Raw genomic sequence first — 54,618 nt, forward strand, 5'->3', positions numbered from 1 at the left:
GACTGGATGCCGTTCACCGAGGCCGAGCTGCGGTGGGACCAGTCGTGCGGACCCGACCGGAGCGGGCGGTGGCACTGCTGGATCACCGTGGCCGTGGACGCGGCGGCGCTGCGGCGGCTGGGGCTGCACCCCGGCGGGACCGGCTTCGCGGACGGCTGCTCGTCACCACCGGCCTGGTGGCACGCGGCCGGCGAGCGGTACGCGGTGGAACGCGGCCGGCCGGTTCAGGACCCTCCGCCGCCGGAAGCGGTCCTCCGGAAGACTGCTCAGAAGCCCCCGCCGAAGTCCCCTCCGCCGAAACCGCCACCGCCGCCGAAGTCGCCTCCGCCGAAACCGCCGCCGAAGTCACCGGCGTCGAAGTCGGCGCCGGAGACGTCGCCGCCGCCGTAGCCGCCGAAGTCTCCGTAACCGGCGCCGTAGTCGGCCGCGTAGCCGGGACCGGCCATCATGCCGCCGAGCATCGTGCCGACGAGCAGGCCGGGCAGGAGACCGCCGCCGAAGTAGCCGCCGGCCCAGGGGCCGTAGGCGGGACCGGCCTCCCAGTACGGCCGGCGTCCGTACTCGGTGTCGACCTCGCGCACGGCCGGGTCGGCACCGTCGGCCAGGCGGGCCCGGTCGGCCGCGCACACCGGGACCTCGCGCGCGGCGCCGCCCTGGGGCGTCCAGGTGGCGTCGGCGACCGAGGGGCCGTGCCGCGGGTCGAAGAAGCAGGGCGGGCGGCGCTCCGGCAGCGGCCGTCCCTCGCGGCGGGCGTCGAGCCGGGCGAGGGAGAAGCGGCCGTCCTCCACCGCCTGGGTGACGGCCCGCACGTCCTCCGGCCTCCGGGCGGCGGCCATGTACGACTTGGACTGCTCGTAGGCGTCCAGCGCGTGCTCGTAGTCCGCACGCATCGCGTCGTCGGCGCCGGGTTCGCCCGGGTGGAAGTCCAGGCGGTCCAGTTCCTCGCCGAACGCGGTGATGTCCTCGTCGACCACCACCCGCAGCTTCTCCAGCGCGGCCCGCTGCTCGTCCTCGTGGCGGCGGCGGTTGCGGCGGGAGACGGCGTACATGCCCGCACCGCCGGCCGCGACCAGCGCACCGATGGTGATCAGCCCGCCGACGGGAACCTCGGCCGACCCGTCGTTCCAGGAGCTCGGGGCGCCGCCGCCGGTGTTGCGCAGCGCGTTGTCGACGAAGTCGTTCAGCTGCGCCTTGGCGTCGCCGGCGCCCTGCACGGACGCGACCAGGTTCCGCACGCCCTGCCCGCTCAGTACGCTGCTGTCGGCCCGGGCGTCGAACTCGTCGCCGAGCCGGATGCCGTACAGACCGGTGACGCCGGTCTCGGTGCGCAGGTTCCGGAAGAGGTCCTGCGTCGGATAGTCACCGGGGAGGACGGCGACGAAGATCGGTTTGTCCGCGTCCTCGATCTTGTCGGCGAGCGCCTCGGCATCGGACGGGGCGAGGATGTCCTCGGCCTCGGGATCGACGTAGACGGGGCTCTCGCGGAGCTTCTCGGCGACGACCGAGAGATCCGTGGCCGCCTGAGCCCCCGGCGCACCGGCCAACAGGACCGCCAGAGCGGCGGCCACCGGCAGGATCAGCAGGCGTACGAAAGTACGCGTCCACGCGACCTTCATATATACGAAGCTACCCGAACGAGGGCGAAAAAGGACATCGGGGCCGGCAGAGGTTTTCGGCGGCACCTCTGCCGGGGCCCTGACGAGCGGTTCCTAGGCCGCCGGCTCCACGCCGGCCCGCAGCAGCCCGTACGCGTAGGCGTCCTCCAGCGCCTGCCAGGACGCGGCGATGACGTTCTCCGCGACGCCCACCGTCGACCACTCCCCCGCTCCGTCGGACGTGGAGATCAGTACCCGCGTCGTCGACTGCGTGCCGTGCTTGCCCTCCAGGATGCGGACCTTGTAGTCGACCAGCTCGAGCTTGGCCAGCTGGGGGTAGATCTTCTCCAGGGCGACCCGCAGGGCGCGGTCCAGGGCGTTGACCGGGCCGTTGCCCTCCGCGGTGGCGACGATGCGCTCGCTCTTGGCCCACAGCTTCACGGTGGCCTCGTTGGCGTGGCTGCCGTCGGGGCGGTCCTCGACGATCGCGCGCCAGGACTCGACCTCGAAGTAGGTCAGCGGCCTGCCTTCGGCCTCCGCGCGGAGCAGCAGCTCGAAGGAGGCGTCGGCGGCCTCGTAGGTGTAGCCCTTGAGCTCGCGCTCCTTGACCCGCTCCACGACCCGGCCGACCAGTTCCCGGTCGCCCCCGAGGTCGATGCCGAGTTCCTTGCCCTTGAGCTCGATGGAGGCGCGGCCGGCCATGTCGGAGACCAGCATCCGCATGGTGTTGCCGACCTGCTCGGGGTCGATGTGCTGGTAGAGGTCCGGGTCGACCTTGATGGCGGAGGCGTGCAGGCCGGCCTTGTGGGCGAAGGCGGAGACCCCGACGTAGGGCTGGTGCGTGGACGGGGTGAGGTTGACGACCTCGGCGATGGCGTGCGAGATACGGGTCATCTCGCGCAGCCGGCCCTCCGGGAGGACCTGCTTGCCGTACTTCAGCTCCAGGGCCGCCACGACCGGGAACAGGTTGGCGTTGCCGACCCGCTCGCCGTAGCCGTTGGCGGTGCACTGCACGTGGGTGGCGCCCGCGTCGACGGCCGCGAGGGTGTTGGCGACCGCGCAGCCGGTGTCGTCCTGGGCGTGGATGCCGAGCCGGGCGCCGGTGTCGGCGAGGACGGTGGAGACCACGGCCTGGATCTGCGCCGGGAGCATGCCGCCGTTGGTGTCGCACAGGACGACGACGTCGGCGCCCGCCTCGGAGGCGGTGCGCACGACGGCCTTCGCGTACTCGGGGTTGGCGCGGTAACCGTCGAAGAAGTGCTCGCAGTCGACGAACACGCGGCGGCCCTGTCCCTTGAGGTAGGACACCGTGTCACGGACCATCGCCAGGTTCTCGTCGAGGGTGGTGCGCAGGGCGAGTTCCACATGGCGGTCGTGGGACTTGGCGACCAGCGTGATCACCTGTGCGCCGGAGTCGAGCAGGGCCCTGACCTGGGGGTCCTGCTCGGCGGTGGTACCGGCGCGGCGGGTGGCACCGAAGGCGACCAGCGCCGCGTGCCGGAACTCGATCTCCTGCCGGGCGCGGGCGAAGAACTCGGTGTCCCGGGGGTTCGCGCCGGGCCAGCCGCCCTCGATGAAGCCCACACCGAACTCGTCCAGATGCCGTGCGATGGCCAGCTTGTCGGCGACGGTGAGGTTGATGCCCTCCCGCTGGGCGCCGTCGCGCAGGGTGGTGTCGAAGACGTGGAACGAGTCGTCGGGCTCGCTGGTTGCGGTCATGGTCTGAAGGCTCCTGAGTTGATCTCGGTCTACCGGAATGACCGGTTCCACCGTTCCCCCATGGTCCCGCACGCCCGCCCCCCGGCTGCGGTTGGGCCAGGAAACAGAAAAACCTCTCGCGGGTGCGAGAGGTCTGCGCGCGGGTCGAGGACGACGGTGTCCGCCCGTACGGTGTGGTACGTGCGGTCACTGCGGACCGGCGCGCCTGCTGCCAATAATCGTGGCGAACGAGAGCACGGGGGAAGTTTGGCACACGTCACCCCCGTGCTCACGATCCGTCTCAGGATGCGGGCGGTGGGTGTTCAGCGCAGACGGCGGACGAAGCTGTCGTACTGCCCGTTGGTGTCGTCCGGGACGAGCTGTGCGGACTCGCTGCCGAGGCCGATCGTGCGGGCGCCCGCACCGAGCCAGGAGACCGTGGTCGGGATGCGCAGGGTCCGGGCATCTCCCCCGCGCGCTACTCCTCCCGGCGGGTGCCGCACGCGACCTGGCTCGGGCTGATGCTGGGCCTGCTGGTGCCCCAGCTGTTCGGCACCTTCACGGCGTACGCCGCGCACACCGCGCTGGACTACGCCGGTCCGCTGGCCGGCGCCGCCCCCGGCTGGTACCTGGTGCCGCTGCTGCCGGCGGCGTCCGCGGGCACGGTCGGCAACGCGGGACTGATGCTGTACTCGATGGGCCTCGACCTGGACGCCATCCTGCCGCGCGCCTCCCGCGCGACGGCCACGTACGTGGTGGGCGTGATCGCCACGGTCTGCGTGTCCACCGGGCACTACCTGGCGACGGCCCAGGACGCGATGACGTCGTTCGTGCTGCTGCTCACCGCGATCGGCACGCCGTGGGCCGTGACCACTCTCATCGGCTTCGCCCGCTGCCGAGGGGTATACGACGCCGACGCGCTCCAGGTCTTCAACCGCCGTGCCCGGGGCGGGATCCAACTGGTACACCGCCGGCTGGAACATCCCGGCGACGATGTCCTGGGCGCTCGGCGCGCTCGTCGGCGTACGGGCGGTGTCCCTGCCGTCGTACGAGGGCCCCCTGGCCACGCTCACGGACGGGGTGGACGCGAGCTTCCTGCTGTCGGGGCTGGTGGGAGGCGCGGCGTACGTGCTGTCGACTCCGGGCGCCGTCGGGAGGAGCCCGGGCACGGCAACTCCCGTGGCCCGTCCGGCGCCGGCGGACGAGACCGTCCAGGCCGAGAGGGGATCCGGGTCACCGGGGGCGGGAACCCTCGGTGACCCGTCGGCGCCCTACGCCAGCCGGTGCATCCAGCCGTGCCGGTCCTCGGCCGTGCCCCGCTGGATGTCGAGCAGCGCCTGGCGCAGCCGGAGCGTGACCTCACCCGGCTCGCCCCCGCTCTGCTGCCACTGGGCACCCTCCCGCTTCACGGTGCCGACCGGGGTGATCACGGCCGCCGTACCGCAGGCGAAGACCTCGGTGAGACTGCCGTTCTCCGAGTCGCGCTGCCACTGCTCCGCGGAGACCCGCTCCTCGACCGCCTGGTAACCGAGGTCGCGGGCCACGGCCAGCAGGGAGTCGCGGGTGACGCCCTCCAGGATGGAACCGGTGAGCGTGGGGGTGACGATCCTGTCGCCGTACACGAAGTACAGGTTCATGCCGCCGAGTTCCTCGACCCACCGGTGCTCCACGGCGTCGAGGTAGCAGACCTGGTCGCAGCCCTTTGCGGCGGCCTCGGCCTGGGCGAGCAGGGAAGCCGCGTAGTTGCCGCCGGTCTTGGCGTCGCCCATGCCGCCGGGGACGGCGCGGACCCGGTCCTCGGAGACCCAGATGGAGACCGGCTTCACCCCGCCCGGGAAGTAGGCGCCGGCCGGCGAGGCGATGACCAGGAACAGGTACTCGTTGGCGGGCTTCACACCCAGCCCGACCTCGGTGGCGATCATGAACGGGCGCAGGTAGAGGGACTCCTCGCCGCCGTGCGCCGGCACCCACGCCTTGTCCTGGTTGACCAGCACGTCGCACGCCTCGATGAAGGTCTCGACCGGCAGTTCGGGCATGGCGAGCCGCTTGGCGGAGCGCTGGAAGCGCTCGGCGTTCTTCTCGGGGCGGAAGGTGGCGACGGAACCGTCGGGCCGGCGGTAGGCCTTGAGGCCCTCGAAGATCTCCTGCGCGTAGTGCAGGACGGTGGTCGCTGGGTCGAGGGAGATCGGCGCGTACGGGACGAGCTGGCCGTCGTGCCAGCCGCGGCCCTCGGTCCACTTGATCGTCACCATGTGATCGGTGAAGTGGCGGCCGAACCCGGGGCTGGCCAGGATCGCCTCGCGCTCTGCGTCCGAGAGCGGGTGGGCCGAGGGCTTGAGCTCGATCGTGGGCGTCGTCATGAGTGGTTGTCCTTCACCGGTTGTAGTGACGGGCCGCGCACACGCCCGTACGGCCGGTGGCCAGTACTAGGACGTCCGAGCATTCCCTCATTCCGCGGCTCCGCGTCCGATTATCGCCCGGAGGCGACGGCGGAAGAAACGGGGTGAATGCGGCCCGGTGGTCGATGGTGGCACCCGGCGGGGACAGGGGGAAGCCGCCGGGTGCGGATACGACCCGGCGGCTTCGAATGGTGTCGAGGGGCGCCGGGTCAGCCGGCTACTCGTGCGGCGAGCGCGTCGCCGATCTCCGAGGTGCTGCGGGCGGGCAGGCCGCCGCGTTCCGCGAGGTCGGCGGAGACGGCGTCCTCGATGCGGGCCGCCTCGGCGTCGTGGCCGAGGTGGCGCAGCAGGAGGGCGACGGACAGGACCGTGGCGCTGGGGTCGGCCTTGCCCTGGCCGGCGATGTCCGGGGCCGAGCCGTGCACGGGCTCGAACATGGACGGGAACTCGCCGGAGGGGTTGATGTTCCCGCTCGCGGCGACGCCGATGCCGCCGGAGACGGCCGCGGCGAGGTCGGTGATGATGTCACCGAAGAGGTTGTCGGTGACGATCACGTCGAAGCGGGCCGGGTCGGTGACCAGGTAGATCGTCGCGGCGTCGACGTGGATGTAGTCGGTGGTGACCTCGGGGTACTCCTCGGCCACCTTGTTGAAGATGTTCGTCCACAGGTGGCCGGCGAAGGTCAGCACGTTGTTCTTGTGGACCAGCGTGAGCTTCTTGCGCGGGCGGGCCTGGGCACGGGCGAAGGCGTCACGGACCACGCGCTCGACACCGAAGGCGGTGTTGACGGACACCTCGGTGGCCACCTCGTACGGTGTGCCCTTGCGGATGGTGCCGCCGTTCCCCGTGTACGGACCCTCGGTGCCCTCGCGGACCACGACGAAGTCGATCTCGGGCCGGCCGGCGAGCGGGGAGTCGACTCCGGGCTGGAGCTTGCTCGGCCGCAGGTTGACGTGGTGGTCGAAGGCGAAGCGGAGCTTGAGCAGGAAGCCGCGCTCGAGCACCCCGGACGGGACCGACGGGTCGCCGATGGCGCCGAGCAGGATGGCGTCGTGCCGCTTCAGCTGGTCGAGGTCGGCGTCGGTGAGGGTCTCCCCCGTGGCGTGGTAGCGCTTGGCGCCGAAGTCGTAGTCCTTGGTCTCCAGCTTCACATCCTGCGGAAGGACGGCGGAGAGGACCTTCAGGCCTTCGGCCACGACCTCCTGGCCGATGCCGTCACCGGGGATCACTGCGAGATTGATGCTGCGAGACATGCGGGCACCCTACTCCTCGTCCCACGGGATGACATACGGCGTCCGGCATACGGACGCCGTGGGCGTGTCAGTGGCCGGTCGAGCCGCCGTTGTCCCTGCGGTCGAGGGCGCGCTGAAGGGCGGCCGCGGCGTTCTTGCGGTCGGACTCGTTCGTGCGGGGGGTGTGACGGACGCGGCGGCGGACGGTCGTCTCGGCCATGGGTCATCGACTCCTTCGGCGTACGTGGAGTGCGGAAAGAAGGGGGTTGCGAGACGCCGAGTGAGGGCGGGGAGCTGCGGGCCGCAGGGGTTGCCTGCACGGGGCCCGGCTCACGACCGCCGTTCGCCTGATCAAGCGATTCGTTCGGCTCCTACAAAGCTAGAGGAGCGGAGTGCATCTGTCTGCACGATTACTCGGACTTCCTACTATCTGAGACGGTGGACCGGGTCACACCGCTCCCACCTGCGAAAACACCGAACGGGCCAGGTCGGGGGGTGACCTGGCCCGTCCGGGGTCGGGGTGGGCGTCAGCCCATGTGCGGGTAGGTGTAGTCGGTCGGCGGGACCAGCGTCTCCTTGATGGCGCGGGTCAGCGTCCAGCGCATCAGGTTCTGCGGGGCACCGGCCTTGTCGTTGGTGCCGGAGGCACGGCCGCCGCCGAAGGGCTGCTGGCCGACCACGGCGCCGGTGGACTTGTCGTTGATGTAGAAGTTGCCGGCCGCGTAGCGCAGCTTCTCCATCGTGTACGCCGCCGCCGCGCGGTCGCCCGCGATGACCGAGCCGGTCAGGGCGTAGTCCGACACCGACTCCATCTGGGTCAGCATCTCGTCGTACTTCTCGTCGTCGTACACGTGCACGGCGAGGATCGGGCCGAAGTACTCGGTGCGGAACACCTCGTTCTCCGGGTCGCCGCACTCGATGACGGTCGGACGGACGAACCAGCCCTCGGAGTCGTCGTAGGAGCCACCCGCGACGATCGTGCAGGAGGCGTCCTCCTTGGCGCGGTCGATGGCGGCCTTGTTCTTGGCGAAGGACCGCTCGTCGATGACGGCGCCGATGAAGTTCGACAGGTCGGTGACGTCACCCATCTTGATGCCGTCGACCTCGGCAGCGAACTCCTCCTTGAAGCCGGAGTTCCAGATCGACGCCGGGATGTACGCCCGGGAGGTCGCCGAGCACTTCTGGCCCTGGTACTCGAAGGCACCGCGGGTCAGCGCGGTCTTGAGGACCGCCGGGTCGGCGCTCGGGTGGGCGACGACGAAGTCCTTGCCGCCGGTCTCGCCGACCAGACGCGGGTAGGTGCGGTACTTCTCGATGTTCTGGCCGACCGTCTTCCACAGGTGCTGGAAGGTCCTGGTCGAGCCGGTGAAGTGGATGCCCGCCAGGTCACGGTGCTGGAGGGCCACCTCGGAGACCTCGATGCCGTCGCCCGTGACGAGGTTGATGACGCCCTTGGGCAGACCGGCCTCCTCCAGCAGCCGCATCAGCAGCACGGCGGCGTGGGTCTGGGTGGGGGACGGCTTCCAGACCACCACGTTGCCCATCAGCGCGGGCGCGGTGGGCAGGTTGGCCGCGATGGCGCTGAAGTTGAACGGCGTGATCGCGTAGACGAAGCCCTCGAGGGGGCGGTGGTCGAGGCGGTTCCACACCCCCGGGGAGTTGGCCGGGGGCTGCTCGGCGAGGATGCCGCGCGCGTAGTGGACGTTGAAGCGCCAGAAGTCGACCAGCTCGCAGGGGCTGTCGATCTCGGCCTGCTGGGCGGTCTTGGACTGGCCCAGCATGGTGGAGGCGGCGATGGTCTCGCGCCAGGGGCCGGCCAGCAGCTCGGCGGCGCGCAGGATGATCGCCGCGCGGTCGTCGAAGGACATCGCGCGCCAGGCGGGCGCGGCGGCGAGGGCCGCGTCGATGGCGTCCCGCGCGTCCTGCTGGGTGGCGTTGGCGTAGGTGCCCAGGCGCGCCTTGTGGTTGTGCGGCTGCACGACGTCGAAGCGCTCACCGCCGCCCATCCGCTTCTCGCCGCCGATGGTGCAGGTGAGCTCGATCGGGTTGTCGGCCAGCTCCTTGAGCTTGGCCTCCAGCCGGGCACGCTCGGGCGTCCCGGGGGCATAGCCGTGCACCGGCTCGTTGACGGGGGTGGGGACCTGGGTCACAGCGTCCATGGGTTCCGTAACTCCTTATCTGAGCGGTGTGGTGTCAGCCCTTGGTGATCATGCTTCGGGCGAAGAACCGCAGGTTCGCGGGCTTCTCAGCCAGTCGGCGCATGAAGTAGCCGTACCAGTCCGTGCCGTAGGCCGTGTAGACGCGCATGCGGTGGCCTTCGGCGGCCAGTCGCAGGTGCTCGTCGCTGCGGATGCCGTAGAGCATCTGGAACTCGTACTCGTCGAGCTTGCGTCCGGCGGTGCGGGCCAGTTCCTGGGCGATGGAGATCAGACGCGGGTCGTGGGACCCGATCATCGGGTACCCCTCGCCCTCCATCAGCGTCCGCAGGATGCGCACGTACGCCTTGTCGATCTCGTGCTTCTGCTGGTAGGCGACCTCGGCGGGCTCCTTGTAGGCGCCCTTCACCAACCGTACGCGACTGCCGGCCGCGGCGAGGCGACGCGCGTCCTCCTCGGTGCGGAAGAGGTAGGCCTGGATGACGCAGCCCGTCTGCGGGACGTCCTTCCGCAGTTCCTCGTGGATGGCGAACATCGAGTCGAGGGTGGTGTGGTCCTCCGCGTCCAGGGTGACCGTGGTGCCGATCCCGGCAGCGGCCTCGACGACCGGACGGACGTTGGCGAGGGCCAGCTCGTGGCCGCCGGGGAGCGCTTGGCCGAACATCGACAGCTTCACCGACATCTCGGCGCGCTCGCCGAGCTCCAGCGGCTTGAGCCGGTCGATCAGCTCCAGGTAGGCGTCGCGGGCGGCGGCGGCCTGCTCGGGGGTGGTGATGTCCTCGCCGACGACGTCCATGGTGAGTTCGAGTCCGCGGCCGGTGAGCTCCCGGATGATCGGCAGCACCTCGTCGACGGTCTCACCGGGGATGAAGCGGTCCACGACCTGTTTGGTCCCCGGAGCCGCCGAGATCAGACGTCGCATCCGGTCGCTGCGCGACGCGGCGAGAATCACGGGACCCAGCACGGGGCACCTCCACAAGCTGCATGAGGCCGTCGCCCGACCATTCGGGTACGGCACGGAGAACCACCGTGAAACCTAAGGATGACCCCGATCGTGGGCCATCGACAGCTGTCACGCATCCGTGCGCCGGATCTCAGACAGATGTATGAAGCCCCCGGGACTTTGCGGCAGAATGCCCGGGTGACGTCGGAATACAGGGATGACTACCAGGAGCTGGTGGACGAGATCTCGGAGCTGCTGGGCGCTCCGGCGACCCTGGAGAACCGGGATTTCGAGCTGATCGCCTTCGGGGCCTACGACAGCGAGGGCGATCTGGATCCGTCGGCGCTGGACCCGGTGCGTACCCGCTCGATTCTGACCCGCCGTTCGACGGCCGCCGTCCGCAGCTGGTTCGAGGGCTTCGGCATCACCCGCGCGACCGGCCCGGTGCGCATCCCCCGCACCCCTGAGGCGGGCGTGCACCGGGGGCGCATCTGCCTGCCGGTACGCCATCGGTCGGTCGTCCTCGGTTACGTGTGGCTGCTCGACTACGACCCGGGCCCCTCGCGGCAGCAGCTGGACGCGGCCATGCGGGTGACGGCGCGGATCGGGGCGCTGCTCGCGGACGAGGCCCAGCACGGCGCCGACCTCACCCGGGAGCTGCGGGCGGTGCTGACCGCGGAGCGGGGCTGGCAGCGGGACATGGCGGTCGCCGAGCTGCGCACCGCCCTCGGCAACCGCGCCGACGGGCTGCACACGGTGGTCTGTGTCGCCCCCTGGCCTTCCGCCGACCCCGACGACGCCCCGTCGGTCCGTACGGTCCCGGGGGCGACGGCGCTGTGCACCCTGCCGTGGGGTGCGACCGGCCTGTCCCTGGCCCTTCTGCTGCGGCTGCGCTCGACGGACGTCCTGGCCCCGGCGACGACGGCCGCGTCGCGGCTGCTGGAGCGGGCGCGGGACGGCGGCCGGGGCGGCGGCCCTCCGGTGGCCGCCGGGATCGCCGCGCCCCGGGCAGGCCTGGCCGACCTGGGCACGGCGTGGGAGGAGGCGTCGGCGTCGGCGCGGGCGGCGCTGGCCGAACCGCGGATCGGACCGGTCGCCCGGTGGGCGTCCATCGGCCCCTTCCGCCTGCTGACCGCGCTGTCCCCGGGTGCCGCCCACGATCCCGCCGTCAGCCCGCTGCTCTCCCCCGCCCAGACCGAACTGGCCCGCACCGCCGAGATCTACCTCGACCGCGCGGGCCAGGCCGGCCGCACGGCAGCCGAGCTGGGCATCCACCGCCAGACCCTCTACTACCGCCTCTCGCGGATCGAGCAGCTCACCGGCCTCGACCTGGACGACGGCGAGGACCGTCTGCTGCTGCACATGGTGCTCAAGGCGGCCCGGTTGCAGTCACCCTGAGCCGGCACACCGGCCACGGTCGCGCCCCTGCCGCCGTCACCCGAGGCAGCAGGGTCGCCCCGGCGACGTGCCGCACGGCGGCACGTGACGCGGCACCGCCTCTCGGCCCCGCTCCGCGCCGTGCGGCGTCCGGTCTACCACCGGACCCGCACCTTCCGTTCACCGCGCACCAGTAGACCGGAGATCCTCCGCCGCGACCGGTCGTCCGGACGCAGGCCAGGGCAGCGTTGCAGAAGCGTACGGAAGACGATGCGGCCTTCCACGCGGGCGAGCGGCGCCCCGAGGCAGTGATGGATGCCGTGCCCGAAGGCGATGTGGCCGCGCCCCGCGTCCGTGCCGCGCCGGATGTCGAACCGGTCGGGTTCGGTGAAACGGGCGGGGTCGCGGTCGGCGTCGGCGAGGGCGATCATGACGACGGCGCCCGCCGGAAGGCGCGTCCCGCCGATCTCGACCGGTTCGAGGGCGATGCGAGGCGGCGCGGTCTCCACCGGGGCGTCGTAGCGCAGCATCTCCTCGACCGCGCCGTCGATGAGCCCGTCGAGGTCGGAGCGGAGCAGTGCCTGCTGGTCGGGGTGGGCGAACAGGGCACGCATTCCCTTGAAGACGAAGTTGACGGTGGATTCATGACCGGCGATGAGCAACAGAAAGGCCATGGAGAGGAGTTCGTCCTCGGTGAGCCGGTCTCCGTCCTCGTCGACGGTGTGGATCAGGGCGCTGAGCAGGTCTTCCGCGGGTGCGCGGCGCTTGGCCCCGATGAGTTGGCTCAGATACGGCAGGGCCGCGGCCCGGGCGGCAGCGGCCGCCTCGGCGCCGGTGGGCGCGGTGACCTCGTCGGCCCAGCCGCGAAAGGCGTCCCGGTCCAGGTCGGGTATGCCGAGCAGTTCGCAGATCACCTGCATCCGCAGCGGGTAGGCGAGCGCGGCGACCAGGTCGGCGCGGCGACTGCGGGAGGCGAGCATCCGGTCCAGGAGCGTGTCGGTGAGCCGCTGTATGCGCGGGGCGAGGGCGGCCACCCGGCGCGGGGTGAACTCCCGCGCGACGAGGCGCCGTAACCGGGTGTGGTCCGGCGGGTCGCGGAAGAGCATGTGGGCGTGGCCCGGGCCGTCGGTGTCCGGCGGAGTGAGGTCGGTGACGAGTCCTGCGTGGCGGGGCCAGTCGCTGCTGAGCCGGGGGTCGGCCAGGGCCGCCCGGCAGGCCGCGTCGCCGACGACGAGCCAGAAGAATTCGCTGTCGCGACCGCGCACCCGGTGCACGGGGCCCTGGGCGCGGAGCTTGGCGTAGGCGGGATACGGGTCGAGCGCGAAGTCGGGATCGAGGGCATGCAGATCCACAAGGGGGAGGTCGGCCATGCCCCTGCGCTACCCACACGCATGGCCGAATAGTGCTCTGGCTGGTGCCTGATTGGCTGGGTTACGGTCCATCTGCCGAGACGGTGATCGTCCAGCCGTCGGCCGGTTTCCTGCTGAGAGGGAGGTGTGAGATGGCCAAGCGCATTCTGCTCAAGGCCGCGAGCAAGCTCGGTTTCACCACGAAGGGTGCCGCCGGGGCATACCCGTGGGTTCCGTAGCGGATCCGGCTCAGTGAGAGCCGGCCCCGCCGCACCGGCGGGGCCGGCCGCCACGGCACGTACGAGCGGAGAGCGGCGCGTTGACCGATACCGAAACCCTCGCCCCACGGCCCCCGATCTCGACCGGCCTCTCTCCTGCCGCATACCTGGAGCGCTACGAGCAGGACCGGCTCGGCTTCCTCCTGTGGGCCGCCGAGCGGTACGGCCCGGTGGCCGGGCTCACCGAGGACACCGTCCTCGTCAACGACCCCGCCGCGGTCCATGAGGTGCTGCGTCGCACCAACACCGACTTCCTGGTCACCAGGACGATCCGGCGCGACGAGGTGAGCGGGGAACGGGGTGATCCGGCGACCGACGCCTGGATGCGGGGCCGGCGCGCCACTCAGAAGGCCATGTCGCCCGAGGCGCTGAGCACCCACCGCCAGTGGCTCGCGCAGGAGACGGAGCGCCTGGTCGCCGCCTGGGCGAAGCGGGGCACGGTGACCGATCCGGTGGGCGAGCTGGAGCGGCTCACCGCGCGCTCCTTCGCCCGGTTCTCCTTCGGGACCCGCGACTTCGGCGCTGCACCGCGTCACACCGGCGAACTCCTGGAGGCGATCACACCGCTGATCGCCAGCCCGTTCCAGTTCCCCGAACCGATCCGCCGGCTCCTGCCCCGCTACCGCCGGTCCATCAGGGCGCAGGCGGACCTGGAGCGTGAGGTGCGCCGGATTCTCGCCCTGCCGGGCGAGGGCGGCCTCGTCGACACCCTGGCCGCCTCGGGCCTCGGCACCGAGGGGATCGTCCAGATGATGATCGCCAACGGCCTTGCCTCGTACCGGGTGCCCGCCGCCGCGCTCACCTGGGCCCTCGTCGCCCTGGCCCGCCACCCCGGCGTCGCGGACGAGTGCGCGGAGAGCGGCCCGGCCGATCCGGCCGGAACGACGCCACCGATCCTGCACTGGACGCTCGCCGAATCGCTGCGCCTGTGGCCGCCGAACTGGCTGATCCTGCGCAGCGCACGCGGCGAGCAGGTCTGCGCCGGCTGGCGGATTCCGGCCGGTGCCGCCGTGGTGATCTCGCCGTACGTGATGCACCGCACCGCACCCGACTTCCCGGACCCGCTCGCCTTCAGCCCGCACCGCTGGAGCACGCTGCAGCCCGCACATGGCGCGTATCTCCCGTACGGAATCGGCAGTCGCTGGTGCGTGGGCAAGGCGCTCGCGGACGTCGAGCTCACGACTCTGCTCACCGGCCTGGCGGGCCGTCTGCGTTTCACGGTCGAGGCGATGGACGCACGCCCTCAGGTGCGCACGACGCTGCTTCCGGCCGGCCTCACCCTCGGGGTACGCCCCCGCTGAGCGGCTCCCCACCGGCAGCCGCCTCGACCACGTGGCGCAGCCCGGCGGTGAGCCGCTCGGCGTCGGGAGCGCCGGCCGGGTCGAAGGTCCACTGGGCGATGAGGCCGGTCATCAGGGTCACGTAGAAGGCACCGAGGGTGTCCGCGGTCTCGTCGGGCACATCCTCCTCGCTGCCGCCCATCAGCAGCGGAATCAGTCCCCGACCGGCCTCCCGCTGCGCCGCCGCGAGATGCGCGCGCACCTCGGGGAGGCGGTCGCCGAGGGCGAGCACCTCCATGCTGAGCCGCCAGACGGAGCCCGGGTCCTTCATGGTGCCGATGATGTTGGACCACACGCTCTCGAACCGCTCCAGGGAGCCCGGCGCGGCGGCGTCCACCGTTCCGCCCCCCTCGAAGGCGCTCCCCATCTCCTCGACCAGCGCGAGGTAGGCCTGTGCGAGCAGCGCGTCCTTGGACCCGTAGTGGTAGCCGATGGACGCCAGGTTGGTCCCCGACTCCTTGACGATGTCGCGCGCCGTCGTGCGCACGAAGCCCTTGGCGAGCAGGCAGCGCTTGGCGCCCTCGAGCAGATCCTCACGGTGTCCCATGGCGCCACCTTACCGGTGCTTCCATACAACCGTCTTACACATCCGTCATAGACAAGCGTATAAGACGTGCGTACAGTCCGGGGCATGACGACGACACCGCCCCGCGCCGGCCGCCGTGAGTGGACCGCGCTCGCCGTGCTGATGCTTCCGCTGCTGCTGGTCTCGATGGACGTCTCCGTCCTCTACTTCGCGATCCCCGAGATCAGCGCGGACCTGCGACCGAGCGGCACGCAGCAACTGTGGATCTTCGACATCTACGCCTTCGCGGTGGCCGGCCTTCTGATCACCATGGGCTCGGTGGGCGACCGGATCGGCCGCCGCAGACTGCTGCTGATCGGCGCCGCCGCGTTCGGCGCCGCCTCCCTGGTGGCGGCGTACGCGCACAGCGCCGAGACCCTGATCGCGGCCCGCGCGCTGCTCGGCCTCGGCGGTGCCACCCTGATGCCCTCCACACTGGCCCTGGTGCGCTCGCTCTTCCTGGATCCCGCGCAGCGGGCGGGGGCGATCGCGGTCTGGTCCGCCGTGATGACGGCCGGCGTGGCGCTCGGCTCGGTGCTGAGCGGGCTGCTGGTGGAGTTCTTCTGGTGGGGCTCGGTCTTCCTGGTGAACCTGCCCGCGATGGCCCTGCTGCTGGTCCTCGGCCCGGTCCTGCTGCCGGAGTCCAAGGACCCCGATCCGGGCCGCTTCGACTGGCCGAGCGTCCCGCTGTCCATGGCCGCCGTGCTGCCGGTCATCTACGGCCTGAAGGAGATCCCGTCCGAGGGCTGGAACGTGCGGTACGTCGTGTCGGTCACCGTGGGCCTGCTCTTCGCGGCCCTGTTCGTGCACCGGCAGCGGACGGCCGCCTCCCCGATGATCTCCCCGGCCCTGTTCCGCGGTCGCGGCTTCGGCCCGGCCGCCGCCCTCAACCTGGTCACCATGTTCGGGATGATGGGCTCGGCGTTCTTCACCTCGCAGTACATCCAGTCGGTGCTCGACAAGAGCGCTCTGGAGGCGGCCCTGTGGGCCCTGGTGCCATCGGTTCCCATCGGTTTCGCGGCCCCCCTCGCGACCCATCTGGTGCAGAAGGGCGTCAACCGCGCCCATGTGGTGACGGCGGGCTTCGCCACCGCCGTGTGCGGTTACGCGCTGCTGTTCTTCGTGGACACGGACGATCTGGCGCTCGTCCTGGTCGCCTGCGGTGTGCTCGCCATGGGCGTCACCGCGGTGATGTCCCAGATCATGGACCTCGCGCTGGGCGCCGCTCCGGTGGAACGGGCGGGCTCCGCCTCGTCCCTGATGGAGACCGGCGCCGAGTTCGGCGGGGCGCTGGGCATGGCGTTCCTCGGGTCCATCGGCACCGCCGTGTACCGGGGCGGGATGCCGGACTCCGCTCCGGCGGCGGCCCACGAGACGCTGGGCGGCGCGCTCGCCGTCGCCGGGCAGCTGTCGGGGCAGCCGGGAGACGCCCTCGCGACGGCGGCCCGGGAGGCCTTCACGCAGGGGATGAACGCGGCGGCGATCGCGGGTGCCGCGGTGTTCACCGGGGCGGCGGTCCTGGCGTCGGTGACGCTGCGCCGGGTGCGGGTGCGTCCGCAGGCGCCCACGGAGAACGCCGGACCGGCTGACGCACTCAGCCGGTCCGGCGTGTGAGATCGAGCCCGTTCAGCGCGAACGGGGGGCCGGGGGCCCAAGCCCCCGGAATCTCAGACCAGGTTGACGGAGCGGGCGGAGGTCGCCCCGATCTCCGCCGACAGCTCACCCAGCACCGCCTGGGAGACCGTGTCGTCGACCGTCAGCACGGCGAGCGCCTCGCCGCCGACCGTCGCACGGGCGACCTGCATGCCGGCGATGTTGATGCCGGCCTCGCCGAGGATGCGGCCCACGGTGCCGACGACACCCGGGCGGTCCTCGTAGCGCAGGACGACCATGTGGTCGGCGAGCGCGAGATCGACGTCGTAGTCGCCGACCGCGACGATCTTCTGGACGTGCTTGGGACCGGCCAGCGTGCCGGAGACCGAGATCTCCTCGCCGTCGGAGAGGGTTCCGCGCACGGTGACGACATTGCGGTGGTCGGCCGACTCCGAGCTGGTCGTCAGCCGGACCTCGACGCCGCGCTCCTGGGCGAAGAGCGGGGCGTTGACGTAGGACACGGTCTCGTCGACGACGTCCTCGAAGACGCCCTTGAGCGCGGAGAGCTCGAGGACCTTCACATCGTGCTGGGTGATCTCGCCGTACACCTCGACGTCGAGGCGGACGGCGACCTCGCCGGCGAGCGCGGTGAAGATCCGGCCGAGGCGCTCGGCGAGCGGCAGACCCGGCTTGACGTCCTCGGCGATGACACCGCCCTGCACGTTCACCGCGTCCGGGACGAGCTCACCGGCGAGCGCGAGGCGCACCGAGCGGGCGACGGCGATACCGGCCTTCTCCTGGGCCTCGTCGGTGGAGGCACCGAGGTGCGGGGTGCAGACGACCTGGTCGAACTCGAAGAGCGGGGAGTCGGTGCACGGCTCCTTGGCGTACACGTCCAGACCCGCGCCGGCGACCCGGCCCTCCTTGAGCGCCGAGTACAGCGCCTCCTCGTCGACGATGCCGCCGCGCGCGGCGTTGATGACGCGCACGCTCGGCTTGACCTTGCGCAGCGCCTCGTCGCCGATCAGACCGAGGGTCTCGGGGGTCTTCGGCAGGTGGACGGTGATGAAGTCGGAGACCTCGAGCAGCTCGTCCAGCGACAGCACCTTGACGCCCATCTGCGCGGCCCGCGCGGGCTGCACATAGGGGTCGTAGGCGACGACCTTCATGCCGAAGGCGGACATGCGCTGCGCGACCAGGGCGCCGATCCGCCCCAGTCCCACGACACCGAGGGTCTTCTCGGCGAGCTCGACGCCCGTGTACTTGCTCCGCTTCCACTCGCCGTTCTTCAGAGCGGCGTTGGCCTGCGGGATGTTGCGCGCGGTGGCGACGATCAGACCGCAGGCGAGCTCGGCGGCGGTGACGATGTTCGAGGTGGGGGCGTTGACGACCATCACGCCGGCCTTGGTGGCGGCGGAGACGTCCACGTTGTCGAGACCGACACCGGCGCGGGCGACGACCTTGAGCCGGTTCGCCGCGGCGATCGCCTCGGCGTCGACCTTGGTGGCCGAGCGGATCAGGATCGCGTCCACCTCGGCGATGGCCGGGAGCAGCTCCGCGCGGTCCGCGCCGTTGCAGTGCCGGATCTCGAAGTCCGGGCCGAGCGCGTCGACGGTGGCGGGCGACAGCTCTTCAGCGATGAGTACGACGGGTTTCGAGCTCACGTGAGTCCTCACAAGTCCAATGCGGACGGCCGTCCCGACGGCCGCAGGCGGTGAAGAAGTGCTAGCCGCGTGGAAGACGCACGACGCTGTGGGCCTGACGCGTTTGTTGTTCAGCAGTCTAGTGGCGCCGAGGGCGTCGTCTTACGCCGCTTCGGAAGGATCACCCGTCCGTGGCCGGACGGGATGGACAACGCCGTACCACCGACGTTACCCCGGGTTCGCCCGAAGGGCCGGAGCATTGCGCTCCGGCCCTTCGGACGTGAGACTCACGCCTCTTCGTCGACCCAGCTCATGAGCTTGCGCAGCTCCTTGCCGGTGGTCTCCAGCAGGTGCTCGGAGTCCTGCTTCTTGTACTCGTTGTACTTCTTCAGACCGCCGTGGTACTCGTCCATCCACTGCTGCGCGAAGGTGCCGTCCTGGATCTCGGCGAGGACCTTCTTCATCTCGGCCTTGGTGGCGTCGGTGATGATCCGCGGGCCGGTGACGTAGTCGCCCCACTCGGCGGTCTCGGAGATCGACCAGCGCATCTTCTCCAGGCCGCCCTCGTACATGAGGTCCACGATCAGCTTCAGCTCGTGCAGGCACTCGAAGTAGGCGATCTCCGGCTGGTAGCCGGCCTCGGTCAGCGTCTCGAAGCCGGCCTTGACCAGCGCGGCCGTACCACCGCAGAGGACGGCCTGCTCGCCGAACAGGTCGGTCTCGGTCTCCTCGGTGAAGGTCGTCTTGATGACGCCGGCGCGGGTGCCGCCGATGCCCTTGGCGTACGACAGGGCCAGCGCGAAGGCGTTGCCGGAGGCGTCCTGCTCGACGGCGGCGATGCAGGGAACGCCGCGGCCCTCCTCGTACTGACGGCGCACCAGGTGGCCCGGGCCCTTCGGGGCGACCATGCAGACGTCCACGCCGGCCGGGGGCTTGATGAAGCCGTAGCGGATGTTCAGGCCGTGGCCGAAGAACAGCGCGTCGCCGTCCTTCAGGTTGTCCTTGATGTGCTTCTCGTAGACCTCGGCCTGGATCGGGTCCGGGACCAGGATCATGATGACGTCGGCCTCGGCGGCGGCCTCGGAGGGGCTCACCACGCGCAGACCCTGCTCCTCGGCCTTGGCCTTGGACTTGGAGCCCTCGTGCAGACCGACGCGCACGTCGACGCCGGAGTCGCGCAGCGACAGGGCGTGGGCGTGGCCCTGGCTGCCGTAACCGATGACCGCGACCTTGCGGCCCTGGATGATGGACAGGTCGGCGTCGGCGTCGTAGAACAGCTCGGCCACTTTGGGTTCTCTCCTTGAGTGCAGGTGTTGCGTCCCACCGTATGACGGCGGGGGGAGGGGAAGTTTCGGAGTCTCGGAATACGGGCGGCCGTTTCGCGGCCGGCCGCCCGTTCCGTGTCTTACGCCGACCGGTCCAGAGCGCGCAGCGACCGGTCCGTGATCGAACGGGCACCGCGTCCGATCGCGATCGTGCCGGACTGGACGAGCTCCTTGATGCCGAACGGCTCCAGCATCTTCAGCATGGCGGACAGCTTGTCGCTGCTCCCGGTGGCCTCGATGGTCACGGCCTCCGGGGAGACGTCCACGGTCTTGGCGCGGAACAGCTGGACGATCTCGACGATCTGGGACCGCGTCTCGTTGTCGGCGCGCACCTTCACCAGAACGAGTTCGCGCTGGACGGCCTGCCCGGGTTCGAGCTCGACGATCTTCAGCACGTTGACGAGCTTGTTGAGCTGCTTGGTGACCTGCTCCAGGGGGAACTCCTCGACGCTCACCACGATGGTGATGCGGGAGATGTCGGGGTGCTCGGTGACCCCGACCGCCAGGGAGTCGATGTTGAAACCGCGGCGGGAGAACAGGGCGGCGATCCGGGCCAGGATGCCGGGGGTGTTCTCCACCAGGACGGAGAGCGTGTGCTTGGACATGATCTGCTTCCTTTACGGCTCTCAGTCGTCTTCGTTGTCGCCGAAGTCGGGGCGGACGTCCCGGGCGGCCATGATCGTGTCGTTGGAGGTGCCGGCGGCGACCATCGGCCACACCATCGCGTCCTCGTGGACGATGAAGTCCACGACGACGGGGCGGTCGTTGATCGAGTTCGCCTCCTCGATGACCTTGTCCAGGTCGGCGGGGTCCTCGCAGCGGATGGCATAGCAGCCCATGGCCTCCGACAGCTTCACGAAGTCGGGGACCCGGGTGCCGGCGCTCTTCTCCCCGGCGTCCTGGCCGGGGCCGGAGTGCAGCACCGTGTTGGAGTACCGCTGGTTGTAGAACAGGGTCTGCCACTGGCGGACCATCCCGAGGGCGCCGTTGTTGATGATGGCGACCTTGATCGGGATGTTGTTCAGGGCGCAGGTGGTGAGCTCCTGATTGGTCATCTGGAAGCAGCCGTCGCCGTCGATCGCCCAGACCGCGCGGTCGGGGGCGCCGGCCTTGGCCCCCATGGCGGCCGGGACCGCGTAGCCCATGGTTCCGGCGCCGCCGGAGTTCAGCCAGGTGGCGGGCTTGTCGTACGCGATGAAGTGCGCCGCCCACATCTGGTGCTGGCCGACACCCGCCGCGAAGATCGTGCCCTCGGGCGCCAGCCGCCCGATGCGCTCGATGACCTGCTGCGGGGAGAGCGAGCCGTCCTCGGGCAGGTCGTAGCCGAGCGGGTAGGTCTCGCGCCAGCGGTTCAGGTCCTTCCACCAGGCGGTGTAGTCGCCGCGGTTGCCGTCGGCGTGCTCCTTCTGGACGGCCTGGATGAGGTCGGCCAGGACCTCGCGGGCGTCACCGACGATCGGCACGTCGGCGGCGCGGTTCTTGCCGATCTCCGCCGGGTCGATGTCGGCGTGGACGATCTTGGCGTACGGGGCGAAGCTGTCCAGCTTGCCGGTGACGCGGTCGTCGAAGCGGGCTCCGAGGGCGACGATCAGGTCGGCCTTCTGCAGCGCGGTGACGGCGGTGACCGAACCGTGCATGCCCGGCATCCCCACGTGCAGCTCGTGGCTGTCGGGGAATGCGCCGAGTCCCATCAGGGTGGTGGTGACGGGAGCTCCGGTGAGTTCTGCGAGGACCTTCAGCTCGGCGGTGGCGCGGGCCTTGAGGACACCGCCGCCGACGTAGAGGACCGGCCGCCTGGCGGCGGTGATCAGCTTGGCGGCCTCCCGGATCTGCTTGGCGTGCGGCTTGGTGACGGGCCGGTAGCCGGGCAGGTCCATGGTGGGCGGCCAGGAGAAGGTGGTCTTCGCCTGGAGGGCGTCCTTGGCGATGTCGACCAGCACCGGGCCGGGCCGGCCGGTGGAGGCGATGTGGAACGCCTGGGCGATCACCCGCGGGATGTCCTCGGCCTGGGTGACCAGGAAGTTGTGCTTGGTGATCGGCATGGTGATGCCGACGATGTCCGCCTCCTGGAAGGCGTCCGTGCCGATCGACTTGGAGGCCACCTGGCCGGTGATCGCGACCATGGGCACGGAGTCCATGTGCGCGTCGGCGATCGGGGTGACCAGGTTGGTGGCGCCGGGTCCCGAGGTCGCCATGCAGACGCCCACCCTGCCGGTGGCCTGCGCGTAACCCGTGGCCGCGTGGCCGGCGCCCTGCTCGTGGCGGACCAGGACGTGCCGCACCCGGGTGGAGTCCATCAGCGGGTCGTAGGCGGGAAGGATCGCACCACCGGGAATGCCGAATACCGTGTCGGCGCCGACCTCCTCGAGAGAGCGAATGAGGGACTGCGCACCCGTGACGTGCTCGACGGGGGCGGACTGTCCTCCGGATCGGGGCCGCGGCTGCGGGTGATGGGCCCCGGTGGCCTGCTCGGTCATCGGCTTCTCTTCTCGATGCTGAGGGTTTTTGCGAAGTTCGTGCGGGTTACGCGTGCTGCTGGGCAGGTGCCTGTGCAACAAAAAACCCCTCGTGCCATGAGGCAAGCGAGGGGAAGCGCGTCGGGTGGTGGTCGCTGAGCGATCGGGCTCAGCGCCGGCCGACGCGCTGTCCAAGTACGAGAATTCGGGTGCGCATGGCATTGACCCTCCCCCCGGCGCACACCCACTGTCAAGTGGGTGGGACGGGAGTCTCACCATGTGAGCGCAGTGACGTACCGGCTTTGAGTACGGCGGTCACCCCTGTGGCGTACACCCCGGGCCCTCCACCCGCGAGCACGGGCTCGGCCGGCCCGTGCGGCACCGGGAAGTGCCCGGCGGCCAGCGCTCTGCGCAGCCGGTACTCGTCCAGCGGTCCGGAGAAGGCCATGCCCTGTCCGTGGGTGCAGCCCATCGCGCGCAGGGCCACGGCCTGCTCGGGCAGGTCCACGCCCACGGCCACGGACTGCATTCCGAGGTCGGAGGCGATCCGCAGCAGCCCACACGTGATCTTGTACAGCCGTGCGGACTCCACGACGCCGTCGACCAGGCTGCGGTCGAGCTTGAGCACGTCGACGGGGAGCCGTCTGAGGGCTGTGATGGCCGCGGGGCCGCCGCCGAAGCCGTCGAGCGCGATCCGGACGCCGAGCCGCTTGAGCACGGCCAGCCGGCGCTCCAGCTCGTCGAGCGGGACCCGGGGGTCGGTGTCGGCCAGCTCGACGACCAGGGAGCCGGACGGCAGCCCGTGGCGGGTGAGCAGGGACTCGACCGAGCCGAGCGGCAGCGACCGGTCCAGCAGCCGGCGCGCGCTCAGCCGCACGGCCACCGGCACGGGCAGGCCCGTCACATGCCGCTCGGCGGCCTGTTCCACGGCCTCCTCCAGCACCCAGCGGCCCAGCTCGGCGGTCTTCTCACTGTCCTCGGCCACCCGCAGGAACTCCTCGGGCGTGAACAGCACCCCCTGCGACGAGCGCCAGCGCGCCTGCGCGCAGACCGAGGTGATCCGGCCGTCCGCCAGACACACCACCGGCTGGTGCAGCAGGGCGAACTCGCCGTGGTGCAGCGCCGCGCGCAGCCGCGTGGCGAGCTCCGCCTTGCGGACGACGTCCTGTTGCATCTGCGGCCGGTACAGCTCCACCCGGCCCTTGCCGGCCGCCTTCGCCCGGTACATGGCGAGGTCGGCGTTGCGCAGCAACTCGCCCGCGCCGAGGCCCGGTTCGGCGAAGGCCACGCCGATGGAGGCGTTGACCCGGACATCGTTGCCGTCGATGAGGTAGGGCTGGGACAGGGTCGCTCTGAGACGGTCGGCGAGCTCCAGCATGTGCCGCTCCCGTGCGTCCCGGTCACGGACGCCGTCGCCGGTGATCAGGGCCGCGAACTCGTCGCCGCCCAGCCGGGAGGCGGTGTCGCCCTTGCGGACCGCGTCCTGGAGCCTGCGGGCGGCCTGGACGAGCAGTTCGTCCCCGGCCTGGTGCCCGATGGTGTCGTTGACGCCCTTGAAGCCGTCGAGATCGATGAAGAGCACGGCCGTGCCCCGGAGGGCGGCCCCGCGGTCCGAGGCGCGACGACCGGACAGCGCCTGCTGGACGCGCCGGGTGAACAGGGCGCGGTTGGGCAGGTCGGTCAGCGGGTCGTGCTCCGCGTTGTGCTGGAGCTGCGCCTGGAGCCGGACTCTCTCGGTCACGTCACGGCTGTTGAAGATGAGGCCGCCGTGGTGCCGGTTGACGGTCGACTCGACGTTCAGCCAGCCGCCGTCCCCGGAGCGGAAGCGGCACTCGATGCGGGTGGTGGGTTCCTCGACGGGACTGGCGGCGAGGAAGCGGCGTACCTCGTGCACCACACAGCCCAGGTCCTCCGGGTGGATCAGAGCGGCCAGTTCCGTCCCCACCAGATCTTCCGCGGAACGGCCGTACACCCCGGCGGCGGCCGGGGAGACGTAGCGGAGGATGCCGCTGGGCGCTGCGATCATGATGACGTCGCTGGAGCCCTGCACCAGGGAGCGGAAGTGGTTCTCCGCCTGCGCCAGCTCCTGGGTGAGGGTGATGTTGTCGAGCAGCATGATGCCCTGGCGCACCACGAGGGCGAGCACCACGGTCCCCCCGGTGATCAGCACCACCCGGTCGACGCTGCGGCCGTTGAGGACGTTGTAGAGAATCCCCAGGGTGCACACGGCCGCTGCGAGGTACGGCGTGAGCGCGGCGAGGGATCCGGCGATCGGCCGGGAGAACGGATACCGGCCGTGGTCACCGCTGGGCGCGGGCAGGTGATGGTGGTCCGGCACGCCGCGCCGCCCCGGGACATGCTCGCGGACCACCTTCGTGTGCCCCTCCCGCTCGGGCCGGCTGCCGCGCGGCGCGGTCCAGGGGGCGTACGCCAGCAGCAGCGAGCCGGCGAACCAGCCGGCGTCGAGCAGCTGGCCCGAGCGGTACCCGGCGTGCAGCAGCGGCGAAGTGAACAGGGCGTCGCACATCACGGTCAACGCGAGGGCGCCGATCGCGGTGTTGACCGCCGACCGGTTCACCGCCGAGCGCCGGAAGTGCAGCGCGAGCACCATGCTGACCAGGGCGATGTCCAGCAGCGGGTACGCCAGTGACAGCGCGGTGTGCGCGACGCCCGGCCCTTCGGCCCGGGCGGCCTGGGCGAGGGCGAGGCTCCACGCGAGCGTGAGCAGGGAGCCGCCGATCAGCCAGGCGTCCAGGGCGAGACAGACCCAGCCGGCCTTGGTCACGGGCCGTTTCGCCAGCACCAGCAGTCCCACGATGGCGGGCGGCGCGAAGCACAGGAAGAACAGGTCGGCGTAGCTCGGACTGGGCACGGGGACGCCGAGCACGACCTCGTACCATCCCCAGACCAGGTTGCCCAGGGAGGCCATGGCCGAGGAGAGGCCGAACAGCAGCCAGGCGGGTCGAAACCGGGTGCGCGGGCTGCGGGCGTAGACGACGCACGACACGGCGGCGGCACCGGCGGCGGCGCTCAGCCCGAAGTCGCCCATGATCAGCGCGAGCTGCTCGGAGCCCCAGCCGAACGCGGCACCAACGGCGTAGGCCGCGCACACACAGGCCAGGACGAGCTGCGCCACGGGGCCGGGCCGGCGGTCGACGGCCGCCGCGCCGGGGAGCCGTGTCCGCGCGGCGGGCTGCGGGCGCAGCGCTCCGTCGAGGGTGGGGGTCGGCGTGGGCGCGCTCACCGGTCCCTCCCGGTCCGGGCCGCTCCCGGATCCCTCGGCCGCCGGAGCACCGGGTGGGTATGCCTCCTGCGGCCGGCGTGCCGATGGTGGTGAGAACCGGGACCGCGCCGGCCGCCGTGCCGGGTGCCGGGCCCGCCGTGGTGACCGCGGCCGCGCGCGGCCGCGCTCCCCTGTCGTCGCCGACGGCTCCGCCGCGTCGGATCGCTCGTCCATAGGCCGTGCATCGCCCGTCGCCCCCCTCGCAGTCTCCGTGTCCATCCCCCGCGCCGTTGGTCAGCGGCGCAGCCCCTGTCGGGACGATACACCAGTCTCGTCACTCAGGGACATAGGTTCTCTACGCTCCGTAACGATCAACTGATATATGAGTACCCACCGCGCCCGGGAAAACGCGGACGGTACTCGAAGCGGACTAGTCGCGTTCCGCTCCCGTCACCAGGACCACGTTGCCGAGCTCCTCCTGGTTCACGTAACGGCGCAACTGGTCGCGCAGCAACCGCTCGGCACGCGGCAGGAACGCGGACGTGGGTCCGCCGACATGCGGGGTGACGAGCACCCCCGGTGCCCGCCACAAGGGGTGTTCCGCGGGCAGCGGTTCGGGATCGGTGACGTCGAGCGCCGCGGTGATGCGTCCGCTCTCCAGCTCGGTGAGCAGCGCTTTGGTGTCGACGACGCCCCCGCGGGCCACGTTGACGAGCAGGGCGCCGTCCTTCATCCGGGCCAGGAACCCGGCGTCCACGAGGTGCCGGGTGGTCTCGGTGAGCGGGGTGGAGAGCACGACGACGTCGGCCTGTGGAAGCAGGGAGGGCAGTTCGGTGAGCGGATGCACCGGCCCGCGCTCCGTTGTGCGCGCGGAGCGCGCGACGCGCGCCACCCGCGCGAGCTCGAACGGAACGAGCCGGTCCTCGATGGCCGCGCCGATCGAGCCGTACCCCACGATGAGCACGCTCCTGTCGGCGAGCGCGGGCCGGAACCCGCCCCGCCACTCCCCCTTGTCCTGCGCCCGCACGAATCCGGGGATCCCGCGCAGGGAGGCCAGGATCAGCGCGAGCGTGAGTTCGGCGGTGCTGGCCTCGTGGACCCCGCGGGCGTTGCACAGCCGCACGCCCTCGGGCAGGTGCCTCAGCCCCGGCTCCACGTGGTCGGTGCCGGCCGACAGGGTCTGCACGACCCGCACCGAACGCATCAGCGGCATCGGCCGCACACCGACGCCCGCGGGCTTCATGTACGGCACGACGTAGAAGGCGCAGTCGGCCGGGTCGGCGGGGAACTCCTCACCGCCGTCCCAGAAGCGGTAGCGCGGCCCCTCGGGGAGGCCGTCGATCTCGTCCGGCGGGATGGGAAGCCATGCGTCAGCAGCAGTCATGGTCGGGAGGCTAGTTCAGGCGCGGTCCGCGGCAGAGGTTAGGTTGGGGGCCGGAGAGGGAGGGTCACGAGCAGGTGGAGCGCAGGACTATCGGCGCGGCGGCGCTCGCGGTGGGGGCCGTAGGACTCGGATGCATGCCGATGAGCTGGGCCTACAGCACGTCCCGGCAGCGCGGCGAGGAGTCGCTCAGGGCGGTGCACCGGGCGCTGGACGCGGGCTCGACGCTCCTCGACACCGCTGACATGTACGGCCCGTTCACCAACGAGCTGCTGCTCGGGCGGGTGTTGAAGGAGCGGCGCTCCGACGCCTTCGTGTCGACCAAGGTCGGTCTGCTGGTGGGCGACCAGCACATCGTGGCCAACGGCCGCCCCGGGTACGTGAGAAGGGCCTGCGACGCGTCGCTGCGCCGGCTCCAGACCGACGTCATCGACCTCTACCAGCTGCACCGTGCCGACCCGGAGGTCCCGGTGGAGGAGACCTGGGGTGCGATGGCGGAGCTCGTACAGGCCGGGAAGGTACGGGCGTTGGGGCTGTGCGCGGTGGGCGCGCGCTCGTCCCGGCGGCCGGGGGCACGGCTGCACGACGCGACGGTCCGGCAGTTGGAGCGGGTACAGCAGGTCTTCCCGGTGAGCGCGGTGGAGGCGGAGCTGTCCGTGTGGTCGCCGGAGGCGCTGGAGACGCTGCTGCCGTGGTGCGAGACCCGGGGCGTCGGGTTCCTGGCCGCGATGCCGCTGGGCAACGGCTTCCTGACCGGGACGCTGACGCCCGGCGTGGGCTTCGAGGCGGACGATCTGCGCGCCCGGCACCCCCGCTTCACGGCCGAGATGATGGCCGCGAACCAGCCCATCGTGGTCGGCCTGCGCCGCGTCGCCCGCCGGCACGGCGAGCACGTCACCCCGGCGCAGGTGGCCCTGGCCTGGGTGCTGAGCCGGGGGCGGCAGGTGATCCCGGTCCCCGGCGCCAAGCGGGAACGCTGGGTCGCGGAGAACGCTGCGGCGGCGGACCTCCGCCTGACGGAAGGAGACCTCGCCGAGATCGCGGCGCTGCCCGCGGCACAGGGGTCCTGGGACTGAGGGGTTCGGGGTCGGGCGTTCGGGAACCTGGGAGGCGCGAGCGGTGTATGACAGGTAGAACCCGCCGCGTCGAAGGGACAAGATCGTGCGACATCGAGCCGTGACGGCCGTACTGGCCGCCGCCGCGCTCCTGCTGACGGCCGGCTGCTCCTCCGACGACGGAGGAGGAGCAGCCGCCGGGGACGGCAGCGCCACCCCGAGTGACACGGCGACGCGGTCGTCGGCCCCGGAGCGGACCGGGGAGGAGACACCACCGGCGAAGGGCTCGGTGGAGGTGACCCGCACGGTCGCGACGGGCCTGGAGAGTCCCTGGGGCCTGGCCCCCCTTCCGGACGGCGACCTCCTGGTGTCGTCCCGTGACGAGGCGACCATCACCCGGGTCGACGGGAAGTCGGGGAAGAAGACCGAGCTGGGCGAGGTGCCGGGGGTCTCGCCGTCCGGCGAGGGCGGCCTCCTCGGTATCGCACTCTCCCCCGAGTACGCGTCGGACCACATGATCTACGCCTACTTCACCTCCGCCTCGGACAACCGCATCGTGCGCCTGATCCACGACGAGGAGAAGCCCGCGGGAGAACAGCTCGGCGCGCCCGACACGGTCTTCCGGGGCATCCCCAAGGGCGTGATCCACAACGGCGGCCGGATCGCCTTCGGCCCGGACAAGATGCTGTACGTGGGCACGGGCGAGAGCGGGGACACCGGCCTGTCGCAGAACAAGGAGTCCCTGGGCGGCAAGATCCTCCGCCTGACGCCGGAGGGCGAACCGGCCCCGGGCAACCCCTTCCCCGACTCCCCGGTGTACTCGTACGGCCACCGCAATGTGCAGGGCCTGGCCTGGGACAGGAAACAGCGGCTGTTCGCCTCGGAGTTCGGCCAGAACACCTGGGACGAGCTGAACGCGATCGAGCCGGGCGACAACTACGGCTGGCCGGAGGCGGAGGGCCGGTCCGACGACGGCGGCTTCCACAATCCGATCGACCAGTGGAGCACGGACGAGGCCTCGCCCAGCGGCATCGCGTACGCCGAGGGATCGATCTGGATGGCGGGCCTGCAAGGGGAGCGCCTGTGGCGCATACCCCTGAAGGGCACGGAGGCCTCGGCCGACCCGGAGGCCTTCCTGGAGGGCGAGTACGGCCGGCTGCGCACGGTCGTTCCGGCGGGCGGCGACAAGCTGTGGCTGGTCACCAGCAACACGGACGGCCGGGGCGACGCGAAGGACGGCGACGACCGCATCGTGGAGCTCCGGATCAGCTAGCCGGCTCCTGCTCGCCGTCGGCTTCCTCCTCCGGCGTCGGCGGGCGCACCGTGACCTTTCCGGACGCGAGGTCTATGGGCCCGCGTCCGGGGTCGGCGTCGCCGACGTCCTCCCTGGTCAGTTCCAGGCGGTTCTGCTCGTCACGGGTGTGCTTGCGACCGGGAGCGAACAGTTCCTCGAAGGCGTTGAACATCGCTCCCCTTCCCAGGGCCGCATGCGTCGTACACCCATTATCCCGCCGCCAGCGGTTCTCCGGCCGCCGCCGGGAACAGGCCGAGCCGATGGGCCACCGCCGCCGCCTCGCCGCGGCCGGCGACTCCCAGCTTGGCGAGGATGTTGGAGACGTGGACGCTGGCCGTCTTCGGGGAGATGAACAGTTCCTCGGCGATCCGGCGATTGGTGTGGCCGGCCGCCACCAGGCGCAGCACATCGCGCTCCCGGCTGGTGAGCCCGAGCGCCTCGGCCGGATCGGCGGGCCCCGCGGCCGCCTCCCGGGCTGTGGGCGCCAGCACCAGGCGTGCACGCTGGGCGAGCAGGGCGGCGGAGCGGGCCAGCGGTTCGGCGCCCAGGTGGCCGGCGACGGCGTCGACCAGCCGCAGCAGTTCCGTGGCGCGGGCCCGCTCGTCGTCGCCCGCGCCGGAGGCGAGCAGCGCCCCGGCGAGCCGGTACCGGACGCGTGCGAGGTCGTAGGGGCGCCCCAGGGGCTCCACGGCCTCGATGGTCGCGGACCACGCGTCCGGTTCGAGCCGTCCCTCGGCGCGCAGCAGCTCGGCGCGCAGCCAGAGGTCGTAGGCCTGCCACACGGGCACGCCGGTCGTCAGGGTCTTCGCCGCCTTGCGGATCCGCTCCAGGATCTCCGGGCGGCCGGGCTCGGTCGCCGGGTCGCCGTGGGCGTCCGCCTCGGCGGTCGTGGCGGCGAGCAGCAGGGGCCAGCCGTAGCGCTGGGTGCCGGGCGGGAACCCGGTGTCGAGGGCGGCGAGCAGTTGGGCGCGCGCGTCGGAAAGGCGGCCCTCGGCGGCGGCGATGCCGACGGCGACCCACTTCATGGGGAGGGCGTACTGAGGCATCGGGTCGTGGGTGCCGAAGTAGGTGTGGGCGTCGGCGAGACGGCGGGCCGCCTCGGCCAGGTCTCCCCGGTCGTGGGCGAGGTGTGCCAGGCGTATCGATCCCCCGGCGCGCGGCTTGGCGCTCTGTTCGAGATGCTGTGCGTTGCCCGCGGCCTGCGCCGCCTCGTCCCAGCGGCCGAGGGAGTGGAGGGACTCGGCGAGGTTGCCCCACACCCAGCCCTCGGAGTCCGGCAGGCCGAGTCTGCGGGTGACGTGGACGCCCTCCTGGAGGAGCCGTGCGGCCTCTTCGGAGCGGCCGACGCCTTCGAGCACGGACGGCAGATTCACATGGGCGCGGGCCACCACCATGTCGACCCCCAGTTCGGTCGCCCGGTCCTTGACCTCGTACATCTCGGCGAGCCCGGTCTCGATGTCCCCGGCTTCGGCCATGAGGCCGCCCAGCGTGAGGCGGGCGTTGAGCTCGATGTCGTGGGCGCCGACCATCCGCGCGTACTCGACGGCGCTCTCGGCGGCCGTCATGGTGTCCGGGCCGGGTTCGTGCAGCATCGACCAGCTGGCGGCGGAGGCGAGGACCTCGGCGTGCACCTCGGAGGGTGGCAGTCCGCGCACCAGGTCCTGGGCGGTGCCGAGTTCGGCCCAGCCGTCACCGCGGGCGAGGGCCTGGGTGAGCCGGGAGCGCTGCACCCAGAACCAGGCGGCGCGCAACGGGTCGGGATCCTCGTCGAGCAGGCGCAGGGCCCGCTTGGTGATCTTCATCGAGCGTTCGCGTTCCCCGCAGAGACGGCCGGCGACGGCGGCTTCGGCCATCAGGTCGAGGTAGCGCAGCGGGGTCGTCTCGGGGTCGCAGCCGCACGGAGGGTAGGCCTCGGCGTAGTCGAGCGGGCGCAGGGTGTCCCGTACGGCATCGGGGACGGCGTCCCACAGCTCCATGGCCCGCTCCAGCAGACGCAGCTGCTCGGAGTAGGCGTGCCGCCGGCGCGCCGCGACGGAGGCGTCCAGGACGGCGGGCAGCGCCTTGGCGGCGTCGTGGGCGTGGTACCAGTAGCTGGCCAGGCGGGTCACCCGCTCGTCGGCGGGGACGAGGGTGGGGTCGGCCTCCAGGGCCTCGGCGTAGCGGCGGTTGAGGCGGGAGCGCTCGCCGGGCAGCAGGTCGTCGCTGACGGCCTCGCGGACCAGGGAGTGGCGGAAGCGGTAGCCGTCGCGGTCGGACGCGGGCGCGAGGATGCTGGCGTTGACGGCGGCACGCAGGGCCTCGATGAGGTCGTCCTCGGCGAGTCCGGCGACGGCGCCCAGCAGCCGGTCCTCGACGGTGGAACCGCCCTCGGCGACGATCCGCGCGACCCGTTGGGCGCTCTCCGGCAGGCCCTCGACACGGACCAACAGCAGGTCGCGCAGGGAGTCGGTGAGGCCGGTGCGGCAGCCCTCGTCGGCGGCGACGGCGAGTTCCTCGACGAAGAAGGCGTTGCCGTCGGAGCGTTCGAAGATGTCGTCGACCCGGTCCGCGTCGGGTTCGCGGGCGAGGATGCCGGCGATCTGCCGGTGGACCTCCTCGCGGTTGAAGCGGCCGAGTTCGACGCGCTGGACCGTGCGGAGCCGGTCGAGTTCGGCGAGGAGGGGGCGCAGCGGGTGGCGGCGGTGGATGTCGTCGGAGCGGTAGGTGGCGAGGACGACGAGGCGGCCGGTGCGCAGAGTGCGGAACAGATAGGCCAGCAGGTGGCGGGTGGAGGCGTCGGCCCAGTGCAGGTCCTCCAGGGCGAGGACGACGGTGTGCTCGGCGGCGACGCGTTCCAGCAGGCGGGCGGTGAGTTCGAAGAGGCGCGCCATGCCCTGCTCGTCGCGGCGGGCCTCGCGGGCCGCGGCGGTGCCGAGTTCGGGCAGCAGACGGGCCAGCTCCTCCTCCTGCCCGGATGCCGCGGCGGCGAGCTGTTCCGGAAGCTCCCGGCGGAGTTGGCGCAGGGCGGTGGAGAAGGGGGCGAAGGGCAGTCCGTCGGCGCCGATCTCGACGCAGCCGCCGAGCGCGATGACCGCGCCCTTGCGGCGGGCCGCCGCGGCGAACTCCTCGACGAGGCGGGTCTTCCCGACCCCGGCCTCACCGGCGACCAGCAGGGCCTGCGGCTCACCGGCCCCGGCTCGGTCGAGCGCGTTGTTCAGGGTGCCGAACTCGGCGGTGCGGCCGACGAACACGGGACTGACGGACTTGGTCTCCACGCCCCCGAGCATCGCACGCACCTCCGACGTCAGGGCACCGGTTTTCGTTGCGGCCCGCATCCGCGCCGGGCGTCGGCGGCGGGTGCGGGCCGGTGTGGGAAGGGGACGGCGGCCGACCCCCGTACGGCCGCCGTCCCCGGGGCGGGCTCAAGCGGCCCGGGCGAACCGCGAGCGGCGGTGAAGGCGGGTATGGCTCTCGGCCTCGGCGCCGCGTACGGCGGCGTCGCGGCGGGCGGCACGGCGGAGGCGGAGGGCCTCACGGACCTGGCGCTCGTGCTCGGCGAGGCGGACGAGCTCGTCGTGGCGGAGCTGGTGGAGTGCGTACTCGAACATGGTGTGGTCCCCCTGGCGGAGTCGGTGTCGACGTCGCTTTCTGCGATGTCTCCACCTTCGTCTCCAAGGCGGTCCGGCCGCATCGGGAGAGTTCCGTATCTTCGGAGAACGTGGGGCCTTAGAAGGCGCTTAGGAGGGCCGCCGCGTAGGGCGGGCCCTCCTCAGACCGTCGGCCGGGTGCCCGAGGACCCCCTGCTGACCTGCGTCGGCTCAACCGGTCGCGGGCAGACCGAGGAGTACGTCGGTGTACTTGAGGACGGCCAGCAGCAGGCCGATGGCACCGAGCGAGACACCCGCCCAGGCGACCGACTTGATCCAGGGCGCCTGGACGGTCCGGCCGGGCGTGCCGAAGGCGGGCCGCGCGAGCACCACGACTCCTATGATCAGCGCGGTCAGGGCGAAGAGGCCGGCCCACAGCGCGGTGGTGTTCCAGGCGTCGCCGTACACCTCCTTGACCTGGGTGGCGACGCCCGCGTCCGCGGCCGTCTCCAGCTGGCCCACGAGGGTCTCGCGCGCGGCGGCGACGGTGCCGAGCCAGCCGCCGGTGAGCGAGACGAGGCCCAGTGCCGCCGAGACGACCGCGGCGGCGCCCTGTCCGACACCGGACGGACCGCCCTCGTCGGAGTTCTCGCCGGCCTCGGAGGCGTCCTCCCCGGCTGCGGCTTCCTCCGCTTCCGTTTCTGCTTCCGTGGCGGTGATGTCGTCGGGCCCTGTGGCCTCCACCGCCGTCTCGTCGCGCTCGGTGTCGGCTCCGGTTTCGTCCACTGTCCTGGTTCCCATGCCCGGCACCGTACGGACGTTCTCTGAGAGTCCGGTTAATGATCGCGAGTGCGCCACTCGGGGGCGAGGACGGACCACACCTCCAGGTCGTGACGCACGCCGTGGTGGAGATGGGCCTCGCGGCGCACGCCGTCGCGGGTCATGCCGAGCCGGCGGGCGACCTCGATGCTCGGCGCATTGCCGGCCGCGGCGACCCACTCGACGCGGTGGATGCCGCGCTGCTCGACCGCCCAGTCGATGAGCACCCGCATCGCGCGGGTGACGAGCCCGCGTCCGGTGGCGGCGGGCTCCAGCCAGCAGCCGACCTCGCAGGTGCCGCCTTCGGCGTCGAAGTTCAGGGTGAGCACTCCGCCCACGAGCCTGCCGTCCAGCCACAGCCCGTGCAGGGAGGCGGTGTCGGCGGCGCGCCAGTCGGCGTACCGCTGGAGCACCTCCCGCGCGCCGGCCACGTCGGTGGCCCTGGAGCCGAAGGGCACGTACTGGTTGATGAACTCCCGGCCCCGGTCCAGGTGGGCGAGGAACTCCTCGGCATGCCAGGGCTCCAGGGGACGCAGTTCGGCTCCGTCGTCACCCAGTCGTATCGCGTACATCCCGCTGCCGCTCCTCCTCCGCCAGCACGTCCGCCACCTCGGCGTCCGTGGCGGCGGCCAGCCTCTCATGGGCGACGCGGCACTCGGGCGGCTCGATGCTGATCCGGGGCAGGATCCGGTCCAGCGAGCGCGGCAGCCACCAGTTGGCGCCGCCGAGGAGGTGCATGAGGGCGGGGACGAGCAGGGTGCGCAGCACGAAGGCGTCGAGGGCGACGGCCGCGGCGAGCGCGATGCCGAACATGGCGATCACGCGGTCGCCGCTGAGGACGAAGGCGAGGAAGACCGAGATCATGATCACGGCTGCGGAGTTGATCACCCGGCTGGTCTCCGCGAGGCCGACGCGGACGGAACGCCGGTTGTCACCGGTCTCCAGCCACTCCTCGTACATCCGGCTCACCAGGAAGACCTGGTAGTCCATGGAGAGCCCGAAGAGGACGGACACCATGATCACGGGGAGGAAGGGTTCGATGGGGCCGGCGCTGCCCAGGTCGAGCAGTTCGCTGCCCCAGCCCCACTGGAATATCGCCACGACGACGCCGAAGGCGGCGGCGACCGCGGCCACGTTCATCGCGGCGGCCTTGAGCGGTATGCCGATCGAGCGGAAGGCCAGCAGGAGCAGCAGACAGCCCAGGCCGATCACGACGCCGACGAAGAGGGGCAGCTTGTCGACGATGACGTCGGCGAAGTCGTCGTAGCCGGCCGTCACGCCTCCCACGTGCACGTCGAGCGAGGTGCCCGACTCGGCCCGGGGCAGCACGTCGTCGCGCAGCCGGTCGACCAGGTCACTGGTGGCCTTCGACTGCGGCGACGACTCCGGTACGACGGTGAGGTACGCGGTGTCGCCGCCCTGGCCGTAGGTCACCGGTGACACCGACGCGACGCCGTCGGTGGTGCTCAGGGTGCTGCCGAGGTTGTCGAGGGCGAGCCGGTCCTGGGCTCCGTCGACCTCGGTGACGAGGGTGAGGGGGCCGTTCACGCCGGGGCCGAAACCGTCGGCGAGGAGGTCGTACGCCTGGCGGGTGGTGGAGGCCTTGGGGTCGTTGCCCTGGTCGGAGGTGCCCAGGTGCAGCGAGAGGGTGGGCAGTGCGAGGACGGCCATGACGACGACCGCGACGGCGCCGAGCAGCTTCGGGTGGCGTTCCACGAACGCCGACCAGCGGGCGGCGAACCCGGTCGGCACCTCCGGCTCGGGCCCGTGCTCCGCCAGCCGGCGCCGCTCGCGACGGCTGAGCGCGCGCATGCCGATGAACGACAGGAGGGCGGGCAGCAGGGTGACGGAGGCGGCGACGGTCAGCACCACGGTGAGCGAGGCGGCTATGGCGACGCCGTTGAGGAAGTTCAGCCGCAGGATCAGCATGCCCAGCAGGGCTATGCAGACGGTGGCACCCGCAAAGACGACGGCGCGCCCGGTGGTGGCGACGGCGTTGGTGGCGGCCTCGGTGACGGTGAGGCCGCGCTTCAGTCCGCGTCGGTGCCGGGTGACGATGAACAGGGCGTAGTCGATGCCCACGCCGAGCCCGATCAGCATGCCGAGCATGGGCGCGAAGTCGGCGACGGTCATGAGGTGCCCGAGCAGCACGATCCCCGCGTACGCGGTGCCCACGCCGACCAGGGCGGTGGCGATGGGCAGCAGCGCGGCCGCGGGCGAGCCGAAGGCGAGGAGGAGGACGACCGCGGCGACCAGCACACCGACGATCTCGGCGGTGTGCCCGCCGGAGGACTCGCTGAGCTCGACGGCGCTGCCGCTCAGCTCGACGCTCAGCCCGTCGGTCTCGGCGTCCTTGGCCGTCTTGACCACGGACGCGGCCTCACCGGCGTCGATGTCCTTGGCCTGGTCGTCGAAGGTGACCGTGGCGTAGGCGGTGCGGCCGTCCTGGCTGATGCGTCCGGCGCCCCCGTCGTCGTACGGGCCGCTCACGGCGGTCACACCGGGGAGGTCCTCGATCCGGTCCAGGGTGCGGGTCATAGTCTGTTCGACGCCGCTGTCCCGGACGCTGCCGGACGAGGTGTGCCAGACCACGTTGTCGCTGTCGCCCCCGAGATCCGGGAAGCCGTCCTTGAGCAGCTCGGTGGCCCGTCCGGACTCGGTGCCGGGCACCTTGTAGTCGTTCGAGTAGGTGGAACCGGCGGCGAAGGCGCCCGCCGCGACCCCGCCGAGGGCGAGGAGCCAGAGCAGAACGACGACGAGACGGCGTTGGACACACCAGCGTGCAAGGGTTGCCACGAACGTGCTCCCAGGGTGACTCGGTGTGGATCTTTGACCGGGAACAGTCGCGCAAAGAACGAACAACCCGCAAAGAACGCATGAGCAATGCACTGACACTGTTGCAGGCGAAAATGATCGTTTGTCGCTTTCGTGGACTAACTCACATTTTCGGAACCACTGAGTCGAACCGGTCCCCCAGCGCCGGGACGAGCGCGAAAACCACACGCGGGTCCCGCCACCCGCCTGCTACCGTCCATCGGTCCGACATCCCGCGGCGGACCGCCGCCGGCCGAAGCAGGTGCTTTGATGCTTGTCCGTCCGATCTCCGAGCCGACCCTTTTCCTCTTCACGGCCCCAAGGAGCCCGTTCACCGATGTCGGACATCACAACGAACACCCCGCACGACGACCTCGCTAGCCGCCTCACCCTCCCCCGGTACCCCCGCAGCAGCGCCTACGACGCCCGCTGGACCGTCGAGAACGCGATGGGCCCGCACGCGCTGTGGCTGCTGGAGTGGCTCGCCCCCGCCCTCGGCCTCGACACCCTGCGCCCCGGCGCGCGCGTGCTCGACCTGGGCTGCGGACGCGCCATGACGTCGATCTTCCTGGCCAGGGAGTACGACGTCCAGGTCACCGCCGCCGACCTGTGGATCAAGCCGGACGACAACGCGCGCCGCATCGCCGAGGCGGGCGTCGCCGACCGGGTGCAGCCGGTGCTCGCCGAGGCGCACGACCTGCCCTTCGGGGAGGAGACCTTCGACGCGATCGTCTCCATCGACGCCTACCACTACTTCGGCACGGACGACCTCTACCTCCCGACGCTCACGCGGCTGCTGAAGCCGGGCGGACGGATCGGTGTCGTCGTCCCGGCGGTCCCCGAGGAGCTTCAGGGCGACGAACCGCCGGAGCACCTCAAGCCCTTCTGGGACCCCGCGTTCTGGTCCTTCCACAGCCCGGCCTGGTGGCGCCGCCACTGGACCCGCAGCGCCGCCGTGGAGGTCGAGACGGCCGACTGGCTGCAGGACGGCTGGAAGGAGTGGCTGCTCTGGTGCGACGTCGTCGCCGAGGAGAGCGCGGAGGAATTTCATGTGCGGATGAGCCGGGAGAACGCCGACCTGCTGCACGCGGACCGGGGCCGCACGCTGGGCTTCGCCCGCGTGGTGGGCCGCAGGCTCTGACGGTGGTCATCTGATCCCATGACTGAGGGGACGCATCGAACCGATGCGTCCCCTCGGACTCTCCGCGGAGAACTCAGCCCTCGGCCGCGCCGAGCTTCTCCAGGATCAGCTCCTTCACGCGGGCCGCGTCCGCCTGGCCGCGCGTGGCCTTCATGACGGCACCGACCAGCGCACCGGCCGCGGCGACCTTGCCGCCGCGGATCTTGTCCGCGATGGCCGGGTTGCCGGCGATGGCCTCGTCCACGGCCGCGGTGAGCGCGCCCTCGTCGGAGACGACCTTCAGACCGCGCTTGTCGACCACCTCGTCCGGAGTGCCCTCACCGGCGAGCACGCCCTCGATGACCTGGCGGGCCAGCTTGTCGTTCAGGTCACCCTTGGCCACCAGCTCGGTGACCCGGGCGACCTGCGCCGGGGTGATCGCCAGCTCGTCCAGCGCCTTGCCGGACTCGTTGGCGCTGCGGGCCAGCTCACCCATCCACCACTTGCGGGCGGAGGCCGCGTCGGCACCGGCGTCGATGGTGGCGACGATCGGGTCCAGCGCACCGGCATTGAGGATCGCCTGCATGTCGGTGCCGGAGATCCCCCACTCCTCGCGAAGCCGGTTGCGGCGCACCAGCGGCAGCTCGGGCAGTCCCGCGCGCAGCTCCTCGACCCACGCGCGCGAGGGCGCCACGGGTACCAGGTCGGGCTCCGGGAAGTACCGGTAGTCCTCGGCCTCCTCCTTCACGCGTCCCGAGGTCGTGGACCCCGTGTCCTCGTGGAAGTGACGGGTCTCCTGGACGATCGTGCCGCCGGCGCCCAGTACGGCCGCATGCCGCTGAATCTCGAACCGGGCGGCACGCTCGACGGACCGCAGCGAGTTGACGTTCTTCGTCTCGCTGCGGGTGCCGAACTTGTCGGCCCCCTTCGGCATGAGCGACAGGTTGACGTCGCACCGCATCTGGCCCATTTCCATCCGGGCCTCGGACACGCCGAGCGCCCGGATGAGCTCGCGCAGCTCACGGACGTACGCCCGCGCGACCTCCGGAGCACGCTCCCCGGCACCGACGATCGGCTTGGTGACGATCTCGATGAGCGGGATGCCCGCACGGTTGTAGTCGAGCAGCGAGTGGGAGGCGCCGTGGATACGGCCCGTCGCGCCGCCGACGTGCGTCGACTTGCCGGTGTCCTCCTCCATGTGGGCGCGCTCGATCTCCACGCGGAAGACCTCACCGTCCTCCAGCTGCACGTCGAGGTAGCCGTTGAAGGCGATCGGCTCGTCGTACTGGGAGGTCTGGAAGTTCTTCGGCATGTCCGGATAGAAGTAGTTCTTCCGGGCGAAGCGGCACCATTCGGCGATCTCGCAGTTCAGCGCGAGACCGATCTTGACGGCGGACTCGACGCCGGTCGCGTTGACGACCGGGAGAGCGCCGGGCAGGCCGAGGCAGACGGGACAGGTCTGCGAGTTGGCGTCGGCGCCCAGCTCGGTCGAGCACCCGCAGAACATCTTGGTCTTGGTGCCGAGTTCGACATGGACCTCGAGGCCCATGACGGGGTCGTACGACGCGAGAGCGTCCTCGTACGACACCAGGTCGGTCGTGGTGGTCACGGTGAACTTCCCTCTCAGCCCAGCAGGACGTCGTCGTCGCCCAGCCGCTTCAGCTCGCGGTAGAGGATGGCGAGGCCGGTGACGATGGCGGCGGCGGACACGGTGGCGTCGATGAGGACCAGGGTGTCCTTCTCCAACCGCGCCTTCTTGACACGCTTGGCGACACCGATCGCGCCGAAGGCGGTGGCGGCCATGGACAGGTACGTACCGGACTTGGACTTCTTGAAGCCCTTGGCCTTGGTCAGTGCACTCACAGCGACGGAGCCTCCTCGAGCAGCGGGTGGCCCCACTTTTCCACGAAGGCGGCCTCGACGGCGGCACCCACCTTGTAGAGGCGGTCGTCCTTCATGACCGGGGCGATGATCTGCAGTCCGACCGGCAGGTTGTCCTCGGGCGCGAGGCCGCAGGGCAGCGACATGGCCGCGTTGCCGGCCAGGTTGGTCGGGATGGTGCACAGGTCGGCGAGGTACATCGCCATCGGGTCGTCGGCGCGCTCGCCGATCGGGAAGGCGGTCGTGGGCGTCGTCGGGGAGACGATCACGTCGACCTGCTCGAACGCCTTGTCGAAGTCCTGCTTGATCAGCGTACGGACCTTCTGGGCGCTGCCGTAGTACGCGTCGTAGTAGCCGGAGCTGAGCGCGTACGTCCCCAGCATGATCCGGCGCTTGACCTCGTCACCGAAGCCGGCCTCGCGGGTCAGCGAGGTGACCTCCTCGGCGGAGTGCGAACCGTCGTCGCCGGTCCGCAGGCCGTAGCGCAGGCCGTCGAAGCGGGCGAGGTTGGACGAGCACTCGGAGGGCGCGATCAGATAATAGGCCGACAGCGCCAGGTCGAACGACGGACAGTCCAGCTCCACGACCTCGGCGCCGAGCTCCTTGAGCAGCTCCACCGACTCGTCGAACCGCTGCACGACACCGGCCTGGTAGCCCTCGCCGCGGAACTGCTTGACGACGCCGACGCGCATACCGGCCACGGACCCGTTGCGGGCGGCCTCGACGACCGCGGGCACCGGCTCGTCGATGGAAGTGGAGTCCATCGGGTCGTGCCCGGCGATCACCTCGTGCAGCAGGGCCGCGTCCAGGACCGTACGGGCGCAGGGGCCGCCCTGGTCCAGGGAGCTGGAGAAGGCGACCATGCCGTACCGGGACACGGCACCGTACGTCGGCTTCACGCCGACGGTGCCGGTGACGGCGGCCGGCTGGCGGATGGACCCGCCGGTGTCGGTGCCGATGGCGAGCGGCGCCTGGAACGAGGCGAGCGCGGCGGACGACCCGCCGCCGGACCCTCCCGGAATCCTGGTCAGGTCCCACGGGTTGCCGGTCGGTCCGTAGGCACTGTTCTCGGTGGAGGACCCCATGGCGAACTCGTCCATGTTGGTCTTGCCGAGGATGACGACGTCGGCGGCCTTGAGCCGCTTGGTGAGCGTCGCGTCGTACGGCGGGATCCAGCCCTCGAGCATCTTGGAGCCGACGGTGGTCGGGATGCCCTCGGTGGTGAAGATGTCCTTCAGCGCGAGGGGAACGCCGGCCAGCGGACCGAGCTTCTCCCCCTTGGCGCGCTTCTCGTCGACGGCACGGGCCTGGGCGAGGGCACCCTCGCGGTCGACATGCAGGAAGGCGTGCACCTTCTCGTCGACGGCCTCGATGCGGGCGAGGTGGGCCTCGGTGACCTCGACGGCCGTGAGCTCGCCGGAGGCGATCCTGGCGGCGGTCTCGGCCGCGGTGAGCCTGATGATGTGATCGCTCATGGCGGTTTACTCCTCCCCCAGGATCTGCGGCACCTTGAAACGCTGCTGCTCCTGGGCCGGGGCGCTGGAGAGCGCCTGCTCGGGGGTGAGCGAGGGACGGACCTCGTCCGGCCGCATGACGTTCGTCAGCGGGAGCGGGTGCGAGGTCGGCGGTACGTCTTGGTCGGCGACCTCGCTGACGCGGGCGACCGCGCCGATGATGTCGTCGAGCTGGCCTGCGAAGTGGTCGAGCTCTTCGGGCTTCAGCTCCAGACGCGCCAGCCGGGCGAGGTGGGCGACCTCCTCGCGCGTGATGCCAGGCATGCAGCGATCCTCTGGGGTGAGTGTGTGTGTTTTGGCTCCAATCCTATGGGGCGGGGGACGGTGCCGGTGTAACCCATGACCGAGGGCCGGGGGGCGGGCTGCAACTCCGGTGTTCACAAGGGCCCGGTACGGGTGGGGTCGCGCAGCCCGGCGTGGGTGCGGACCGGGGGGGTGTTCGCGCAGCCCGGCGCAGACGGGGTGCCGTCGCGCCCACCCGTGCCGCCCCAGCGGCACGACTGCCCGCGGACCGCGGGAGTGGCAGAGGTGGGCGGGGGTATGCCGCCTGCGGCGGGGAGGGGGCGGGGTGGGGGTGTTCGCCCGCAGTGGCTGGCGCGTCCGCGCCGCCCAGCCCTGCCAACAAGCGCAGTCGCGCCAGTCCGAGGACGGACACCCCCACCCCGCCCCCGCACCACCCACCCACCGTGGGCGCTACCCAAGCCCCCACCAGAGGGAGAGCTGCGCCGCAGGCAGGAGGGGTGGGTCAGTCGTCGGCCGTGGTCGTCGCCGCCGGCAGGGCCGCGGCCGGGCGCTGCCAGCCCCGGGAGCCCCGAGCGAGGAGCCACGCCGTCGTCTCGTCCGGCGGCATCGCCGCGGCGACCAGCCACCCCTGCACCGCGTCGCACCGCAGATCCCGCAACCGCTCCCACGTCTCGTCGTCCTCGACACCCTCCGCCACCACGAGCAGCCCGAGCGAATGCGCCAGATCAACCGTGCAGCGCACGATCTCGGCATCCTCCGTGTCGACCGCCAGCCGCGCCACGAACGACCGGTCGATCTTCAGCTCGCTCACCGGCAGCCGCCGCAGATGCACCAACGACGAGTAACCGGTCCCGAAGTCGTCCAGCGACATCTTCACCCCGTGCCCCGTCAGCGCGTTCAGCGTGTCCGCCGCACGCTGCGGGTCCTCCAGCAGCACATGCTCGGTGATCTCCAGTTGGAGCGCTCCCGCGGGCACCCCGTGCCGCGCCAGCCGCGCGGCCACGGATCCGGCGAAGCCGGGCGTGTGCACATCGCGGGGCGAGACGTTGACGGCGACCGGCACGAACAACCCCTGCGACCGCCACTCGGCGACCTGCCCGAGCGCGGTCTCCAGCACGTACTCGGTGAGATGCGGCATCAGCCCGGACGACTCCGCGATCGCTATGAACTCGTCCGGCGGCACCTTGCCCCGCTCCGGATGCACCCACCGCACCAGCGCCTCCAGCCCCGCGACCTGCCCGTCGAAGCGGACCTTGGGCTGGTAGTGCAGCTCCACCTCACGCGCGTCCAGCGCCCTGCGCAGATCACCCAGCAGCCCGAGCCGGTCGGGGGTGTTGGAGTCGCGCTTGGACTCGTACGCCTCGACCCCCGTGCGGTCCCGCTTGGCCTGGTACATCGCCACGTCCGCCCGCCGCAGCAACCCTTCGGCGTCCACCGCGTGGTCCGGGAACACGGCGACTCCCGCGCTCGCCTCCAGGACGAGGGTGAGTCCGTCGAGGTCGAGCGGGGAGCTGAGGGCGGCGACGAGGCCGCGGGCGACACGGGTCGCGGAGGTCGTGGAGTCGGCGACGGGCAGTAAGACGGCGAACTCGTCACCGCCGAGCCGCGCGGCCTCCGCCCCGCGCGGCAACGCGGCTCTCAGCCGGTCGGCGATCTGCAGCAGCAGCCGGTCACCGGCACGGTGCCCGAGCGTGTCGTTGACCGACCGGAACCGGTCCAGGTCGATCAGCATCAGGGCGGCGCGCGCCCCGATCCGCTCGGCGTCGTCCAGCGCGGTCCAGATCCGTTCCAGCAGCCACTGCCGGTTGGGCAGCCCGGTCAGCGGATCGCGCAGCTGCTCCTCGGCCCGCGCGCGGGCTATCCACAGGGTGGAGTCGAGAGCGATCAACGGGATGGCGAAGAGCGGCAGCAGCACGGGTTTGGCGTCGGCGACGACACACACCAGGGGCGCTATGCCGAGGAGGGCGACGGCAACGAGGCCTTGCCGCACCAGGGCGGTACGGGCCACGGTGGGCAGCCCTTCGCGCGGGGTCTGCAGGTACCACAGCAGACCGCGGGTGACCGCGAGATGGACGGCGGCGACCAGCACCACCCCGGGGGCGGTGTAGAAGGTCCAGGTGTCCGGAGTCGACGGCGACTCGACGGACGGCACCGAGCCGAACGCGGCCAGCACCAGCGCCCCGGCGCCGATGCCGAGCAGATCCACCGCGCCGTGCAGCACGCCCTGCCGCCAGCGGCCCCGCCGGGCGATGCCGACCAGCACGACGACGGTGAGGCTGACCATCCCGGCCGGGACCCAGCCGTACAGCAGCAGCACGGCCAGCGTGAGCGCGGCTCCCGAACCGGTGCCTCCCCACCAACGCGACCGCCCCAGCATCACCAGATGCCCGACGATGATTCCGGTCAGCACGGCCAGGGACCAGCCGACGGTCCCGGACGGGAACAGCGCGTGTCCCCCGGTGAACGCCCGCAGGAACCCCGCGCCCAGCACGAACCCGGCCGCGGCGACGACGGCGGTGGGCAACGCGGGCCAGGACGGGTGCCGTTCAGTATCCGCCTCTGTCAGCGAACCGACCCTTGAACCGACCCCAGCACCGACCCCCGAACCGGACCGCCCACTACCGTGCCCGGCACCCGACCGCCCGACACCCGACCGCCCGACACCCGACCGCCCCGCACCCGACGACCCTGCGCCCGACCGCCCCGCACCCGACGACCCTGCGCCCGACGACCCTGCGCCCGACTGCCCCGCGCCGCGCGCGTCCGCGGTGCCCGCCCCGGTGCGCCCGCGCCCCTGCGCGCCCGGCTGCCCCGCGGGCCGCCCGTCCCCCCGGCCGCGCCGCCATGCGACCGCCATGCGGCGCAGGCGCAGCCGTGAGCCCGGGGCGGCGCTCTCGGTCGGTTCCATTCCCGTCCCTCTCACAGCCGGCGGTGCCCACGCCACGCGGCCCGATGCCCGACAACCCTCAGCGGCTCCGCGGTGGAAAGCCCCTCCCCGGACCCTTCACGGGTACGGGGTTGCCCCGACCGCAACTGGGCACGGCAGGCGCACATCTCAACAGTAGGCCGCAGAAGGCTTCCACGGGCACCGGTCGCCGACGGTTGCCCGAATGCGCCCCAGCCACCCGTATGCATCTGGTATGCGCCGATCGGGTGGGCTTCAACCGCTACTCCTCGGCCGAAAGAGCGACGTCGGCCGCGGCCTTCGGTCCGCGCTCCAGAAGGACGTGGAAACCGTCCTCGTTCAGAACCGGCACCTTCATCTGCATCGCCTTGTCATATTTTGACCCGGGATTGTCACCCACCACGACGAACGACGTCTTCTTGGACACCGATCCGGTCACCTTGGCCCCCTGGTTCTGGAGTGCCTCTTTCGCGCCATCGCGGGTGAAGTTCTCCAGGGTTCCGGTCACCACGACGGTGAGCCCTTCCAGCGGACGGGGCCCCTCGTCCTCCCCCGACCGCTCGTCCTCCATGCGGACACCGGCCGCTTTCCACTTACGGATGATCTCGCGGTGCCAGTCCTCGGCGAACCACTGCTTGAGCGAGGCGGCGATGGTCGGGCCGACCCCCTCGGTCCCCGCGAGCTCCTCCTCGGTGGCCTGCTCGATGCGGTCGACGGAGCGGAACTCACGGGCCAGTGCCTCTGCCGCGACCGGTCCGACATGACGGATCGACAGGCTGGTCAACACGCGGGCCAGCGGACGCTCCTTGGCCGCGGCGATGTTCGCCAGCATGGCGACCGCGTTCTTCTTCGGCTCGCCCTCCTGGTTGGCGAAGACGGTGGCGATCTTCTCCTCGCCGGTCTTCGGGTCCCGCTTGGGAAGCCCGCTGTCCTGGTCGAGGACGTACGCCTTGATGGGCAGCAGCTGCTCGACGGTGAGGTCGAAGAGGTCGCCCTCGTCCTTCAGCGGCGGCTCCTCGGGCTCGAGCGGCCCGGTCAGCGCCGCCGCCGCGACATAGCCGAAGTGCTCGATGTCCAGCGCCTTGCGTCCGGCGAGGTAGAACAGCCGTTCCCGCAACTGGGCGGGACAGGTCCGGGCGTTCGGGCAGCGCAGGTCGACGTCGCCCTCCTTCATCGCCTTCAGCGGCGTACCGCACTCGGGACACTCGGAGGGCATCACGAACTCTCGCTCGCTGCCGTCCCGCAGGTCGGCGACCGGCCCGAGGATCTCGGGGATCACGTCACCGGCCTTGCGCAGCACCACGGTGTCACCGATGAGCACGCCCTTGGCCTTGACCACGTCCTGGTTGTGCAGGGTGGCGAACTCGACCTCGGAGCCGGCCACCGTCACCGGCTCGACCTGCGCGTACGGCGTGACCCGGCCCGTACGGCCGACACCCACCCGGATGTTGACCAGCTTGGTGTTGACCTCCTCCGGCGCGTACTTGTACGCGATGGCCCAGCGCGGAGCGCGTGAGGTGCTGCCGAGGCGGCCCTGCAGCGGGATCTCGTCGAGCTTGACGACGACGCCGTCGATCTCGTGCGCCACGGAGTGCCGGTTCTCGCCGTAGTGCGCGATGAACTCCCGTACGCCGGCGAGGTCGTCGACCACCCTGTTGTGCCCGGAGGTGGGCAGGCCCCAGGTCTTGAGCAGGTCGTAGCCCTGGGACAGGCGGGTCATGCCCTGGTAGCCCTCCAGGACGCCGATGCCGTGCACCACCATGTGCAGCGGGCGGGTCGCGGTGACCCGCGGGTCCTTCTGGCGCAGCGAACCGGCCGCCGCGTTGCGCGGGTTGGCGAACGGCTTGTCGCCGGCCGCGTTCAGCCGCGCGTTGAGCTGCTGGAACTTCTCCATCGGGAAGTAGACCTCGCCGCGGATCTCCACGAGGTCGGGCACCTTGTCGCCCTTCAGCCGGTCCGGGATCTCGGCGATGGTCCGGACGTTGGGCGTGATGTCCTCGCCGGTGCGGCCGTCGCCGCGGGTGGCCGCGCGGACCAGCCGACCCCGCTCGTAGGTGAGGTTGACGGCGAGACCGTCGACCTTCAGCTCGCACAGGAAGTGGAACTTCTGCTCCCCCAGCTCCTTGTGGATGCGCTCGACCCAGGCGGCGAGGTCCTCGTCGTTGAAGGTGTTGTCGAGGGAGAGCATGCGCGAGACGTGCTGCACGGAGGTGAACTCCGTCTCGTACGCCCCCGCGACCTTCTGGGTCGGCGAGTCCGGGGTGCGCAGCTCCGGATACTCCTCCTCCAGCGCCTGAAGCTCGCGCAGCAGCCGGTCGAAGTCGGCGTCGCTGACGACGGGGGCGTCGTTCACGTAGTACCGGAAGCGGTGCTCCTCGATCTGCTCAGCGAGCCTGGCGTGCTTCTCCCGTGCCTCGGCGGGAACGCTCGTCGTCTCCGCTTGCTTGTCGCCGGCCACCGTGTGTCCTCCCGTTACTCTGGGTTGTCCGCGAGGGATCTCGCCGCCCGGACGCAGTGTGCGTAGGCCGTACGCGCGTACTCGGGGGAAGCCCCCGCGAGCCCGCACGCCGGGGTGATCGTGACCGCCTCCGGGAGAAGTCCCGGCCGCAGCCCCAGCCTGCGCCAGAGCGTCCTGACACCCATGACGCTACCGCCCGGGTCCGACAACGGGCCGTCCGTGCCCGGGACGACACCGGCGAGCAACCGGGTTCCGCTCTCCACCGCTTCCCCGATCGCCTCGTCGTCACGCTCGGTGAGAAGCGAGAAGTCGAAGGAGACCCCGGTCACGCCCGCCCGGCGCAGCAGGGCGAACGGGACGTCCGGTGCGCACGAGTGGACCACGACGGGCCCGTCACCGTGAACCCCGATGACGTCCCGCAGTGCGGCCTCGACGATCTGCCGGTCCACCGCGCGGTGGGTGCGGTAGCCGCTCGCCGTCCGCACGTGTCCGCGCAGAACGGCGGTGAGGGACGGTTCGTCGAGTTGCAGGACGAGCCGGGCGCCGGGGACGCGCCGCCGCACCTCGTCGAGGTGGAGGCGGAGTCCTTCGGCGAGTGAGGAGGCGAGGTCGCGGCAGGCGCCGGGGTCGGAGAGGGCGGCCTCGCCGTTCCTCAGCTCCAGGGCCGCGGCGAGCGTCCACGGGCCGACGGCCTGGACCTTCAGCGGGCCCTGGTACTCCTGCGTGAACTCCTCCAGGGCGTCGAGGTCCTCGCCGAGCCAGGAGCGGGCGCGCCTGGTGTCGCGGCCCGGGCGGTCGCCGATGCGCCAGCCGCTGGGCTCGACGCGGGCGTACAGCTCCACGAGCATGCCTGCGGTTCGGCCGATCATGTCCGCGCCGGGGCCGCGGGCGGGGAGTTCGGGGAGGTGCGGGAAGTCCTCGAAGCTGCCGGTGACGGTTCTCGCGGCTTCTCGGGCGTCCGTGCCGGGCAAGGAGCCGATGCCCGTCGCGGGGGCGAAGCTGAACTGGCTGTTTTCGCTCACCCGTAGAGCGTACGTATGTTTTTCGCCCCGCCGCCCCTACCCGTCCCGTCCCGTCCCGTCCCGTCCCGTCCCCGGGGGCGCTGCCCCCAGACCTCCGCTCCTCAAACGCCGGAGGGGCTGGATCGTGCCGGACGGGCCGGTGTCACCGACCCGGTCGCACCGTCAGGTCGTTGATCTCCGCGTCCCTCGGGAGGTCCAGGGCTGTCAGGATCGTCGTGGCGACCGACTCCGGGTCGATCCACTTGCCCGGGTCGTACTCCTTGCCCTCCTGCCGGTGGACCTTGGCCTGCATGGGGCTGGCCGTGCGGCCGGGGTAGACCGAGGTCACCCTGACGCCGGCCGCGTGCTCCTCGTGGCGCAGGGAGTCGGCGAGGGCCTTGAGGCCGTGCTTGGAGGCCGCGTAGGCGGACCAGTCGGCGTGGGCGTTCAGACCGGCGCCGGAGTTGACGAAGATCACGTGGCCCCGGCTCGCGCGGAGCTGGGGCAGGAAGTGGCGGGTGAGCTCGGCGGGCGCGACGAGGTTGACGTTGAGCTGGTGCCGCCAGGTCTTCGGGGTCAGCTCGCCCACGGGTCCGAGCTCGACGACACCGGCGATGTGGAGCAGGGAGTCCACGTGCTCGGGGAGCGACTGGTGGGAGAAGGCCCAGCTGAGCCGGTCGGGGTCGGCGAGGTCGCCGACGAGGGTGCGGGCACCGGGGAACTCGGCCGCGAGTTCCTTCGCCCGGCCCGCGTCGCGCGCGTGCAGCACGAGTTCGTCCCCGCGCGCGTGCAGACGGCGGGCGACCGCCGCGCCGATGCCGGAGCCCGCTCCGGTGATCACATGTGTAGCCATGTCCGCCATGCTCGCATCACCGGGCGTTCATTCCACGCCCAGGCTCTCCTCCAGGTACGCGAGCGCGCCCACCGGCTCCTCGGCGAAGAACACCAGGTCGGTGAGCGGGCGGGGCAGGAAGCCCTCGTCCTCCATGCGGCGGAACTGCTCCTTGAGGCCGTCGTAGAAGCCGGCGGTGTTGAGCAGCACCACGGGCTTCTCGGTGCGGCCGTGCTTCTTCAACTCGAGGATCTCGGTCGCCTCGTCGAGGGTGCCGGTGCCGCCCACCATGACGACGACGGCGTCCGCCTCCTCCAGCAGCAGGCGCTTGCTCCCCCACTGCCTCAAAGGCGTGGGGGGACCCCCATGGCGAGGTCCTTGGCGATCACCATCCGGTCGACTCCGGGGCGCGCCTTCGCCGCGAGGAACTCCACGGAGACGCCGACGAGCCGGCCGCCCGCCTCTTCCACACCGTCGGCGACGACCTTCATCAGACCGACGTCGGAGCCGCCCCACACGAGGGTGTGCCCGCCCTTGCCGAGCAGCCGCGCGAACTCCCGCGCGGGGCCGGTGTAGCGGTCGTCGAGGTCGGCGGCGGAGAGGAAGACGCAGATGTTCACGGACCCACAGTACGGGCCCTGTCGGACACCGCGGTGAGCCGCATCTTCGACTGCCGGTGCGGCAGTTCCTCCCAGTCCTTCATGAACTCGGCGGCAAGGCCGTACCGGGCGGCCAGTTCCGCCAGCGTCTCGGTGCGGTAGTAGAAGTCCTCGTGCAGCACCTGGTGCTCCTCGCCCTCCGTGCGGTCGAAGGTGAAGTCGAAGAACCCGCCGGGCGCCAGCACCCTGCCGACGTGCGCGAAGCATTCCTCGATGACGTGCAGGGGCGAGTGCGAGAAGACGCTGTGCGCGTGGACGACGTCGAAGTGGCCGTCGGGCAGGAAGGCGAAGGTGAGGTCGTTCGCGAGGGTCAGGTGGGGCAGTTTGGCCTGGAGCCCCTCCCGTACGAGGGTGTCCTGGGCGGCGAGCAGGATGTGCGGTGAGATGTCGATGCCGTAGTAGTGGCCCGGTTCCAGGTGGTCGATGAACAGCCGGCCCGCGCGGAGGTTGCCGCAGCCGATCTCCAGCATGCGGTGGTGCGGCCGGAGGCCGTGTTGCAGCAGGTAGTCGAACTGCATCCGGCCGATGCGCGCCCATTGCTCGCGCGAGGGGTTGTGGCCCACCGCCGCCTCGGCGCTGCGGGCCGCGTCGGAGGCCATCACCGCGCGGTAGTACGCGATGTGGTCGCGGTGCCGCAGCCGCAGCCAGGCGTCGCGCAGGGCGCGCCGCGCGTGGGCGGGGACGCGGCGCGGATGGCCCAGGGCGTAACGGGCGCGGTGGGCGAGGGTCCCCCGGTTCCTGCGGGTGTCCTTGGCTCCCATGGCGCCTCCTCGGGAAGAACTCCGCTACAGCGTGCGCTGTAACCGCCGAGTCGGCTACCTGGAGGGAGCGATCGTGACCAGAGGTCATCGCATCACCGTCGAACCGAGTGAACGGCATGTGCGCGTGGTGCACGGCGGGCAGGTCCTGGCGGAGAGCGACCGGGCGGTCGTCCTGCACGAGACGGGCTGTCCCCCGCGGTACTACATCCCGCCGGAGGACGTGCGGCTCGACCTGCTGACGCCGTCGGACACGCGCACCCACTGCCCGTTCAAGGGCGACGCCTCCTACTGGTCACTGCCGGACGCCGCGGATCTGGCCTGGGCGTACCCGGAGCCGAAGGCGGACGTGGCCGCGATCAAGGGCCACCTCTGCTTCTACGAGGTGGAGGCCGGCTGATCGCGTAGAAGGGTTGCGATCGGCGGACGCGCCGCCCGCCTCCCCGACGAAGTTCGCGCCGTGCGGCAGTCTGGTGTGACATGGACAAGAACATCACTTCGCGCGACGGCACTCCCCTGGCGTACGAGAGCGCCGGGCGGGGTTCCGCGATCGTCCTCGTCAGCGGGGCGATGTCGACGGGCGCCACGGTGGCACCGCTGGCGGCTCCCCTGTCGGAGCGGTTCCGGGTGGTCGTCTACGACCGCCGGGGCCGGGGCGCGAGCGGCGACACGGCGCCGTACACGGTCGAGCGCGAGGTCGAGGACCTGGCGGCGCTGATCGAGGCGGTGGGCGGCGAGGCGGCGCTGTACGGCGTCTCCTCGGGCGGTGCGCTGGCCCTCCGGGCCGCGGCGAGCGGCCTGCCGGTGCGCCATGTCGCCGTGTACGAGACGCCGTACGCGATGTCGGAGGAGGATCTCGCGGAGCGCGCGCGGTACACCGAGCAGCTGACGGCGGCGCTCGAGGAGGGGCGGCGCGGGGATGCGGTGGAGTTGTTCCTGCGGCTGACCGGGCTGGGCGAGGCGGTCATCCAGGGTGCGCGCCAGTCCCCCATGTGGGCCGGGATGGAGTCGATGGCGCCCAGCCTCGCCCACGACGACGCCGTGATGGGCGACGGGAGCGTGCCGCGGGAGCTGCTGGCGTCGATCGGTGTGCCGGTGCTGTCGATCGCGGGGGACGCGAGCCCGGCGTGGATGCGCGAGGCCGCGCGGGCGATCGCCGAGTCGGTCCCCCGGGGCACGTACCGCACCCTGGAGGGTCAGACCCACATGGTCGAGCCGGACGTCCTGGCGCCGGTTCTGGCGGAGTTCTTCGCGCGGTGAGCGGGCGGCCGCCGCGCGGCCTGCCGCGCCTCGTTGCGGGTCTGTGGGTCGCCGGGGACGGTGGCGACGAGGCTGCCGCGTGCGGCCCGGCGGCCGGGACGCTCAGGCCACGTCCGCCGTGGCCCGCACCGTCGACGCGATCGTCGCCGAGCCGACCACGCGGGTGCCGTCGTACAGCACGATCGCCTGGCCGGGGGCGACACCGCGCACGGGCTCGGTGAAACGGACCCGCAGTTCGCCGTCGACGAGGTCCGCCGTCACCTCGGTCTCGCCGCCGTGGGCGCGCAGCTGGGCGGTGTAGGTGCCGGGGCCGGACGGGGCGGTGCCGCACCAGCGGGGCTTGATCGCGGTCAGGGCCGTGACGTCCAGGGCGGCCGCGGGGCCGACCGTGACGGTGTTGGTCACCGGGGAGATGTCGAGTACGTAGCGGGGCTTGCCGTCGGGGGCGGGGGTGCCGATCCGCAGTCCCTTGCGCTGGCCGATGGTGAAGCCGTACGCGCCCTCGTGGGTGCCGACCTTGGTGCCGGACTCGTCGACGATGTCGCCCTCGGCCCTGCCGAGACGGTTCGCGAGGAAGCCCTGGGTGTCGCCGTCGGCGATGAAGCAGATGTCGTGCGAGTCGGGCTTCTTGGCCACGGCCAGTCCGCGCCGCTCGGCCTCCGCGCGGATCTCCTCCTTGGTGGTGGCCGTGTCGCCCAGCGGGAACATGGCGTGGGCGAGCTGGCGGTCGTCGAGCACGCCGAGCACGTACGACTGGTCCTTGGCCATGTCGGAGGCGCGGTGCAGTTCGCGGGTGCCGTCCTCGCGCAGGATCACCTTGGCGTAGTGGCCGGTGCAGACCGCGTCGAAGCCGAGCGCGAGCGCCTTGTCGAGCAGCGCGGCGAACTTGATCTTCTCGTTGCAGCGCAGGCAGGGGTTGGGGGTGCGGCCGGCCTCGTACTCGGCGACGAAGTCCTCCACGACGTCCTCGCGGAAGCGGTCGGCGAGGTCCCAGACGTAGAAGGGGATGCCGATGACGTCGGCGGCGCGGCGGGCGTCGCGCGAGTCCTCGATGGTGCAACAGCCCCGCGCTCCGGTACGGAACGACTGCGGGTTCGCGGACAGGGCGAGGTGGACGCCGGTCACGTCGTGGCCCGCTTCGGCCGCACGGGCGGCGGCGACGGCGGAGTCGACTCCGCCGGACATGGCGGCCAGGACGCGGAGGGGGCGGAAGGGCTGCGGGGTGTCAGTCATAACCCCTCCAGGGTACGGGGGCGCGGGAACCACGGCCGCCGAGTATCCGTTCACGATCACATGGGGGAGAACAGGGCTTCCGAGGACGGGGACCGGCGCATCGGGCGGCGGGCCCTGATCGTGGGCGGGGCCGCGGCCGCTGCGGGCACGGCGGTGCTGGCGCGGGACGAGCTGGCGCGCCTGTGGTGGCGCATGCCCGGTGTGGAGAAGCCGCGCAAGGAGGGCGTGGTGGACTACGCGGGGGCCCGCTGGGTGGCGGCCTCGGACGCCAACTGGCGGCGTGCGGACCGGCCGGACGACTACGGCATCGACATGGTGGTCGTGCATGTCACCCAGGGCAGCTTCGACAGCGCGGTGCAGGCGTTCCAGGACCCGGGGCACAAGGCGTCGACGCACTACATAGTGGGCCAGGACGGCCGGGTCACGCAGATGATCCGTGAGCTGGACGTGGCGTACCACGCGGGGAACCGCGACTACAACGAGCGCAGTGTCGGCATCGAGCACGAGGGGTTCGTGGAGCGGCCGGAGGACTTCACCGACGAGATGTACGAGGCCTCGGCCCGTCTCACGGCGCGCATATGCGCCCGCTACGGCGTCCCGGTCGACCGGGAGCACATCATCGGCCATGTCGAGGTGCCGGGCACGGACCACACGGACCCGGGCCCCCACTGGGACTGGGACCGCTATCTGAAGCTGGTCCGCCGCGCCGGCACGTCGGGGGCGTGAGCGGGCGTCCCGGCCGGGGGCACCGGCGGGGGGCCGTCGCTCACCGGCTCGTCACTGCTGCCGCGTGTCCTCGCGAACTCCTCCCGGGAGGGCAGCAGGGCAGTGATCATCTGCCAGACCTCCTTGGCGTCGACGCGGACCAGCTTGAGCGGACCGGCGGCGTCGGCCTGGCCGGGCAGGATCGGTTCGGCGGGCAGCTCACGGTGCCAGTAGCCGAGGGGCCCGCAGTCCCACACGGCGCATCCGCGTACCTGCGTGGCCGGGGTTCCCTCGTCGTGGCCCTGCCACGCGGCAGTCATCCGCCAGCCGGAACGCAGGCCGGCGATCAGCTTGGCGAGGGTGCCGAGCTGTGACTTCCTGGTGAGCCCGGCCGCCCTCAGCGCCTCGGTGATCCGGTCGAGGCCCTCCTGCGCGGTCAGTCCGCGCAGGCCGTCCAGGGTGCCGAGCCCCGCGTCGAGGACGGCCGTGGTGGTCTCGACCACGGGCGTGGCCACGTGCTCGGTGTCCTCCGCCTGGAGGTTGACCATCCGCGCCAGCGCCCAGACGAGCATGCTCGGCTCGAGGCGGACGTACTCGGACTCCTCCGAGCCCGGCCAGGACTCGTGGGAGTAGACGTGGCCGTCGCCGATGGTGACGCCGTGGTGGAGGGTGCCGTGCTCGCCCAGCGCCTCCACGTGGACGACGACGGCGGGCGCGCGCAGGGTGCTGACCAGCGGACTCAGCAAAAGGTCGAGGTTTCCCTACGGTCGGTGAGGCCGGCCTCGCCCAGTGCGCGGTCGGCCTCGGCCAGCTCGGGGGGCACCTCCTCCCCTGCGGTGCGGTGGCCGAGGACGGCCAGGTGGCTCTCGGCGAGCCGGAACCGGCCGCGGGTGCTGTCGTACGAGGGCATTCCGTGTCGCTTTCGGCAGCGGGAGGGAGCGGGGGCGAGGGTGCGGGAGGCGGACGAGGCCGGGAGGGACCAGGTCACTGGAAGATCTCCAGCCAGTCCAGCGACCTGTGGAAGAAGGCGCGGACGGCACCGCCCCGGGTGAGGTTGCGGGTGTTGACCCCGACCATCACGACGGCCAGCGCGAGGTCGGTGGCGTCGGCCGGACCGAGGACGGTGAGGGTGGCCTTCTTCCGCGCGCCGCCGCCCTGTCGGCCGGTGCGGATCTCGACGCCGCTGCGGATCAGGGCGCGGTCGCGGTGCCGTCGGCCGGTCGCGAGATAGCGGTACTCCCGCCCGGCGACCTGCATGCGCAGGGCCCGCCCGGATCTGGTCTGGGCCCAGCGGTTGCGCTTGAGGCGGATCCCGGCTCCGCCGACGCTGAGCTGCGCCAGGTGGAGGGAGGGTTTGCGGCCGCGGGCCCAGCCGTTGAAGGTGGTCGCGGGGACGGTGTCGCCGCTGACCTCGGTGGTGTAGCGGTCGCCGTGCCGCTTCGCCGGGTAGACCAGCTCGATCCGTCCGAACTCCCCCGCCGTGCCGCGGTAGCCGAAGGTCCAGGTGGTCCGGTGCCCGGAGCGGTCCTCCCAGCGGTCGAGCGTGTAGGTGTGCTGCTGCATGGTTCCTTCCCCTCGCGCCGTCCGGCGCGGATGTGACCCGGCGTCAGTCGAACGGGTTGAGGGCGCTGCCGAGTCTCTTCGCGCCGTCGGAGATGGCCTCGCCGGCCTCTTCGGCCCTGTCGCCGACCCAGTCCGCGGCCTTCTCCGCGCCCTCCGCGATCTTGTCCGCGTTGTCCCGGATCAGGGTGCCCGCATAGACGACGCCGGTGCCGACGGCGAGGCCGACGGTGACCGGATTGGGGGCGATCATGGCGGCGGTGAGCGAGGCGTTGAAGGCCGTACCGGTCCAGTGGGAGAATCCCAATGACATTGTCAAGCGGGGGCGGTGACGTCCCGTGAGGGCGTCATGCCGCTGCGGCACTGGTCCTGGGCATGGCTGTCTCGA

General features: G+C 71.5%; 44 protein-coding genes and 3 pseudogenes. 10 read left to right on the top strand and 37 right to left on the bottom strand.

Features of this window, described 5'->3' with window-relative positions; translation table 11 throughout:
* Nucleotides 1–266 precede the first annotated feature (266 nt).
* The 3 genes from ACZ44S_RS14495 to ACZ44S_RS14505 all read right to left on the bottom strand — a co-directional run bounded on the left by ACZ44S_RS14495 (nt 267) and on the right by ACZ44S_RS14505 (nt 3,796).
* On the bottom strand, nt 267–1,616 hold the full coding sequence (locus ACZ44S_RS14495) for a hypothetical protein (RefSeq protein WP_466928437.1): 1,350 nt from the start codon (nt 1,614–1,616) through the stop codon (nt 267–269).
* 93 nt (nt 1,617–1,709) lie between these two features.
* Nucleotides 1,710–3,314: a citramalate synthase gene (cimA, locus tag ACZ44S_RS14500; RefSeq protein ID WP_466928439.1), complete on the bottom strand. Its 1,605-nt coding sequence runs from the start codon at nt 3,312–3,314 to the stop codon at nt 1,710–1,712.
* 302 nt (nt 3,315–3,616) lie between these two features.
* Nucleotides 3,617–3,796, bottom strand: coding sequence for a hypothetical protein (locus ACZ44S_RS14505; RefSeq protein WP_466928441.1), 180 nt, complete (start codon nt 3,794–3,796; stop codon nt 3,617–3,619).
* Here ACZ44S_RS14505 and ACZ44S_RS14510 point away from each other — a divergent pair.
* A pseudogene (locus tag ACZ44S_RS14510) lies at nt 3,758–4,427 on the top strand (cytosine permease); the annotation flags it as partial. The gene ACZ44S_RS14505 and the pseudogene ACZ44S_RS14510 sit on opposite strands and share 39 nt — an antisense overlap.
* 137 nt (nt 4,428–4,564) lie before the next feature.
* Here ACZ44S_RS14510 and ACZ44S_RS14515 read toward each other — a convergent pair.
* The 5 genes from ACZ44S_RS14515 to ACZ44S_RS14535 all read right to left on the bottom strand — a co-directional run bounded on the left by ACZ44S_RS14515 (nt 4,565) and on the right by ACZ44S_RS14535 (nt 10,044).
* Nucleotides 4,565–5,653, bottom strand: a complete 1,089-nt coding sequence (locus ACZ44S_RS14515) for a branched-chain amino acid aminotransferase (protein WP_466928444.1) — start codon at nt 5,651–5,653, stop codon at nt 4,565–4,567.
* Between the two features lie 248 nt (nt 5,654–5,901).
* The gene (locus ACZ44S_RS14520; RefSeq protein WP_466928445.1) at nt 5,902–6,945 is read right to left on the bottom strand and encodes a 3-isopropylmalate dehydrogenase; all 1,044 of its coding nucleotides are present in this window, start codon (nt 6,943–6,945) and stop codon (nt 5,902–5,904) included.
* A 67-nt stretch (nt 6,946–7,012) separates the two neighbouring features.
* A complete protein-coding gene (locus ACZ44S_RS14525; protein WP_268249080.1) occupies nt 7,013–7,144 on the bottom strand; it encodes a hypothetical protein in 132 nt (43 codons plus the stop codon).
* Nucleotides 7,145–7,451: 307 nt separating this feature from the next.
* Complete coding sequence (gene pruA, locus ACZ44S_RS14530; protein WP_466928448.1) at nt 7,452–9,083, bottom strand: L-glutamate gamma-semialdehyde dehydrogenase; 1,632 nt, start codon at nt 9,081–9,083, stop codon at nt 7,452–7,454.
* A gap of 34 nt (nt 9,084–9,117) precedes the next feature.
* Nucleotides 9,118–10,044 (bottom strand): proline dehydrogenase family protein, encoded by a 927-nt coding sequence (locus ACZ44S_RS14535; RefSeq protein ID WP_466928450.1) that lies wholly within the window; start codon nt 10,042–10,044, stop codon nt 9,118–9,120.
* Between the two features lie 138 nt (nt 10,045–10,182).
* Between ACZ44S_RS14535 and ACZ44S_RS14540 the strand changes: the two genes are divergently transcribed.
* Nucleotides 10,183–11,421 (top strand): PucR family transcriptional regulator, encoded by a 1,239-nt coding sequence (locus tag ACZ44S_RS14540; RefSeq protein WP_466928452.1) that lies wholly within the window; start codon nt 10,183–10,185, stop codon nt 11,419–11,421.
* Between the two features lie 134 nt (nt 11,422–11,555).
* Here the strand turns inward: ACZ44S_RS14540 and ACZ44S_RS14545 are convergent, their stop codons facing one another.
* Nucleotides 11,556–12,770, bottom strand: a complete 1,215-nt coding sequence (locus tag ACZ44S_RS14545; protein WP_466928455.1) for a cytochrome P450 family protein — start codon at nt 12,768–12,770, stop codon at nt 11,556–11,558.
* A 298-nt stretch (nt 12,771–13,068) separates the two neighbouring features.
* Here ACZ44S_RS14545 and ACZ44S_RS14550 point away from each other — a divergent pair, with 298 nt between their 5' ends.
* Nucleotides 13,069–14,328: a cytochrome P450 gene (locus ACZ44S_RS14550; protein WP_466928457.1), complete on the top strand. Its 1,260-nt coding sequence runs from the start codon at nt 13,069–13,071 to the stop codon at nt 14,326–14,328.
* On the opposite strand, the gene ACZ44S_RS14555 is transcribed toward ACZ44S_RS14550, so the two are convergent.
* A complete protein-coding gene (locus ACZ44S_RS14555) occupies nt 14,303–14,914 on the bottom strand; it encodes a TetR/AcrR family transcriptional regulator (RefSeq protein ID WP_466928459.1) in 612 nt (203 codons plus the stop codon). The two genes, ACZ44S_RS14550 and ACZ44S_RS14555, sit on opposite strands and share 26 nt — an antisense overlap.
* 84 nt (nt 14,915–14,998) lie before the next feature.
* Between ACZ44S_RS14555 and ACZ44S_RS14560 the strand changes: the two genes are divergently transcribed.
* Complete coding sequence (locus ACZ44S_RS14560) at nt 14,999–16,546, top strand: MFS transporter (protein WP_466928462.1); 1,548 nt, start codon at nt 14,999–15,001, stop codon at nt 16,544–16,546.
* Nucleotides 16,547–16,599: 53 nt separating this feature from the next.
* Here ACZ44S_RS14560 and serA read toward each other — a convergent pair whose 3' ends face one another.
* From serA to ACZ44S_RS14590, 6 genes are all read right to left on the bottom strand, one after another.
* Nucleotides 16,600–18,189 carry a phosphoglycerate dehydrogenase gene (gene serA / locus ACZ44S_RS14565; protein ID WP_466928464.1) on the bottom strand — a complete coding sequence of 530 codons (1,590 nt, stop codon included), beginning with the start codon at nt 18,187–18,189 and terminating at the stop codon, nt 16,600–16,602.
* 266 nt (nt 18,190–18,455) lie between these two features.
* On the bottom strand, nt 18,456–19,454 hold the full coding sequence (gene ilvC / locus ACZ44S_RS14570; protein WP_466928467.1) for a ketol-acid reductoisomerase: 999 nt from the start codon (nt 19,452–19,454) through the stop codon (nt 18,456–18,458).
* A 119-nt stretch (nt 19,455–19,573) separates the two neighbouring features.
* Complete coding sequence (gene ilvN / locus ACZ44S_RS14575; RefSeq protein ID WP_030216544.1) at nt 19,574–20,098, bottom strand: acetolactate synthase small subunit; 525 nt, start codon at nt 20,096–20,098, stop codon at nt 19,574–19,576.
* A gap of 21 nt (nt 20,099–20,119) precedes the next feature.
* Nucleotides 20,120–21,970, bottom strand: coding sequence for an acetolactate synthase large subunit (locus tag ACZ44S_RS14580; RefSeq protein WP_466928470.1), 1,851 nt, complete (start codon nt 21,968–21,970; stop codon nt 20,120–20,122).
* A 229-nt stretch (nt 21,971–22,199) separates the two neighbouring features.
* Nucleotides 22,200–25,193, bottom strand: coding sequence for an EAL domain-containing protein (locus ACZ44S_RS14585; protein ID WP_466928473.1), 2,994 nt, complete (start codon nt 25,191–25,193; stop codon nt 22,200–22,202).
* A 409-nt stretch (nt 25,194–25,602) separates the two neighbouring features.
* Nucleotides 25,603–26,556, bottom strand: a complete 954-nt coding sequence (locus ACZ44S_RS14590) for a 2-hydroxyacid dehydrogenase (RefSeq protein WP_466928475.1) — start codon at nt 26,554–26,556, stop codon at nt 25,603–25,605.
* Nucleotides 26,557–26,630: 74 nt separating this feature from the next.
* On the opposite strand from ACZ44S_RS14590, the gene ACZ44S_RS14595 reads away from it, so the two are divergent.
* Together ACZ44S_RS14595 and ACZ44S_RS14600 are read left to right on the top strand one after the other, a co-directional pair.
* The gene (locus ACZ44S_RS14595) at nt 26,631–27,629 is read left to right on the top strand and encodes an aldo/keto reductase (protein WP_190165617.1); all 999 of its coding nucleotides are present in this window, start codon (nt 26,631–26,633) and stop codon (nt 27,627–27,629) included.
* Nucleotides 27,630–27,714: 85 nt separating this feature from the next.
* Entirely contained in the window at nt 27,715–28,881 is a 1,167-nt protein-coding gene (locus ACZ44S_RS14600; protein WP_466928477.1) for a PQQ-dependent sugar dehydrogenase, read from the top strand.
* On the opposite strand, the gene ACZ44S_RS14605 is transcribed toward ACZ44S_RS14600, so the two are convergent.
* The 6 genes from ACZ44S_RS14605 to ACZ44S_RS14630 all read right to left on the bottom strand — a co-directional run bounded on the left by ACZ44S_RS14605 (nt 28,874) and on the right by ACZ44S_RS14630 (nt 36,083).
* Nucleotides 28,874–29,074 carry a DUF6191 domain-containing protein gene (locus ACZ44S_RS14605; protein WP_466928480.1) on the bottom strand — a complete coding sequence of 67 codons (201 nt, stop codon included), beginning with the start codon at nt 29,072–29,074 and terminating at the stop codon, nt 28,874–28,876. The two genes, ACZ44S_RS14600 and ACZ44S_RS14605, sit on opposite strands and share 8 nt — an antisense overlap.
* A 37-nt stretch (nt 29,075–29,111) precedes the next feature.
* The gene (locus tag ACZ44S_RS14610; RefSeq protein WP_466928482.1) at nt 29,112–32,168 is read right to left on the bottom strand and encodes a helix-turn-helix transcriptional regulator; all 3,057 of its coding nucleotides are present in this window, start codon (nt 32,166–32,168) and stop codon (nt 29,112–29,114) included.
* A gap of 135 nt (nt 32,169–32,303) precedes the next feature.
* Nucleotides 32,304–32,489 (bottom strand): hypothetical protein, encoded by a 186-nt coding sequence (locus tag ACZ44S_RS14615; RefSeq protein ID WP_466928485.1) that lies wholly within the window; start codon nt 32,487–32,489, stop codon nt 32,304–32,306.
* 210 nt (nt 32,490–32,699) lie between these two features.
* Nucleotides 32,700–33,269: a hypothetical protein gene (locus ACZ44S_RS14620; RefSeq protein WP_466928487.1), complete on the bottom strand. Its 570-nt coding sequence runs from the start codon at nt 33,267–33,269 to the stop codon at nt 32,700–32,702.
* 35 nt (nt 33,270–33,304) lie between these two features.
* On the bottom strand, nt 33,305–33,859 hold the full coding sequence (locus ACZ44S_RS14625) for a GNAT family N-acetyltransferase (RefSeq protein ID WP_466928490.1): 555 nt from the start codon (nt 33,857–33,859) through the stop codon (nt 33,305–33,307).
* Complete coding sequence (locus tag ACZ44S_RS14630; RefSeq protein WP_466928492.1) at nt 33,837–36,083, bottom strand: MMPL family transporter; 2,247 nt, start codon at nt 36,081–36,083, stop codon at nt 33,837–33,839. The genes ACZ44S_RS14625 and ACZ44S_RS14630 overlap by 23 nt, the downstream gene beginning before the upstream one ends.
* A 355-nt stretch (nt 36,084–36,438) precedes the next feature.
* Between ACZ44S_RS14630 and ACZ44S_RS14635 the strand changes: the two genes are divergently transcribed.
* Nucleotides 36,439–37,242 (top strand): SAM-dependent methyltransferase, encoded by an 804-nt coding sequence (locus tag ACZ44S_RS14635; RefSeq protein ID WP_466928495.1) that lies wholly within the window; start codon nt 36,439–36,441, stop codon nt 37,240–37,242.
* Between the two features lie 73 nt (nt 37,243–37,315).
* Here ACZ44S_RS14635 and gatB read toward each other — a convergent pair whose 3' ends face one another.
* The 10 genes and pseudogenes from gatB to ACZ44S_RS14685 all read right to left on the bottom strand — a co-directional run bounded on the left by gatB (nt 37,316) and on the right by ACZ44S_RS14685 (nt 49,475).
* Nucleotides 37,316–38,830: an Asp-tRNA(Asn)/Glu-tRNA(Gln) amidotransferase subunit GatB gene (gene gatB / locus ACZ44S_RS14640; RefSeq protein WP_466928497.1), complete on the bottom strand. Its 1,515-nt coding sequence runs from the start codon at nt 38,828–38,830 to the stop codon at nt 37,316–37,318.
* A gap of 14 nt (nt 38,831–38,844) precedes the next feature.
* Nucleotides 38,845–39,084: a hypothetical protein gene (locus tag ACZ44S_RS14645; protein ID WP_004983148.1), complete on the bottom strand. Its 240-nt coding sequence runs from the start codon at nt 39,082–39,084 to the stop codon at nt 38,845–38,847.
* Nucleotides 39,081–40,577 carry an Asp-tRNA(Asn)/Glu-tRNA(Gln) amidotransferase subunit GatA gene (gene gatA / locus ACZ44S_RS14650; RefSeq protein WP_466928500.1) on the bottom strand — a complete coding sequence of 499 codons (1,497 nt, stop codon included), beginning with the start codon at nt 40,575–40,577 and terminating at the stop codon, nt 39,081–39,083. Before gatA ends, ACZ44S_RS14645 begins: the two co-directional genes overlap by 4 nt.
* A 6-nt stretch (nt 40,578–40,583) precedes the next feature.
* Nucleotides 40,584–40,880 (bottom strand): Asp-tRNA(Asn)/Glu-tRNA(Gln) amidotransferase subunit GatC, encoded by a 297-nt coding sequence (gatC, locus tag ACZ44S_RS14655; protein ID WP_125504077.1) that lies wholly within the window; start codon nt 40,878–40,880, stop codon nt 40,584–40,586.
* Nucleotides 40,881–41,361: 481 nt separating this feature from the next.
* Entirely contained in the window at nt 41,362–43,767 is a 2,406-nt protein-coding gene (locus ACZ44S_RS14660) for a putative bifunctional diguanylate cyclase/phosphodiesterase (protein WP_466928503.1), read from the bottom strand.
* Between the two features lie 259 nt (nt 43,768–44,026).
* Nucleotides 44,027–46,222: an NAD-dependent DNA ligase LigA gene (gene ligA / locus ACZ44S_RS14665; protein WP_466928505.1), complete on the bottom strand. Its 2,196-nt coding sequence runs from the start codon at nt 46,220–46,222 to the stop codon at nt 44,027–44,029.
* Between the two features lie 14 nt (nt 46,223–46,236).
* Entirely contained in the window at nt 46,237–47,244 is a 1,008-nt protein-coding gene (locus ACZ44S_RS14670; RefSeq protein WP_466928508.1) for a methionine synthase, read from the bottom strand.
* Nucleotides 47,245–47,386: 142 nt separating this feature from the next.
* A complete protein-coding gene (locus ACZ44S_RS14675) occupies nt 47,387–48,085 on the bottom strand; it encodes an SDR family oxidoreductase (protein ID WP_466928510.1) in 699 nt (232 codons plus the stop codon).
* An 18-nt stretch (nt 48,086–48,103) separates the two neighbouring features.
* Nucleotides 48,104–48,675, bottom strand: a pseudogene (locus tag ACZ44S_RS14680) (LOG family protein).
* Nucleotides 48,672–49,475 (bottom strand): class I SAM-dependent methyltransferase, encoded by an 804-nt coding sequence (locus tag ACZ44S_RS14685; RefSeq protein ID WP_466928512.1) that lies wholly within the window; start codon nt 49,473–49,475, stop codon nt 48,672–48,674. The pseudogene ACZ44S_RS14680 and the gene ACZ44S_RS14685 overlap by 4 nt, the downstream one beginning before the upstream one ends.
* A gap of 73 nt (nt 49,476–49,548) precedes the next feature.
* Between ACZ44S_RS14685 and ACZ44S_RS14690 the strand changes: the two genes are divergently transcribed.
* Together ACZ44S_RS14690 and ACZ44S_RS14695 are read left to right on the top strand one after the other, a co-directional pair.
* Nucleotides 49,549–49,872, top strand: a complete 324-nt coding sequence (locus ACZ44S_RS14690; RefSeq protein ID WP_466928515.1) for a DUF427 domain-containing protein — start codon at nt 49,549–49,551, stop codon at nt 49,870–49,872.
* An 80-nt stretch (nt 49,873–49,952) separates the two neighbouring features.
* Entirely contained in the window at nt 49,953–50,732 is a 780-nt protein-coding gene (locus tag ACZ44S_RS14695) for an alpha/beta fold hydrolase (protein WP_466928517.1), read from the top strand.
* A 102-nt stretch (nt 50,733–50,834) separates the two neighbouring features.
* Here ACZ44S_RS14695 and mnmA read toward each other — a convergent pair whose 3' ends face one another.
* Complete coding sequence (gene mnmA / locus ACZ44S_RS14700; RefSeq protein WP_466928520.1) at nt 50,835–51,965, bottom strand: tRNA 2-thiouridine(34) synthase MnmA; 1,131 nt, start codon at nt 51,963–51,965, stop codon at nt 50,835–50,837.
* Nucleotides 51,966–52,025: 60 nt separating this feature from the next.
* Between mnmA and ACZ44S_RS14705 the strand changes: the two genes are divergently transcribed.
* Nucleotides 52,026–52,691 (top strand): N-acetylmuramoyl-L-alanine amidase, encoded by a 666-nt coding sequence (locus tag ACZ44S_RS14705; RefSeq protein WP_466928521.1) that lies wholly within the window; start codon nt 52,026–52,028, stop codon nt 52,689–52,691.
* Here ACZ44S_RS14705 and ACZ44S_RS14710 read toward each other — a convergent pair.
* From ACZ44S_RS14710 to ACZ44S_RS14725, 4 genes and pseudogenes are all read right to left on the bottom strand, one after another.
* The gene (locus ACZ44S_RS14710) at nt 52,649–53,416 is read right to left on the bottom strand and encodes a hypothetical protein (RefSeq protein WP_466928523.1); all 768 of its coding nucleotides are present in this window, start codon (nt 53,414–53,416) and stop codon (nt 52,649–52,651) included. The two genes, ACZ44S_RS14705 and ACZ44S_RS14710, sit on opposite strands and share 43 nt — an antisense overlap.
* Entirely contained in the window at nt 53,410–53,580 is a 171-nt protein-coding gene (locus ACZ44S_RS14715) for a hypothetical protein (protein WP_466928525.1), read from the bottom strand. Before ACZ44S_RS14715 ends, ACZ44S_RS14710 begins: the two co-directional genes overlap by 7 nt.
* 74 nt (nt 53,581–53,654) lie before the next feature.
* Nucleotides 53,655–54,233 (bottom strand): hypothetical protein, encoded by a 579-nt coding sequence (locus ACZ44S_RS14720; RefSeq protein WP_466928527.1) that lies wholly within the window; start codon nt 54,231–54,233, stop codon nt 53,655–53,657.
* A 43-nt stretch (nt 54,234–54,276) separates the two neighbouring features.
* A pseudogene (locus ACZ44S_RS14725) lies at nt 54,277–54,528 on the bottom strand (hypothetical protein); the annotation flags it as partial.
* Nucleotides 54,529–54,618 lie beyond the last annotated feature (90 nt).

It is taken from the genome of Streptomyces malachitofuscus, assembly GCF_055571035.1.

Coding starts and splice junctions, on each gene's coding strand:
- ACZ44S_RS14495 (WP_466928437.1), bottom strand. CDS start 1,616: ATGAAGGTCGCGTGGACGCGTACTTTCGTACGCCTGCTGATCCTGCCG.
- cimA (WP_466928439.1), bottom strand. CDS start 3,314: ATGACCGCAACCAGCGAGCCCGACGACTCGTTCCACGTCTTCGACACC.
- ACZ44S_RS14515 (WP_466928444.1), bottom strand. CDS start 5,653: ATGACGACGCCCACGATCGAGCTCAAGCCCTCGGCCCACCCGCTCTCG.
- ACZ44S_RS14520 (WP_466928445.1), bottom strand. CDS start 6,945: ATGTCTCGCAGCATCAATCTCGCAGTGATCCCCGGTGACGGCATCGGC.
- ACZ44S_RS14525 (WP_268249080.1), bottom strand. CDS start 7,144: ATGGCCGAGACGACCGTCCGCCGCCGCGTCCGTCACACCCCCCGCACG.
- pruA (WP_466928448.1), bottom strand. CDS start 9,083: ATGGACGCTGTGACCCAGGTCCCCACCCCCGTCAACGAGCCGGTGCAC.
- ACZ44S_RS14540 (WP_466928452.1), top strand. CDS start 10,183: ATGTATGAAGCCCCCGGGACTTTGCGGCAGAATGCCCGGGTGACGTCG.
- ACZ44S_RS14545 (WP_466928455.1), bottom strand. CDS start 12,770: ATGGCCGACCTCCCCCTTGTGGATCTGCATGCCCTCGATCCCGACTTC.
- ACZ44S_RS14555 (WP_466928459.1), bottom strand. CDS start 14,914: ATGGGACACCGTGAGGATCTGCTCGAGGGCGCCAAGCGCTGCCTGCTC.
- ACZ44S_RS14560 (WP_466928462.1), top strand. CDS start 14,999: ATGACGACGACACCGCCCCGCGCCGGCCGCCGTGAGTGGACCGCGCTC.
- ilvN (WP_030216544.1), bottom strand. CDS start 20,098: ATGTCCAAGCACACGCTCTCCGTCCTGGTGGAGAACACCCCCGGCATC.
- ACZ44S_RS14580 (WP_466928470.1), bottom strand. CDS start 21,970: ATGACCGAGCAGGCCACCGGGGCCCATCACCCGCAGCCGCGGCCCCGA.
- ACZ44S_RS14590 (WP_466928475.1), bottom strand. CDS start 26,556: ATGACTGCTGCTGACGCATGGCTTCCCATCCCGCCGGACGAGATCGAC.
- ACZ44S_RS14605 (WP_466928480.1), bottom strand. CDS start 29,074: ATGTTCAACGCCTTCGAGGAACTGTTCGCTCCCGGTCGCAAGCACACC.
- ACZ44S_RS14610 (WP_466928482.1), bottom strand. CDS start 32,168: ATGCTCGGGGGCGTGGAGACCAAGTCCGTCAGTCCCGTGTTCGTCGGC.
- ACZ44S_RS14615 (WP_466928485.1), bottom strand. CDS start 32,489: ATGTTCGAGTACGCACTCCACCAGCTCCGCCACGACGAGCTCGTCCGC.
- ACZ44S_RS14620 (WP_466928487.1), bottom strand. CDS start 33,269: ATGGGAACCAGGACAGTGGACGAAACCGGAGCCGACACCGAGCGCGAC.
- ACZ44S_RS14625 (WP_466928490.1), bottom strand. CDS start 33,859: ATGTACGCGATACGACTGGGTGACGACGGAGCCGAACTGCGTCCCCTG.
- ACZ44S_RS14635 (WP_466928495.1), top strand. CDS start 36,439: ATGTCGGACATCACAACGAACACCCCGCACGACGACCTCGCTAGCCGC.
- gatA (WP_466928500.1), bottom strand. CDS start 40,577: ATGAGCGATCACATCATCAGGCTCACCGCGGCCGAGACCGCCGCCAGG.
- gatC (WP_125504077.1), bottom strand. CDS start 40,880: ATGCCTGGCATCACGCGCGAGGAGGTCGCCCACCTCGCCCGGCTGGCG.
- ACZ44S_RS14660 (WP_466928503.1), bottom strand. CDS start 43,767: ATGGAACCGACCGAGAGCGCCGCCCCGGGCTCACGGCTGCGCCTGCGC.
- ACZ44S_RS14675 (WP_466928510.1), bottom strand. CDS start 48,085: ATGGCGGACATGGCTACACATGTGATCACCGGAGCGGGCTCCGGCATC.
- ACZ44S_RS14685 (WP_466928512.1), bottom strand. CDS start 49,475: ATGGGAGCCAAGGACACCCGCAGGAACCGGGGGACCCTCGCCCACCGC.
- ACZ44S_RS14695 (WP_466928517.1), top strand. CDS start 49,953: ATGGACAAGAACATCACTTCGCGCGACGGCACTCCCCTGGCGTACGAG.
- mnmA (WP_466928520.1), bottom strand. CDS start 51,965: ATGACTGACACCCCGCAGCCCTTCCGCCCCCTCCGCGTCCTGGCCGCC.
- ACZ44S_RS14705 (WP_466928521.1), top strand. CDS start 52,026: ATGGGGGAGAACAGGGCTTCCGAGGACGGGGACCGGCGCATCGGGCGG.
- ACZ44S_RS14715 (WP_466928525.1), bottom strand. CDS start 53,580: ATGCCCTCGTACGACAGCACCCGCGGCCGGTTCCGGCTCGCCGAGAGC.
- ACZ44S_RS14720 (WP_466928527.1), bottom strand. CDS start 54,233: ATGCAGCAGCACACCTACACGCTCGACCGCTGGGAGGACCGCTCCGGG.